The following is a 40,616-nucleotide window of genomic DNA, read 5'->3' as shown; positions in this document are numbered from 1 at the left end:
GCTTCGTTCTTCAGCTTGTCGACCAGGGCGGCCACGTCGGCGACCTTGACGCCGGCCTTGCGCTTGGCCGGCTCGGCGACCTTGAGCGTGGTCAGGCGCGGCGCCACGTCGACGCCCAGCGCGTCGGGCGCCAGCGTCTCGATGGGCTTCTTCTTGGCCTTCATGATGTTGGGCAGCGAGGCGTAGCGCGGCTCGTTCAGGCGCAGGTCGGCGGTGACCACCGCCGGCAGCGTCAGCTGCACCGTCTCCAGGCCGCCGTCGATCTCGCGGGTCACGGTGACCGAGCCCTCGCCCGGCACGATGAGCACCTTGGCGACGGCCAGCGGCTGCGTCTCGGCGTCGGTCTGCACCAGGATGCCGCGGTCGGCGCCCATGGCGAGCGCGGTGCGCAGCGTCTCCTGCGCCGCCGTCGGGCCGACGGTGACCACGATGACCTCGGTCGCCTTGCCGRCTTCCTTGAGGCGGACGGCCTCCTCGACGGCGATCTCGTCGAAGGGGTTCATGCTCATCTTCACGTTGGCGGTCTCAACGCCGGAACCGTCCGCCTTGACGCGGATCTTGACGTTGTAATCGACCACCCGCTTGACCGGGACGAGGACCTTCATGGGGATCAATCCTTGGACTGGCGGAACCGCGCTCAGGCGCGCAGGATCTTGCCGGGATTCATGATGTTGTGCGGATCGAAGGCGCGCTTCAGCGTCGCCATCATGTCCAGCTCGACCGGCGACTTGTAGCGCGGCATCTCGTCGATGCGCAGCCGCCCGATGCCGTGCTCGGCGGAAATGGAGCCGCCCAGCTCGACGACGATGTCGTGGACGATGGCGTTGACCGTCGCCAGCTTCGCCTTCCATTCGGCCGGGTCGCCGCCCTCCGCCTGGATCGGGTTGAAGTGGATGTTGCCGTCGCCGAGATGGCCAAAGGCGAAGGGGCGGATGCCCGGACACTCCCGCTCCAGCGCTGCGTTGGCGCGGTCGAGGAAGCGCGCCACGCGGGAGATCGGCACCGACACGTCGTGCTTGAAGGACACGCCCTCGCGCTTCTGCCCCTCCGGGATGCCCTCGCGGATGCGCCACAGCGAATCGGCCTGCGCCTTGGAGGCGGCGACGACGCCGTCCAGCACCTCGCCGGCCTCCATTCCGGCTTCCAGAATGCCTTCCAGCATCTCCATCAGGCGGTTGCCGCCGTCCTGGTCGGCCAGCTCGACCAGCACATACCAGGGGTAGCGGTCGCGCAGGGGATCGGGCACGTCCGGCACATGGCGGCGGGCCACGTCGATGCAGTCGCGCTGGATCAGCTCGAAGGTGATGATGCGGTCGCCGGCGACGCCCTTGGCGCGGGTCAGCAGATCGACGGCGTCGCTGGGGGCCGACACCGCGACCAGCGCCGTGGCAGTGGCGCGCGGCAGCGGCGACAGCTTCAGCACCGCGGCGGTGACGATGCCCAGCGTGCCCTCCGACCCGATGAAGATTTGCTTCATGTCGTAGCCGGCGTTGTCCTTGCGCAACCCGCGCAGACCGTCCCAGATCCGCCCGTCGGGCAGCACCACCTCCAGCCCGGCGACGAGGTTGCGCATGTTGCCGTAGCGCACGACCTGCACGCCGCCGGCGTTGGTGGCGATGTTGCCGCCGATCTGGCAGGAGCCTTCGGCGGCGAGGCTCATCGGGAACAGCCGGCCGATGTCGCGCGCCGCGTTCTGGATGTTGGCGAGGATGCAGCCGGCCTCCACCGTCATCGTGTCGTTGTCGATGTCGATCTCGCGGATGCGGTTCAGCCGGTTGGTCGAGAGGACGATCTCCGTCCCGTCGGCGTGCGGCTGGCTGGCCCCGGTTAGGCCGGTGTTGCCGCCCTGCGGCACGATGGGGGTGCGCGTTTCCGCACAGATCCGCACGACGGCGGCCAACGCCTCGGTGCTGTCGGGCAGCACCACGGCGGGGGAGCGGCCGACCCAGCCGTCGCGCCAGGATTCCATGAAGGGCTGCATGGTGCCGGGATCGGTGATCAGCCCGCGGTCGCCGACGATGGCGTGGATGGGGGCGAGCACGGCCGTCGCGAAGTCCGGCCGCCCGGCGGTCAGGGTGTGGTTGGGCAAGGTGGCTCTCCCTGGGCTTCGGTTCGGCGTCACAGCGCGCGATAGGCCGTCTTGATGATGGTGTAGAACTCGATGGCGGAGCGCCCCTGCTCGCGCGGGCCGTAGCTCGACATCTTCCGGCCGCCGAAGGGGACGTGGTAGTCGACGCCGGCCGTCGGCAGGTTCAGCATGGTCATGCCGGCCTGGATGTTGGCCTGGAAGTGGCGGGCGTGCTTCATCGAGTTGGTGATGATGCCCGACGACAGGCCGTAGTCGGTGTCGTTGGCCACATGCAGGGCCTCCTCGTAATCCTTGACGCGGATGACGCTGGCGACCGGGCCGAAGACCTCCTCCCGGTTGATGGTCATGGCGTTGCCGGTCTCGGTGAACAGGGTCGGGGCCAGGAACCAGCCGCGCGTCGGCCGGTCCAGCCGCCCGCCGCCGGACGCCAGCCGGGCGCCCTCCTTCAGGCCGGTGTCGATGTATTGCAGGTTCTTGGTCAGCTGGAACTCGTCGATGACCGGGCCGATCTGCGTCTCCGGCAGCAGGGCGTGGCCGACGCGCAGCGCCGCCATCCGTTCCGTCATCGCGGCGACGAAGGCGTCGTGGATCGAATCCTCGACGATGAAGCGGCCAGTGGCGGTGCAGCGCTGGCCGGCGTGGAAATAGGCGCTGTTGACGCCGATCTCGGCGGCGCGCTCCGGGTCGGCGTCGCCCAGCACGACCAGCGGGTTCTGGCCGCCCAGCTCCAGCTGGACGCGGATCATCCGCTCCGCGCAGCGCACGGCGATGCGCCGCCCGGTGTTGACCGAGCCGGTGAAGGACACGGCGTCCACCGCGTCGACCACGGCGGCGCCGACGTTCGGGCCAGCGCCGATCACCAAGTTGAACAGCGCCGTGGGCATGCCGTGGGCCTCCAGCGCCTCCGCGATGAGGCGGGTGACGGCGATGGAGATGCCGGGGGTCTTCTCCGACGGCTTCCAGATCACCGCGTTGCCGAAGGCCAGCGCCGGGGCGATCTTCCACATCGGCGTGGCGACCGGGAAGTTCCAAGGCGTGACGAGGCCGATGACGCCGACCGGCTCGCGCGTCACGTCGACCTCGACGCCGGGCCGCACCGAGCCCAGCGTCTCGCCCGGCGCGCGCAGCGCCTCGGCGGCGAAGAAGCGGGCGAGGTGGGCGGCGCGGGTGATCTCGCCCAGCGCGTCGGGGATGGTCTTGCCGCCCTCGGTCGCGGCGATGAGGGCCAGCTCGTCCTTGCGGTCGAACAGCGCGCGGGAAATGGCGTCGAGCACCAGCGAGCGCTGCTCCACCGTGGCGGCGCGCCATTGCGGCTGGGCGGCGCGCGCCGCGGCCACGGCCTCCGCCACGTCGTCGGCGCCGGCCAGGGAGTAGGAGCCGGCCAGCGTGTCGAGATTCGACGGGTTGAAGATGTCGAGCCGGTCGCGGCCCGGACGCCAGGAGCCGGCGATGAAGTTGGTGATGCGATCGGAAGCGGGGGACATGTTGGTTTTTCTCCGGGGACGTTCTTCGGTGGCGCTGGTGCTGCCCCCACCCCGACCCTCCCCCGCTGCGCAGGGGAGGGGGATTTTCGCGAAGCGGCGGCAGTCCCCTCCCCTGCGTGAGCGGGGGAGGGCTAGGGTGGGGGCAAGCGCGCTCAGTCGGCGCGCGCCACCCGCTCCTTCAGGGCGGTCAGCGCCCACAATGTTTCGATGGTCGGCACCGGCACGCCGCGGCGGCGGGCCAGCTCCAGGACGGTGGTCACGATGGGGTCGATCTCCATGCTGCGCCCCGCCTCGAAATCCTGGAGCATCGACGGCTTGTGGCCGGGCACGCCGCTGCCCCGGCTCAGCCGCTCGTCGATGTCGTCGGGCAGGGCGACGCCCCAGGCGTGGGCGACGTTCAGGCATTCGCGCATCAGCCGGCCCTGGACGGCGGCCATGCCGGGGGCCTGCTCCATGGCGCCCATGGTGGCGCCGGTCAGCACGCTGGTCGGGCCGACCGCCATGTTGAGCATCAGCTTGCTCCACAGCGGCACGCGGATGTCGGCGGGGAGGCGGGCGGTGGCGCCCGCGGCGTTGAAGGAGTCGGCCAGGGCCGCCAGCTTTTCCGCGTGGTCGCCGGGCCGGGGGGCGCCGAAGGCCAGCACCGGCAGGGCGGTGTGGGCGACGACGCCCGGTTCGACGATGCGGGCGGGCAGCACCTCCATCACGCAGGCGGCGACCCGCTCCGGCCCGATGGCCGACCAGATGGCCCCACCGGGATCGACCACCTCCAGCGGCTCCGGCGTCACACCGTCCCCGGCGCCGTACAGGTACCACCAGGGAATGCCGTTCTGCGCCGCGACCACCAGCGTGTCCGGCCCGCACAGCGCCGGGAAGGACGCGGCCAGGGCCGGCAGCCCGTGCCCCTTCACCGTGACGATCACCACATCCTGCGGGCCGAGGTCGGCGGCGGAGTCGCTGGCCCGCGGCCGGCTGGTCAGCGTTCCCTTCGGCGTCTGCACGGTCAGCCCGCCCTCGCGGATCACCGCGAGATGGGCGCCGCGGGCCAGCAGCGACAGCTCGTGCCGGCCCGTGGCGGCGAGATACCCGGCCAGCGCGCCGCCAACGGCGCCGGCTCCTACGACGGCGATGCGCATGTCGCTCTCCCTCTCTCGGTCTCGATCACTTGAATTCCAGCGGCGGCAGGTCGTCGTTCAGGTCGCCGCCGAGGCCCTTGAACTGCTCTTCGATCTGCTTGTCGTCGAGTTTGGTGGCGGTCGACTTGTAGTGCATGACCATCTGCGGGAAGGCGATCACCAGCGCCACCATGACGAGCTGGATGACGACGAAGGGCACCGCACCCCAGTAGATCTGGCTGGTCAGGACGGGGGCCGTCTCCTTCTTCGTGATGCGGTCGATGTAGGGCAGCTTCGGCGCCACTGAGCGCAGGAAGAACAGCGAGAAGCCGAAGGGCGGGTGCATGAAGCTGGTCTGCATGTTCACCGCCAGGATGATGCCGAACCACACCAGATCGATGCCCAGACGATCCGCCGCCGGGGCGAGCAGCGGGATGACGATGAAGGCCAGCTCGAAGAAGTCGAGGAAGAAGGCCAGCAGGAAGACCATCACGCTGACCGCGATCAGGAAGCCCATCTGGCCGCCGGGCAGGGAGACCATCAGCTCCTCGACCCAGATGTGGCCGTTGACGCCGTAGAAGGTCAGCGAGAACACCCGCGCGCCGATCAGGATGAACAGCACGAAGGACGCCAGCTTGGCCGTCGCGTAGGTCGCCTGCCGCACCATGTCGAGGTTCAGCCGCTTCTTCATGGCCGCCAGCGCCAGCGCGCCGACGGCGCCCATGGCGCCGCCCTCGGTCGGGGTGGCGAGACCGACGAAGATGGTGCCCAGCACCAGGAAGATCAGCGCCAGCGGCGGCACCATGACGAAGGTCGCCTGCTCGGCCATGCGGGAGATCAGGCGCCGGCCGCTCGTCCGCTCCACCACCGCCACCGCCAGGGCGTAGAGGGCGCCCGCCGCGACGGAATCGCCGACCAGCGCCAGGCTGGTCCACCCGTTCACCGTCAGCCACGCCGCCCCCGCCGTCAGCGCCGCCGTGGCGATGGCCTGAAGGACGAGGCGTTGCGCGCCGAAGCCGCGGTTGAAGGCCGCCGCCAGGAAGGCGACCAGCACCGCCACCGACAGCAGCAGCACGACGTAGTCGGCGCCGGACTTCACGTCGGTGCGGCCCATCACCCAAGTGGCGACCCCACCCGCGAACAGGGCCAGCAGGCCGAGCTGCCAGACGCCGCGCGCGCCGTTCGGCTCGCGGTGGGCGATGGCCTCCGGCGGCAGGCCGGGGGCGGCCTTGGGCCAGATCATCGAGACGACGAAGACGTAGAGCGCGTAGAGGCCCGACAGCAGCAGGCCGGGGACGAAGGCGGCCTCGTACATGTCGCCGACCGAGCGGCCGAGCTGGTCGGCCATGACGATCAGCACCAACGACGGCGGAATGATCTGGGCCAGCGTGCCCGACGCCGCGATGACGCCCGACGCCAGACGGCGGTCGTAGCCGTAGCGCAGCATGATCGGCAGCGAGATCAGGCCCATCGAGATGACCGACGCGGCCACCACGCCCGTCGTCGCGGCGAGCAGCGCGCCGACGAAGATCACCGCGTAGGCCAGACCACCGCGGATCGAGCCGAACAGCTGCCCGATGGTGTCGAGCAGGTCCTCGGCCATGCCGGAGCGCTCCAGCACCAGCCCCATGAAGGTGAAGAAGGGCACGGCCAGCAGCACGTCGTTGTTCATTGTGCCGTAGACGCGCTCGGGCAGCGCCTGGAACAGGTCGGGGCGGAACAGCCCGATCTCGATGCCGATCAGGCCGAACAGCAGCCCGTTGGCGGCCAGCGCGAAGGCCACCGGATAGCCCAGCAGCAGCATGCCGACCAGCGTGGCGAACATGATCGGCGCCATGTTGTGGCCGAACCAGCCGCGCCAGCCGTCCTGCTCGGCGAGCGCCGCGGCGCCGGGCACCGGCAGCACGTAGAGGGCCACGGCGACCACCGCCAGCAGCACCAGGGAGATGACGGACAGCCGGACGGCGCGCGGCGAAAGGGAGGGAGAGGTCGTGCTCATCGCGCGGTCACCGGCTGGGAAGTGTATCGGGGTGGGAGGTGCGCTCGCGCTCGGCGGCCAGCAGCCGTTCCGCCTCGGCCTCGGCCGCCGCCTGATGGCCGCCGGCCCGCTGGTTGGGGTCCTCCAGGTGGCCGGACATGATCGCGGCGCGCTTGGCCAGCTCGGACAGGCCCTGGATGAACAGCACGGTGAATCCCAACGGAATCAGCATCTTCGCCGGCCATTGCGGAAGGCCGCCGGCGTTCATCGACTGTTCCTCGATCGCGTAGGAGGCGATGGCGAAGGGCCAGGAGGTGACCAGCATCACGAAGCTGAAGGGAAGCAGGAAGGCCAGATGGCCGAACAGGTCGATGGTGTCGCGGGCGCGCTTGCCGAGCTGCGCGTTCACGATGTCGATGCGGATGTGCTCGTCCTCCTTCAGCGTCCAGGGGGAGCAGAGCAGGAACACCGCGGCGAACAGCACCCATTGCAGCTCCAGCCACGAATTGGAGCTGACATCGAAGGTCTTGCGGACGACGGCGTTGACGGCCGAGACCAGGATGGCCAGCACGATCAGCCAGGAAATCGCCTTGCCCAGCCGCGCGGTGACCGCGTCGACCAGCCGGCAGGTCCCGACCAGGGCCGTCATGAAGGGGGAAGCGTTGGGGGTCGGCATGGTGGGCAGGCCCTCCGGGAAAAGCCGGTCGCGCGGAACGCGACGATGCCACGGCCGGAGAGCGGCGGCCCCGCTCCCCGGTCATGGTTGACAAGGTGCCGGATCAGCGCCGGGCGAGACGGAGGACGGCGCTGTCGTAGGCGTATTCCGACGCCTGGTTCCACAGGTTCGAGTCCGTCTGGAAGCGGCGGTAGCTCTCGTAGAACTTCTTGAAGGTCGGGTTCTTGTCCGACAACTCGTCGTAAAGCTCCAGCGCCGCCTTGTGGCTGGCCTGCAGCACGTCCTGCGGGAAAGCGCGCAGCTTGGCGCCCTTCTCCACCACGCGCTTCAGCGCCGCCGGGTTCAGCACGTCGTAGCGCGCCACGCTGTCGACGTTGGCGAGCGCAGCCGCCGAGGTCAGCGCCGCCTGGTAATGCTTGGGCAGGCTGTTCCAGCGGTTCGTGTTGATGAAGAAATGCTGGAGCGAGGTGCCGTCCCACCAGCCCGGGTAGTAGTAGTTCGGCGCGATCTTGTAGAGGCCGAGCTTCTCGTCGTCGTAGGGGCCGTTGAACTCGGCGGCGTCGATGGTGCCGCGCTCCAGGGCCGGGTAGATGTCGCCGCCGCTGACCTGCTGCGGCACGACGCCCAGCTTGGACAGGATCTGGCCGCCGAGGCCGGAGATGCGGAACTTCAGCCCTTTGAGGTCCTCCGCGCTCTTGATTTCCTTGCGGAACCAGCCGCCCATCTGGGAGCCGGTGTTGCCACCGGCGAGCGCCTTCAGGTTGTGGCCGGCGTAGAACTCCTCCAGCAGCTTGCCGCCCTCGCCATGGTAGAACCAGGCGTTCTGCTGGCGGGTGTTCAGGCCGAAGGGCAGGCAGCAGCCGAAGGCGAAGCTCGGGTCCTTGCCGACATAGTAGTAGGACGCGGTGTGGGCCATCTCCACCGTGTCGTTGCTGGCGGCGTCGAGCGCCTGGAGCGCCGGCACCAGCTCGCCGGCGGCGAAGACCTGGATCTGGAACTTGCCGTCGGTGGCCTCGGCGATGTTCTTCGCCAGCACCTCGGCGCTGCCGTAGAGCACCTCGATGTTCTTCGGGAAGCTGGACACGCAGCGCCAGCGGATCGTCGGCTCCGACTGGGCAATGGCCGGGGCGGCGAGGGTGGAGGCGCCGGCAACGACGGCGGCACCCTTGAAGAATTGACGGCGCTTCATGTGGATCTTCCTCCCGAGATTTTTGTCGCCCGGACGAGGCGATGCCGGTCCGACGCGCTTGGTCCCCGGTGGGTGGCCGGGGAGGGTGTGGTGACCCTGACAGTGGATCAGGCGGCCGCACAGCGGAATGCGTTTCGCCGGCATATCAGCCATAAGCGCGGCAAGCCATCAGCGGAGCGAACGGTTTCATCCGAAACCCGCGGCGAGCCACCGTGAACGGTGCGGGCGCGGACGGTTTGCTATGCCCGCAATGAATATCTGCTACAGGCACGCCACGCGCTCCGCACCGCGCGATGGGTCGATAAGCTGAGGGCAACTGGTCTTCGACCGCCATCAAACCGACGGATGTTCAATCGCATGAACGGTGTGCGCCATGTCTAGGCTGTCCTCTCCGCTCAACGCCGCCGGAGCCGCCTATCTCGAAGCGTTGCAGGAACGCTTCCGCGAGGACCCCGCGTCGGTGGACGTAAGCTGGCGCGCCGTCTTCCAGATCCTGGACGAACTGGGCGCCGTTCCCGCCGGGGCGCCGGCCGGCGATCCGACGGTTCCGCTGCGGCATGAAGAGATCCGCCAGCGCGGTCACGCCGCCGCCGCCCTCGACCCGCTGGGCCGCGCGGCGCCCGCCGCATCCTCCGCGTCCGAGGACGCCCAGACCGCGCGCCTGCGCCGGCTCTACCAGGGCACGCTGACGCTGGAGACGGCGCACATCGACGATCCGGCCCTGCGCTCCTGGCTGCGCGACGCCTACGAGGGGGCGGAGACCGCTCCGCCCGCCGAGGCGCGCCGCCGTGCGCTGGCGCTGCTGACCGCCGCGGAGGAGTTCGAACGGCTGCTCGCCGTCCGCTACCCGACCAAGAAGCGCTTCGGGGCGGAAGGCATGGAGACACTGATCCCGCTGCTCGACCGCATCCTCGCGGCGGCGGCGGCGGCGGGCGTCACCGAGGTGCAGGTCGGGACCATGCACCGCGGCCGGCTCAGCCTGATGGCCAACGCGCTGGGCAAGCCGCTGGTCGAGCTGTTCGCCGGGATCAAGGGCATGCACCCCTTCCTGGCCGACCCGCCGGTTCCCGCCGACGTGCCCTATCACATGGGGGTGGAGAGCAATCTGTCCTTCGGCGAGCGGTCGCTGTCCCTGACTCTGTCGCCCAACCCGTCGCATCTGGAGGCCATCAACCCGGTCACGCTGGGCCGCGCGCGGGCGCGCCAGGACCTGGAGCGGGCGCAGGGCGGCGACGTCCGGCGGGTGCTCTGCGTGCTGCTGCACACCGACGCCAGCGTGATCGGCCAGGGCAGCGTGACGGAGGCGCTGCAACTGTCCGGCGTCCCCGGCTTCACCGTCGCCGGCACCATCCACGTCATCGTCAACAACCAGATCGGCTTCACCACCGAGCGGGAGGAGGCGCGGACCTCGCTCCACTGCACCGGCCTGTGGAAGGCGGTGGACAGCCCCATCCTGCACGTCAACGCCGACGATCCCGACGCCGCGCTGCGCGCCGCCGACCTTGCCGTGGCCTTCCGGCAGGCGCACGGGCGCGACGCGGTGATCGACCTCGTCGGCTACCGCCGCAACGGCCACAACGAGATCGACGAGCCGCGCTTCACCCAGCCGCTCGACTACAAGGCGATCGACGCCCATCCGCCGGCCCGCGCGCTCTACGCGCAGCGGCTGGCCGCCGACGGGCTGGTCGGCCCCGACGAGGCCGAGGCGCTGGCCGCCGGGCACAAGACCCGCTTCCAGGAGGCGCTGGCCGCGGCCTCCGACCATCGGCCGAACCACGACGGCTTCCCCGGCGGGCGCTGGGCGCCCTTCGCCCCGGCCGGCGCGCTTCCCGCCGAACCGGACACCGGCATCGCCGACGACCGGCTGCGTGGGCTGCTGGCGGCGCTGGCCGCCATTCCCGACGGGCTGGCCGTGGACCGCAAGGTGGAGCGTGTCATCCGCCGCCGCGCCGAGGAGCCGCTGGATTGGGCGACCGGCGAGGCGCTGGCCTTCGCCACGCTGCTGGCCGAGGGGACGCCGGTGCGGCTGACCGGCCAGGACGTGGTGCGCGGCGCCTTCTCGCACCGCCATTTCGCGCTGACCGACACCGTCACCGGGCGCCGCCATGTCAGCCTGAACCATCTGGGGGTGGAGCAGGCGCGGTTCGACGTGGTCAACAGCCCGCTGTCGGAATACGCCGTCCTCGGCTTCGAGTACGGCTACAGCCTGGAGCGGCCCGACGCGTTGGTGATCTGGGAAGCGCAGTTCGGCGACTTCGCCAACGGCGCGCAGATCATGATCGACCAATTCATCGTCAGCGCCGAGGACAAGTGGCGCCAGCCCTCCGGCCTCGTCATCCTGCTGCCGCATGGGCTGGAGGGGCAGGGGCCGGAGCACTCCTCCGCCCGGCCGGAGCGCTTCCTCCAGATGGCGGCGCGCGACAACATCCGCGTCGCCCACCCCTCCACCCCGGCCAACTACTTCCACCTGCTGCGCCGGCAGATGCTGCGCCGCGACCGCAAGCCGCTGGTGGTGCTGAGCCCGAAGACGCTGCTGCGCCTGCCCGCCGCCGTGTCGACGCTGGCCGAACTCGCGCCGGGCACCGCCTTCCAGCCGGTCGTTGTCACCGCCGGGGCGCGGGTCGAGCACATCCTGCTGTGCAGCGGCAAGCTGGCCTACGAGCTGGAGCGCGAGCGGGCCGAACGGGGGGCCGACGCGGTGGCGGTGGTCCGGCTGGAAATGCTGTACCCTCTGCCCGACGCCGCTCTGTCGGCGCTGTTCCGCCGCTGGCCGGGCGCGTCCTGCGCCTGGGTGCAGGAGGAGCCGTGCAACCTCGGCGCCTGGACCTATCTGGACCGCCGTCTGGAGGCGTTGCGGGCCGCCGCCGGCTGCGCCGAACCGCGCGTCGCCTGCGTGGCCCGCGACGAGGCGGCCTCGCCCGCCGGCAGCTTCCACGGCGACCACGAGGCCGACCAGCGCCGGCTGGTGGAGCAGGCCTTCGCCGGGATCGCCGCGTCCCTCCCGCCCCGCGAGACGATCGCGGCGGATTGACGCCCCGGCCCTGAAATCCCTCTCCCCTCCGGGGAGAGGGGAGGGTGAGGGGGCAGCGTGGGCTGYAAGCCCGCGCCAGGGGATTGCCAAGGGGCAGYMTGCCCCTTGGTGGTGCGCCGCAGGCGCACCGATCCCCCTCACCCTCCCCTCTCCCCGGAGGGGGGCGAGGGCAATAATGGCTGAATGCGATTGCCCTGCTTCCTCCGGGGGAGGACAGACGGGCTGAACCAAAACAACACGCACCGAGGAAACGCGCCATGTCGTCCACACCAACCTCCAACGGCCCGCTTGCGCTGTCCGACCTGCTGCCCACCACGGCGGGGGCACTCGACGCGGTGGCGCGGCTGGCCGAGGCTGCCGAGCGCGGTGTCGCCGCGCTGGTGGCGCCGGACGGGCGCGTCGATGCAGCGGCGCTCGACCGCCATCAGGTGGCGGCGCACGGCTTCGCCTGGGTAGCGACCTACGCCGAGGCGCTGCGCCAGATGCAGGGCTGGGCGGAGCGGCTGGATCGCGCCGGCCGGCTGGGGGAGCTGGAGGCGTGCATGCTCCAGGCCGCCTTCGGCGAGTATCTGGCCCAGCTCGACGGCGGTCTGGCGATGAGCCAGGGCGAGATCGTCCGCCCCGCCGATTTCGGGCTGGACGACGCGGAGCGCGCCGCCTTCCGCACCGACGCGGTGCGCCGGCTGATCGCCGCCGGCAACGCCTCCGCCCTGCGGCTGCGCATCGCCGAGCTGCTGGCCGACGCGCTGCACGGGGGCGGCTTCGGCGAGGCGGCGCTGGAGGACGAGGCGCTCGACATGGTGCGCGAGCAGTTCCGCCGCTTCGTCGCCGACGTGGTGGAGCCGCACGCCCACGAGTGGCACCTCAAGGACGAGCTGATCCCGATGCCGGTCGTCGAACAGATGGCCGAGATGGGTGTCTTCGGCCTGACCGTTCCGGAGGAGGACGGCGGGCTCGGCATGGGCAAGCTCGCCATGTGCGTGGTGACGGAGGAACTGTCGCGCGGCTACATCGGCGTCGGCTCGCTCGGCACCCGCGCGGAGATCGCCGCCGAGCTGATCCGCCTGGGCGGCACCGCCGAGCAGCGGGCGCGCTGGCTGCCGCGCATCGCCTCGGGGGAAATTCTGCCGACCGCCGTCTTCACCGAGCCCAACACCGGTTCCGACCTGGGCAGCCTGCGCACCCGCGCTGTGCTGGACGGCGACACCTACCGCGTCACCGGGGCGAAGACCTGGATCACCCACGGCAGCCGGTCGGACCTGATGACGCTGCTGGTGCGCACCGACCCGGACGCCCCCGGCTACCGCGGCCTGTCGATGCTGCTGGCCGAGAAGCCGCGCGGCAGCGAGGCGGACCCCTTCCCGGCCGAGGGCATGAGCGGCGGCGAGATCCCGGTTCTCGGCTATCGCGGCATGAAGGAGTACGAGATCGGCTTCGACGGCTTCGCGGTGCCGCGCGAAAACCTGCTGGGCGGGGTCGAGGGCCAGGGCTTCAAGCAGCTGATGGCGACCTTCGAATCCGCCCGCGTGCAGACCGCCGCCCGCGCCGTCGGCGTGGCGCAGAACGCCATGGAACTCGGCCTGCGCTACGCCCAGGAGCGCGTCCAGTTCGGCCGCCCGCTCGCCGCCTTCCCGCGCGTCGCCGGCAAGATCGCCTGGATGGCGGTCGAGACGATGATTGCCCGCCAGCTCACCTACTTCGCCGCGCGCGAGAAGGACAGCGACCGCCGCTGCGACATCGAGGCCGGCATGGCCAAGCTCCTGGCCGCGCGCGTCGCCTGGTCGAACGCCGACAACGCGGTGCAGATTCACGGCGGCAACGGCTACGCGGTGGAATATCCGATCAGCCGTGTGCTGTGCGACGCCCGCATCCTGAATATTTTCGAAGGGGCAGCAGAAATCCAGGCCCAGGTTGTGGCGCGCGGCCTGCTCACCCGGCGCAATTGATCGTGAGACACGGCGGAGGACCGGGCAGGACTGACCTGTCAGGACTCCGCTTGTGTCATACCGGAGTATTCGCTATCCGACGCGGAGGCCGAACGACGAGACCTGCTTCTCATGGAACTTCTGGAATTGCGCTACTTTGTTCAGGTGGCCGACCTTGGCAGCTTTTCCAAGGCGTCGGTCAAGCTTGGCATCACCCAGCCGGCGCTCAGCCGGCAGGTGCAGAAGCTGGAGCACGAGCTGCGCACCAGCCTGTTCTACCGCCATGGGCGCGGCGTCTCGCTGACCCAGCAGGGGCGCAAGCTCTATGACGTGGTCCGCCATCTGCTGGGCGCGCTGTCTGAGATCAAGGAGGAGATCCAGGACCAGTCGGAACGGCTGACCGGGTCGGTCACTCTGGGCCTCCCACCGTCGATCTGCGCCACGCTGGGGGCGCCGCTGGCCCGCCGCTTTCACGAGAACTACCCCGACGCCACGCTGCGCATCCACGAGGTGTTCAGCGGCACGCTTCTGGAATGGGTCGAGGGCGGGCGGCTCGACCTCGCCGTGCTCTACGACGCCCGGCGCGGGCGCAGCATGCTGTCCTCGCCGCTGCTCGTGGAGAATCTGCTGCTGGTCCAGTCCGCCAAGGACGCGGTGGCCGGCGACGACGGGCCGGTCGAGGTGGAGACGCTGGGCGGCCTGCGCTTCGTGCTGCCGGGGCTGGAGAACGGCCTGCGCCGGGTGGTGGACGCGGCGGTGCGGCGGGCCGACATCGACCTCCAGGTCGACATGGAGATCGATTCCGTCACCGCCATCAAGCAGCTGGTGGAGGAGGGCATGGGCTCGACCATCCTGCCCTTCGGCGCCGTCCACCGCGAGGTGCGCCAGGGCCGGCTGATCGCCCGCGAAATCAGCTCCAAGGACATGCACGCCATGCTCGTCACCGCGACGCCGCTGCACCAGCCGGTGTCGAAGGCGACGCGCGCCCTGCTGCGGCTGATCCACGCCGAGGTGGCGAAATGCGTCGCCAACGGCGTGCTGATGGGCAAGGTCGTCGCCCCCGGCAGCGCCGGGGAGAACAGCGCCCCCTGACTCGATGGCCATTCTGACTCGATGGTCATGACCGGCTGTGCGGGCTGATAGCAGCTATGACGGATGGTCCATAGCACGGCCGGTGCGGCGCGGATAGCCTCCCCATCACCACATAATCCCTTGGGGAGGAAACAAGAATGACGAAGCGTCTGGACGGCAAGGTCGCCCTGATCACTGGTGCGGCGCAGGGGCTGGGCCTCGCGATGGCCGAGACCTTCGTGCGCGAGGGTGGCCGCGTCGCGGTCGTGGACATCAACGGCGACGCCGCCAAGGCGGTCGCGGAGCGTCTGGGCGACGCCGCCATCGGCATCGCCGCCAACGTGACCAAGATGGCGGATGTCGAGATGACCATCGCCGCCACCGTCGAAAAGTTCGGGCGGCTGGACATCCTGGTCAACAACGCCGGTTCCACCCACGCCAACGGCCCGTTCGAGAACGTGACGGAGGAGGAGTTCGACCGCGTCTTCGCGCTGAACGTCAAGTCGATCTACCTCTATTCCAAGGCGGTCGTCGCGACCATGCGGGCGCAGAAGTCCGGTGTGATCCTGAATCTCGGCTCCACCGCCGGCCTGCGGCCGCGCCCGGGCCTGGTCTGGTACAACGCGACCAAGGGTGCGGTGCACAACATCACGAAGTCGCTGGCGCTGGAGCTGGCGCCGGACAACATCCGCGTCTGCGCGCTCGCCCCGGTCGCCACCGAGACACCGCTGCTTGCCACCTTCATGGGCGGCGACACCCCGGAGAAGCGCGCGCGCATGATGGGCATCGTGCCGCTCGGCCGCCTGGGCCAGCCGACCGACGTCGCCAACGCCGCCCTCTACCTCGCGTCGGACGAGGCGGCCTTCCTGACCGGCGTGGTGCTGGAGATCGACGGCGGGCGTTGCGTGTAAAGCGCATCAGCCTTTGCCCCCACCCCGGCCCTCCCCCGCTTCGCAGGGGAGGGTTAGGGTGGGGGCACCCGTCCACCACGTTGTTTCCATCTGGATCGAGACTCCCATGTCCTCGCTTCTCTCCGATCTGCGCGTCGTCGAGGTGTCGGCCTTCATCGCCGCGCCGCTGGGCGGCATGACGCTGGCCCAGCTGGGCGCGGAGGTGATCCGCATCGACCCCATCGGCGGCAACATCGACTATCGGCGCTGGCCGGTGGCGCCGAACGGCACCAGCCTCTACTGGACCGCGCTGAACAAGGCGAAACGGTCGGTGACGCTGGCGCTCGACCGGCCGGAGGGGCGGGAGATCGCCCAGGCGATCATCACCGCCTCGGGCGAGAATGCGGGCTTCCTGCTGACCAACCTGCCGGCCAGCGGCTGGATGGGCTACGAGGCGCTGTCGGCCAGGCGCGACGACCTGATCATGCTGCGGCTGACCGGCAACCCGGACGGCTCGGCGGCGGTGGACTACACCGTCAACTGCGCCAGCGGCTTCCCGATGGCGACCGGTCGCGGTGGCGAGCCGGTGAACCATGTGCTGCCGGCCTGGGACGTCGCCGCCGGCCTCTATCTCGCCACCGGCCTGCTGGCGGCGGAGCGGCATCGCCGCCGCACCGGACGCGGGCAGGAAGTGACGGTGGCGCTGGCCGACGTGATGCTGGCGACCGTCGGCAACCTCGGCTACCTCGCCGACGTCCGGGTCAACGGCGCCGTGCGGCCGGCGATGGGCAACGACCTCTGCGGCGCCTATGGGCGCGACTTCGCCACCGCCGACGGGCGGCGGGCGATGGTCGTCGCCATCTCCAACCGCCAGTGGAAGGCGCTGGGCAAGGCGACCGGGCTGACCGAGCGGCTGGCGATGATCGGCCCGCTGATGGACGTGGACATGAACGACGAGGGCGGGCGTTTCCTGGCGCGCGACGCCATCTCTGCCGTGCTCGCCCCCTGGTTCGCCGCCCGCACCTTGGCCGAGGTGGAGAGCGCTTTCGCCGGGGCGGGCGTGCTGTGGGGGCCGTACCGGGATTTCGGCCAGCTGGTGGCGGAGGACGCGCGCTGCTCCACCGCCAACCCGCTGTTCCGCGAGGTCGAGCAGCCGGAGGTCGGGCCGCTGCTGGTTCCCGGCTCGCCCCTCGGCTTCCCCGGCCTGGGCGAACGCAGCGACCACCGCCCGGCGCCCGTCCTGGGACAGGACACCGACGCGGTGCTGGCCGACCTGCTCGCCCTGCCGTCCGCCGAGATCGGCCGCCTGCACGACGCCGGCATCGTTGCCTGACCGCAATCCCGTTCCGCAGGGGAGTGAGACGACCGGCGCGCGGGCGTGTTGGTGAGGCTTACGGCGGGCCGCAGCGGCCCGCCTCATGCCGGAGGATGACGCGATGGGCGACAACCGCAACACCGACTCCCAACCGCAAGCCGAGAACGACCGTGCGACCGGCAAGCCCGACGACCAGCCGGCGGCGACCAAGGACGAAATGACCAAGGCCCAGGAGGACGCCGCGCGGGAGCGTGCGGAAAAGGGCGGCTATCAGTGACGGGCGTTTGACGATCGGCGCCGTCCGGTCCCGCTGAACGGCAACGCTCCGCGAGTTTGCCCCCGGGCAAAGACGGGGTTCGTCTCCCGCGTCATGGTCCCTTCCGGTCATCACTTCCGGAGGCACAGCGGACATGACGGAAACTCCCGTACCGACGGCGGTCGTCATCGCGGACGGGGCTGCGGACGGGGAGGCCGCCGACTGGGGGCCTCTCTCCAGCCTGCCCGGCAACCCCATGATGTGGATTCTCATCCTGGGAGAGCTGGCGGCCTTCGGGGCGATGTTCATCGGCTTCGCGGTGGCGCGCGCGCTGGACCCGGCGACCTTCGACGCCTCGCAGGCGCAGTTGGACCGCTTGCTCGGCGGCGTGAACACGATGGTCCTGGTGACGAGTGGCTGGCTGGTCGCGGTCGCCGTGCGGCGCCGGGCCTCGGGCCGCTCCCATCGCATGGCGATGCTCGGCGCGATGGCCCTCGGCGGCGTGTTCCTCGCCATCAAGGCCGTCGAGTACGGCGACAAGATCGGCCGGGACCTCACGCTGGAGACCAACAGCTTCTTCCAGCTCTACTACCTGATGACCGGCTTTCACGCGATGCACGTCGCCGCGGGCATTGTGATCCTGGGCATCGTCACGTGGTGGGACAGCCTGGAGAATCTGGAGACCGGGGCCGCCTTCTGGCACATGGTGGACCTGATCTGGGTGCTGCTCTACCCCATCGTCTATCTGTTGAGGTGAAGCGATGGCGATCCTGACGCGCACCTGGATGGTTCTGATGCTGCTCACCGCCGTCTCGATGTGGGCTGGGCATGGCGGCGGTGGTCTCGGGCCGCTCGGGGTCGGACTCGTCCTCGCCGCGGCCAATCTCAAGGCCGACCGGATTCTCACCCATTACCTGGACCTTCACCGCGCGGACGGCGGCTGGCGGACGTTGTTCCGGATACTGCTCACGCTGCTGGGAATGGCGATCTTTGGGATTTACGTGCTTGTCCCGATGATCGGTCCAGCTCTTCGCTGAGGGGCGGTTCGGACCCGTCGCCGGGCCGGGCCGTCACAGGTCAATGGCCGCGTCCGGCTCCGCCGCGGCTCCCTGGCTCGACGCCGCCAGCAGATTGGCGCGGACCAGCGTCAGGTGCTGGAGCAGTTCGGCGCGGGCCTTCGCCCCGTCGCGGTCGAGCAGGGCCGAGACGATGCGGCGGTGCTGCTCCTGATAGATCGCGCGGCGCTGCGGGGTCACGCTGCGCGCCTTCAGCCGGCCCCACTCGGGCTGGTTGCGGATGTCGTTGATGGCGTCATAGATGTCCATCAGCAGGCCGTTCTTCGTCGCGGCGATGATGGCGACGTGGAGCATCCCGTCCCAATGCTCGAAGTCGGGCACATCGCGCGCCTGATCGGCGCGCAGCAGGCACTCCTCCAGCCGTTGCAGGTCGGCCGCGTTCGCCCGGCTGGCGGCCAGCTCCGCCGCCAGCGGCTCGACCATCAGCCGCACCTCCATCACCTCGGTCGGGCTGGCGCCGTGGATGCGCCGGACGAGGTTCTCGCCCTCCCGTGGCGCGAGCAGGCGGAGCGCCGCCCCGAGCGCCGGCTCCAGGCTGCCCGCGACGAAGGAGCCGCGACCGACCTGGCGCACGATCTTCCCCTGGTCCTCCAGCTGGCGCAGGCTCTTGCGCAGCGTGTTGCGGGACACGCCGAAGCGCTTCTCCAGATCGCGCTCCGTCGGCAGCTTGGTGCCGGGCCCCCAGCTGCCATCGGCGATGTTGCGCTCGATGAACTGCACGACGGCGTTGGCGCCGTTGGCCGCCCGGTCCCTGAGATTCAGCGTGTCCATTCCCGTCCTCGTTCCGAGGAGATGATCCAAACGTGATCCAATTCTATCCCGCTCCTGGGCGTTCCGCAACGCAAACCTTCAACTTTCTTCACAGCCAAACGTCATACTTCCATTTTTTCAGTTGACCAAACAATCACCAAGCCGGCCTAATTGGCTCACAAGCCGATCCGCGGTTCTGGTTTGGTGAGAAATTGGCTCAACAATGGGCGAGAAGGAAACGCCATGAAGTTTGCGACCATCCAGCTTGACGGACGCCGCGCCGTCGCGGTCATCGATCCGGACAAGAAGCGGGTCTGGCCGTTGGAATCGCTGCTCGGCGAGCCGGTGGACGATCTCCTCGACGTCATCCGCCGCTATGACGAGATCAAGGGGCGCATCAATGTCGAGGGGGAGGGCATCGGCCTCTCCCGCGTCCGGCTGGAGGCCCCCATCCCACGCCCGGCGCGCAACATCTTCTGCGTCGGCAAGAACTACCACGACCACGCCCGCGAATTCGCCGGCAGCGGCTACGACAGCAGCGCCACCGGCGCCGCGGACGCCGTGCCGGCCCTGCCGATCTTCTTCACCAAGGTCCCGGAAAGCGTCATCGGGCCGGACGAGCCGATCCTCTACCCCCGCGGCATCAGCGAGCAGATCGATTACGAGGTCGAACTGGCGCTGGTGATCGGCAAGGGCGGCAAGAACATCGCGCCGGAGGACGCCTACCAGCATGTCTGGGGCTACACCGTCATCAACGACGTGACCGCCCGCGACGTCCAGAAGCGGCACAAGCAGTGGCTGCTGGGCAAATCCTTCGACACCTTCTGCCCGATGGGGCCGTGGGTCGTCACCGCCGACGAGCTGGACCCGACCAACCTCCAGGTGAAGACCTGGGTCAACGGCGAGCTGCGCCAGAACGCCAGCACCCGCGACCTGATCTTCGACATCCCGACCCTGGTCGCGACGGCGTCCGCTGGCATCACGCTGTACCCCGGCGACATCATCGCCACCGGCACCCCGGCCGGCGTCGGGCTTGGCTTCTCGCCGCCGAAATTCCTGTTCCCCGGCGACCGCGTCACGGTCGAGGTCAGCGGCATCGGCGCGCTGAGCAACACGCTGGCCTGATTGGCAAACAACCACCATCAACCGAAGAGAGGGGCATATGGCACCGCAATTGGCCGTCGAGGTGCACGGCAACGGCGATCCGGTCCTGCTGGTCCACGGGCTTGGCGGAACCTCCAACGTCTTCGGGCCGCAGGTCGGCGTTCTGTCGCGTTTCTTCCAGTGCATCCGGCCCGACCTTCCCGGCTCCGGGCGCAGCCCCGCCGACGGGCCGCTGTCCATCGCCGGCCTTGCCGACGCGATCGAGGGTGTGATGGACGAGCGCGGGCTCGACCGCGTCCATCTGGTCGGCCACTCGCTCGGCACCATCGTCTGCCAGCACGTCGCGGCGCGCCGTCCGAACCGTGTCCGCAGCCTCGCGCTGATCGGCCCGCTCCACGCGCCGCCCGACGCCGCCCGTCCGGTCATCCGCGACCGCGCGGCCAAGGCGCGGGCGGAGGGCATGGTCGGCATCGCCGACGCCATCGTCCAGGCCGGCACCTCGGCGGACACCAAGGCCAACCGGCCGGAGGTCGCCGCCTTGGTCCGCGAGATCCTGATGCGCCAGGACCCGGAGGGCTACGCCCGCACCTGCGAGGCGCTGGCCGCGGCGGAGCCGGCGGACGTCGCGCGGATCGCCTGTCCGACGCTGCTGGTCACCGGCGACGAGGACGGCACGGCGCCACCGACCGCCGTGCGGGCGCTGCACCGGAAGATCGCCGGATCGTCCCTGCGCATCCTCGACCGCTGCGGCCACTGGACGACCTTCGAACGCCCCGCCGAGGTGAACGAGGCGCTGATGAACTTCCTGTTCTCGGTGGACTGATGGACACGCCGCCGGCCCCCGTACGGCACATCCTGTCGGTGTGCCGAACCTGCCACCGCTACGCGGCGCGCAGCCCCGGCGAGTCCACGCCGGGCGAGCGGTTGGCCCACCGGCTGGAGGCGCTGATCGCCGGAACCGCGCTGGCCGAGCGGCTGACCCTGCGGCGCGTCGAATGCCTCAGCGGGTGCCGGCATCCCTGCAACGTGTCGCTGTCGGCCTTCGGCAAGACCCGGCTGCGCTTCAACAACGTCGGGCCGGAGCAGGCGGAGCCGCTGGTCGTCCTGGCGCGCCGCTATCTGGACAGCGCCGGCGGCGAGGTGCGGGGGGAGGCGGGGCCGCTCGGGCTGGAGGCCCGCATCGCCTCCGCCGTCCCGCCGCCCTCCCAATCGAACTGAAGCCCAAATCGAACTGAAGCTCACAACAGACCAAGGCGACGATCCACGAACGATCACCCGAACCCATCATCACCCGCGGCGAGGCGCCAAGACAAAGAAGCTGCCCCCGCAACCGGAGGAAACGATGCCCACGACCCTGTTCACCAACGTCCAGATTCTCGACAGCACCGGTGAGAAGCCCTTCGCCGGAGAAGTGCTCGTCCAGGGCAACCGGATCGCCGAGGTCTCCCGGCAGGCCGGCGCCATCTCCCGCGAGGAGCACCGGGTGGTCGACGGCGGCGGCGCCACGCTGATGTCCGGCCTGTGCGACGCCCACACCCATTTCAGCTGGATCAACCAGGCCGGTCTCGACCCCATCGGCCTGATGCCGGTCGAGGAGCATGTCCTGGAGGCGGCGGACAACGCGCGCACCTATCTCGACTGCGGCTACACGATGTGCGTCGGCGCCGCGGCGGCCAAGCCGCGCCTGGACGTCGTCGTCCGCGACTACATCAACAAGGGCCGCATCGCCGGGCCGCGCTACCTCGCCAACGGGCCGGAGATCGCCACCATCGGCGGGTTGGGCGACCTGAATCCCAGCCATGTCGGCGCCTACACCTTCGTGGAGGTCGTCAACGGCCCCTACGAGATGCGCGCCTGCGTCCGCCGCCTGCTGAAGGAGGGCGTCGACCTCATCAAGCTGAACCTCTCCGGCGAAGAGATCACCAAGTGCCGGGCCGAAGACACCCCGATGGCCGAGGACGAGGTCGCCGAGGCGGTGCGCGAGGCCCATCGCAAGCGGGGGGTGCGCATCTGCGCCCACGCGCGCAGCGCCGAATCCGTGAAACTCTGCGTCAAGCACGGCATCGAGATCGTCTACCACGCCAGCTTCGCCGACGAGGAGGCGTTGGATCTGCTGGAGGCCAACAAGGACAAGCATTTCGTCGCGCCCGGCCTCGCCTGGGTCTACCAGACCTGCTACGCCGCCGCCGACTGGGGCATCACCGAGGAGGTCGCCCGCAACATGGGCTATTTCCGTGAGCTTGAGGCCGCGGTCGAGACGATGAAGGCGATGCGCAAGCGCGGCATCCGCGTGCTGCCCGGCGGTGACTACGGCTTCGCCTGGACCCCGCACGGCACCTACGCCAAGGACCTGGAGTATTTCGTCGAGCTGCTGGGCTTCACCCCGATGGAGGCGATCCAGTCGGCGACCCTGCTGGGCGGCGAGATCATGAACCGTCCGGGCGAGCTGGGGCTGGTGCGCAATGGCTATCTGGCCGACCTGATCCTGCTCGACGGCGACCCGCTGCAGGACATCACCCTGTTCCAGGACCGCAGCCGCATCCTGGCGATCATGAAGGACGGCTCCTTCCACAAGGAGATGACGCCGCCGGCCCGCGCGCAGGTCAGCGTCGCCGCCTGAGGCGTCGCCTCCTGCCCCTGCCGCGACCCTCCTCCACAGCCGTGGGGGAGGGAACGGGCGGGCTTTGCGCCCGCCACCCCCAGCATCGGGGCCGCCGAGCATGAGATTTTACATTCTCCTGTCACTGAACGCGCTGACCGTGGCGTCTCTGTACTTCCTGGTGGCCAGCGGCTTCTCGCTGATCTTCGGGCTGCTGCGGACCGTCAACATGGCGCACGGCGCCTTCTATCTCCTGGGCGCCTATGTCGGGTACGACATCGCGTCCTACACGGGGTCCTGGCTGCTCGGGCTGGTGGGGGCGGCGGTCGCCGTGGCCGTCGTCGGGCTGGCGATGCATCTGACGCTGCTGCGCACGCTGGGCGGCGACGAGCTGCGGCAGGCGCTGGTCACCATTGGCTTCGCCATCGTGGTCGGCGACCTGCTGCTGGCCCATTACGGCGGCATCACCTACCAGTTCACCCCGCCCGAGATCCTCTACGGCACGACGCCGCTGCCGGTGGTCCACGGCTACCCGACGATCCGCCTCGTGGTCATCGCCAGCGCGCTCCTGGTCGGGCTGGGGCTGTGGCTGCTGATCCACCGCACCAAGGTGGGGATGCTGATCCGCGCCGGGGTGGACGACCGCGACATCCTGTCGGCCATGGGCTTCAATGTGCAGCGGGTGCTCCTGCTCGTCTTCGCGCTGGGCGCCGGCCTGGCGGGGCTGGCCGGGGTGATCGGCGGCAGCGCCCTGTCGATCTCGCCGGGGGAGGACGCGCGGTTCCTGCTGTCCTCGCTGGTCGTCGTGATCATCGGCGGCATGGGCAGTCTGGCCGGGGCGGCCTTGGGCGCGCTGCTGATCGGTTTCGCCGAGCAGTTCGGCCTCGCCTTCATCCCGAACTACGCGACGCTGCTGACCTTCCTGCTGATGGTCGCGGTGCTGGCGGTCCGGCCCCAGGGCCTTCTCGGACGGGGATGACGACGATGCCTCAGCAATTCCTTCGCCATCCGGTCCTCTGGCTGGCCCTGGCCGGTCTGGCCTTTCCGCTGGTCGCCGGCGACTTCTGGGTGGGCACCGTCGCCGCCCGCGTGCTGATCATCGGCACCATGGCGCTGAGCCTGACCTTCCTGACCTCCAGCGCCGGGCTGGTGTCCTTCGCCCAGGCCGGGGTGGCGGGGGTGGCCGGCTACACGCTGGCTCTGCTGTCGCCCAACATCACCGGCGTCGGCGTGGCGGTGCCCTGGCCGCTCGCCGTCGGTGCGGCGCTCGGCATGGGGACGCTGGCCGGCCTGCTGGTCGGCTGGGTGTCGGTGCGGTCCAGCGGAATCTATCTGCTGATGATCACGCTGGCGATGTCGGTCAGCCTGTTCTACCTCGTCTCGCAGAACACCGAGGTCTTCAACGGCTTCGACGGCATCAACGGGCTGAAGCCGCCGGAGCTGTTCGGCATCGACCTGCGGGCGCCCATCCCCTTCTACGGCATGGCGCTGGGCGCCGCCGTCCTGTCGGCCGCCGCGGTCCTGCATCTGGACCGCACGCCCTTCGGCCTGCAACTGCACGCTCTGCGCAACGCTCCGCGGCGGGTCGCGGCGCTCGGCTTCAGCACGACGCTGCTGCGCATCGCCGCCTTCGGCATCGCCGGGCTGATCGCCTCGGTGGGCGGCGTGCTGAACACGTGGTTCAGCGGCCAGATGTCGCCGGGGGCGGTGGACGTGCACGCGGCGGTCAACCTGCTGGTCGTCGCGGTGCTGGGCGGCATTCGGCACCCGCTGGGCGCCTTCCTGGGGGCCGCCGCCTTCGTCCTTCTTGAAAACTACGCCGCGTCGGTCATCGACCGCGAGCGCTTCAATCTGGTGATCGGGGCCGTCTTCATCGTGATCGTCCTCTTCGCGAAGGACGGCCTGATCGGACTGATCCAACAACTGCGCGCCCAGATCAAGCCGGCCTGGACCGGCGTGTGCGCGAAAAACGGGAGGAAAACGGTATGAAGACGACCTTGCACACGGTGCTGGGCGCCGCCGGCGTCGCGGCTCTCCTGTCCGGCACGGCCCTGTCCGCGGCCTTGGCGCAAGACATCCGCATCGGCGCGTTGGCGACCCTGGAAGGCCCCTTCGCTCAGTCCGGCCTGGACGGCATGCGCGGCGTCGAACTGGCGGTGGACGCCTTCAAGGGGCAGGTCGCCGGCAAGCGGATCGTGCTGGTGAAGGAATCCTCCAACGCCAAGCCGGACGTGGCGGTCGCCAAGACCCGCAAGCTGATCGAGCAAGACAAGGTGGACATCGTCGTCGGACCGCTGTCCGGCGGCGAGGGCATCGCCGTCAAGGAATACGCCAAGTCGGTCCCGTCCAAGACCTTCGTCAACGGCACCTCCGGCGCGCAGGACACGACGCTGCGCGACCCGGCGCCGAACTTCTACCGCTTCACGCTGGACGGCGCGCAGTGGCAGGCCGGGCTGGGCAGCTACGCCTACGAGACCAAGGGCTACCGCAACATCGCCGTCGTGTCGGAGGATTATTCCTTTCCCTATTCCCAGGTGATGGGCTTCCAGGCGGAATATTGCAGCCGCGGCGGCAAGATCGCCCAGAAGAACTGGGTGCCGGTCGGCACCAAGGACTTCACCTCGGTCATCGCCAAGCTGCCCGACAACGTGGACGCCGTGTATGTCCTGCTGGGCGGGGCGGACGCGGTGAATTTCCTGACGCAATATTACCAGTCCGGCGGCACGGCGCCGCTGATCGGCAGCAGCGTCACCGTGGACCAGACCGTCCTCAGCTCCAAGGGCGCCTTCAAGAACAAGGTGCTGGGCATGATCGCCGCCGGCCCGGTTGCCGATTCCAACGAGGACCCCAAGTGGGTCGAGTTCGTCAAGGCCTACAAGGCGAAGTTCCCGGACGGGCTGGAATCGCCGTCGCTGTTCGCCCACGGCTATTACATCAGCACGCTGGCGGTGCTCCAGGCGCTGGAGCAGGTCGGCGGCACGCTGGACGATGGGCAGAAGACCTTCCAGGCCGCGCTGGCGAAGACCGAGCTGACCGACCGCTCGCCGACCGGCGCGATCCGGCTGGACGAGAACCGGCAGGCCATCGCCGACAATTTCGTGACGGAGGTCGCCCAGCGGCCCGACGGCGCCTTCTACAGCAAGGTGGTGAAGGTGGCGAAGGGCGTCGATCAGGCGCTCGGCATGGACCGGGCCACGTTCCTGGCGCTCGGCCCGGCTTCACGCGACAACCCGTCCTGCAACTGACCGCCGCGCCCGAACGCCGCGTCCTCCGGAGGCCCGCCATGCCCACGCCGCCGATCCTGACCGTCCAGGATGTGTCCATCAGCTTCGGCGCCGTGCGCGCGGTGAACGGGGTGTCCCTGGCGCTGGCGCCGGGGGAGCGCCACGCCCTGCTCGGCACCAACGGGGCGGGGAAGACGACGCTGTTCAACGCCATCTCCGGGGAGGTGCCGCTGACCGCCGGCGGCATCGCCTTCAAGGGCCGCGACATCTCGCGCCTGCGCCCGCACCAGCGGGCAAGGCTGGGCATCGGGCGCACCTTCCAGACCAGCCTGACCTTCGCCGACCGCTCGGTGGAGGACAATCTCCGCGTCGCGGTGATGGGCAGCCGGGGGCCGCGCTTCAGCGTCCGCCCCTGGCGGCACCACCGGGAGCAGGTGGAGGCGGCGCGGGCCTGCGCGGCGCGCTTCCGGCTGGACGAGGTGCTGGCCCAGCCGGTCGCCACCCTGTCCTACGGCCAGCAGCGTGAGCTGGAGATCGCCATGGCCCTGGCCGGGGAGCCGGAACTGCTGCTGATGGACGAGCCCGCCGCCGGCATGTCCCCGCAGGGCCGCGGCCGTTTGGTCGAGATCCTGCGCGGGCTGCCGCGCCGCATCACCATGCTGTTCGTGGAGCACGACATGGACGTGGCGCTGTCGCTGGCCGACCGCATCACCGTGATGCGCGACGGCGCGGTGGTGGCGTCGGGCACCCCGTCCGAGATTCGCGCCAACCCCCTGGTTCGGGAGATCTATCTTGGTGGAAAGCACTAACGCGCTGGTCGTCAGCGGGCTGGAGGTGCGGCGCGGCGCGCTTCCGGTGCTGCACGGCGTCGAACTGCGGCTCGACGGGCCGAGCCTGGCGATCCTCGGCCGCAACGGGGCGGGGAAGACGACTCTGTGCAGCGCGCTGATCGGGCTGCTGCCCGCCGGGCGGGGATCGATCCGCTTCAACGGCGTGGAGCTGGCCGGGCGCAAGCCGCACGACATCGCCGGACAGGGCGTGTCCATCGTCCCGCAGGGGCGGCGGGTGTTTCCCTCGCTCACCGTGGACGAGCATCTGCGCCTGATGGAGGGCCGGCGGCCCGGCCCCTGGACGGTGGAGCGTGTCTATGCGGTCTTCCCGCGGCTGGCCGAGCGCCGCCGCAACTTCGGCAACCAGCTCTCCGGCGGCGAGCAGCAGATGCTGGCCATCGGGCGGGCGCTGCTGACCAATCCGCGCCTGCTGATCCTCGACGAGCCGTCGGAGGGGTTGGCCCCGAAGATCGTCGATCACCTGCTGGAGGTGCTGGGTGGCCTGCGCCGCGACGGCACGTCCGTCCTGATCGTCGAGCAGAACCTGCGCGTCGGCACCAGCGCGGCGGAGTGCGTCGCCATCATGTCCGGCGGCCAGATCGCGCTGGTCACGTCTTCCAAGGAGCTGTGGGAGGACGACGGCCTGCAGCAGCGCTATCTCGGCGTGTCGGCCCATTGACCCCACCGGAAAAGGACAGGGACCGGATGAGGCTTTCAAACACATTCGCCGTCGTCACCGGCGGGTCGGACGGCATCGGCCACGCCATCGCGGAGGCTTTCGCGCGGGAGGGGGCGGATCTCTGCCTCGTCGCGCGCAACCCCGGGAAGCTCGCCGACGCGGCGGCGCGGCTCGCCGCGAACGGGACGCGGGTCGTGACCGTCGCCGCGGATCTGGGGCAGCCGGACGGGCTGGAGCGGGCGGCGGCGGAGATCGGCGGCTTTGGCCGGGCGGTCCATACGCTGGTCAACAACGCCGGCACGGCGACCTTCGTCCCCTATCTGGAGGCCGACCGGGCGCAGTACGAGCACAGCGTCGCCCTGAACGTCACCGCCCCCTTCTTCCTGACCCAGGCGCTGGTGCCGCTTATGCCCGCCGAGGGAGGAGCGGTCATCAACATCTCGTCCTACTTCGCCGGGAAGATGCTGCCGGGGCGGCCGTCGAGCCTCTATTCGCTGACCAAGGGGGCGCTCAATTCCCTGACCAAGGCCATGGCCTACGAGTTGGCGCCGCGCGGCATCCGCGTCAACGCCATCGCGCCGGGCACGGTGGACACCGAGCTGCGCCGCCGCACCATCGCCGCGATGCCCGAGGATGACCAGCGCGCCATGGCGGAGCTGGTCAAGCGGCTCTACCCTCTGGGCCGCATCGGCAAGGCCAGCGATCTCGGCGGCATCGCCGTCTTCCTGGCCTCGCCGGAAGCCGCCTGGACCACCGGAGCGGTCTTCGCGATCGACGGCGGCCTGACGATTACCTGACCGCCGCCGGTCGCGGGACCACGTCACTCGTAGCGGATGCTGACCGCCGAGGCCGCCTTCAGCGCCCGGTCGCGCGCGTCGTCGGTGTCGGTGCCGGCGGCGAGCGCCACGCCCATGCGGCGGTTCTTGCGGGTCGTCGGCTTGCCGAACAGGCGGACGTCCACGTCATGCTCTGCGCTGCCCACGCGCATCGCGTCGGCCAGCCCCTCGATGGCGAAGCGCTCGGCCTCGCGGTCGGCCAGGATGACGGCGGAGGCGGACGGGCCGCGGACATGGATCGCCGGGATCGGCAGGCCCAGGATGGCGCGGGCGTGCAGGTCGAACTCCGACAGGTTCTGCGACAGCAGGGTGACCATGCCGGTGTCGTGCGGGCGCGGCGACAGCTCGGAGAAGACGACCTCGTCCTTGGTGACGAAGAACTCGACGCCGAAGATGCCGTAGCCGCCGAGATTGTCCACGACCTTGGCCGCCATGTCCTTGGCGTCGTCCAGCAGCGCCGCGGGCATCGGCACCGGCTGCCAGGACTCCTGATAATCGCCGCGCTCCTGCCGGTGGCCGATCGGCTCGCAGAACAGGATGCCCTCGCGGGTGCGGACGGTCAGCAGGGTGATCTCGTACTCGAAGGGCACGAACTCCTCGACGATGACCTTCCGGCGGTCGCCGCGCATGTTGGCGACGGCGTAGGTCCAGGCGGCCTCAAGCTCCGCGGCGGTGCGGACGGTGCTCTGCCCCTTGCCGGAGGAGGACATGACCGGCTTGATGACGCAGGGCAGGCCGGTGTGCTCCGCCCCGGCGACCACCTCCTCCAGGCTTTCGGCGTAGCGGTACTTGGAGGTGCGCAGGCCCAGCTCCACCGCGGCGACCTCGCGGATGCGGTCGCGGTTCATCGTCATCGTGGCGGCGCGGGCGGAGGGGACGACGGTCAGGCCGGCGTCCTCGAACTCGTGCAGCACCTCGGTGCGGATGGCCTCGACCTCTGGCACGATGAAGTCGGGCGTGTGCTTGGCGATGGCCGCGCGCAGGGCGTCCGGGTCGAGCATGGAGAACACCTCCGCCGCGTCGGCGACCTGCATCGCCGGGGCGTTGGCGTAGCTGTCGCAGGCGATGACCTCGCAGCCGAGGCGCTTGGCGGCGATGACGAACTCCTTCCCGAGTTCGCCCGAGCCGAGAAGAAGGATTTTGGCCGTGAACATGCGCGGACTCCCGTGACGCAAACCCGTGACGCAACTGCTGCCCGCGGAGCTTTACCCCAACGCGGGCTGTGCGTACATGGCCGACTGCATGCGTTATTGCAAACTGCCCCAGCGCCGGGTGGCGGGTTCGGCCAGCGCCCAGCGCCACTGGCCGTCCTTGGCCCGGCAGATGGTGGTGACGTTGAAGTCCGGCGCGTCGTCCAGCGTGAAGACCACGTCCTTGCAGGGGATCGCCTCGCCGAAGCCGCGGGCCACCTGCACCGTGCCGGTCTTGCCGCTGAGCGGCAGCTTCTCCTCCACCGTCCAGGTCGCCGCCTGCCCGACGGTGAGCGGGCCGGCGGCGCGGGCGACGGCGTTGTGGACGTTGTCGGTGATCCGCCGCTCCGCGTATTTCACGCCCTGGTCGATGCCGTAGCTGGCCCCGGCGCCGGCGATGATGCCCAGCACCGGGTTGCCGGTGGCCGAACCGACCGTCGCCGCCACGCCCGCCGTGGTCACCCCGGTGACCGCCGAACCGAACCCGGCGCAGCCGGACAGCGCGAGCAGGGCGGCGGTGGCGAGGGCGGCGCGGCGGAGCGGGGATGCGGTCATCGGGCGGCACGGGGGTGGTGAGCGGGGCTTGGGGGGCGGACTGCGGCACCCTATCCGTTCGGATGGGGAGGCCGCCCGTGGTCAAAGCGTGACCTTCGCGGGTGGCTTCGCGCGCTTGCCCTATGGACGCTGGCGGGCGCAGACCCCATGCTTTGGATATCAGGACAGTCGATCTAACCCTCTCCCCTCTGGGGAGAGGGTGGCCCAGAGGGCCGGTGAGGGGGGATGTGCGTGGCAGTGCGTTCGGCACAAGCGCAACCCCCTCACCCTGACCCTCTCCCCAGAGGGGAGAGGGGACTTTGAGTGCGGATGCATGGGGGCGGCGGCGAGTGAGCAGTGGCACGATCAGACGACGTTGGATCGCGGGCACCGGGCTGCTGCTCGCGCTGCTGGCCGGGCCGGCTGCGGCGGAGCGGATCGTCACGGACTCCTCCGGACGCCGCGTCACCCTGCCGGACCGGGTGGAGCGCGTGTTCCCCGCCGGGCCGCCGGCCTCCGTCGTCGTCTACATGCTGGCGCCCGAGAAACTTCTGGGCTGGACGCGGGCGATCAGCCCGCCGGAGCGGCCCTTCCTGCCCGACCGCTACGCCGACCTGCCGGAGCTGGGGCGGCTGACCGGGCGCGGCAACACCGTCAACCTGGAAACCGTGGTCGCGGCGAGGCCGGACGCCGTCGTCGATGTCGGCAGCACCGCCCCGACCTTCGTGTCGCTGGCCGACCGGGTGCAGGAGCAGACGCGGGTGCCGACCCTGCTGATCGACGGGCATCTGGCCGACTCCCCGCGGACCTTCCGCACGCTCGGCGCGCTGATGGGCGTGGCGGAGCGGGGGGAGGAGTTGGCCCGCTACGCCGAAACGACCCTGGCCGAGGTGCGCCGGCGCTTCGAGAGCGTACCGGAGGGCCAGCGGCTGAAGGTCTACATGGCGCGCGGGCCGCGCGGCCTGCAGACCGGCATCCGCGGCTCCATCAACGTCGAGGCGCTGGACGTCGCCGGGGTGCGCAACGTCGCGGCGGAAAACCTCGGCAACGGCGGGCTGGTCAACGTCTCGATGGAGCAGGTGCTGGCCTGGCAGCCGGACGCCATCGTCACCATCGACGGCGGCTTTTACGAGAGCGTGTGGACCGACCCGCTGTGGCAGGGGGTGAAGGCGGTGCGCGACCGGCGCGTTTATCTCTCGCCGGGGCTGCCCTTCACCTGGATCGATTCCCCGCCCGCCGCCAACCGCCTGCTCGGCCTGCGCTGGCTGGGCGCCGTCCTCTATCCGGAGCTGTTTCCGGAGGATCTGCGCGAGGAGACGCGACGTTTCCATGCCCTCTTCTACCACCGGGAGCCCACCGCGGAGCAGATCGACGCCCTCCTCGCCGGCAGCCGCCCGCCGGGGTGAGGTCCCCTTCGCGCTGACGCTGGGCGGGGTGGCCGCGCTGCTGGTCGCCGCGGTCTGCGTCGCCTTCAGCACCGGTGCCTATCCTGTCACGCCGGGGGAACTGGCCGGGTTGCTCATGGCGAAGCTGGGGCTCGGGAGCGCCGCCGTCGCCCCGGCGGTGGAGACGGTGATCTGGGACATCCGCGGCCCGCGCGTGCTGACCGCCATGCTGGTCGGGGCGGGGCTGGCCGCCTCGGGAGCGGCGTACCAGGGGCTGTTCCGCAACCCGCTGGTCTCGCCGGACATCCTCGGCGTGTCGTCGGGGGCGGCGCTGGGGGCGGTGCTGGGCATCTTCGCCTCGCTGCCGGTCCTGGCCATCCAGGGCATGGCCTTCGCGGGCGGGCTGTTGGCGGTGGGGGTGGTGCTGGCCGTCGCCTCGGCCATCCGCGGGCGGGACCCGGTGCTGGTCCTGGTGCTGGGCGGCGTGGTGATCGGGGCGCTGCTGGGCTCCGGCGTGGCGCTGCTGAAGTATCTGGCCGACCCCTACAACCAGTTGCCGGCGATCACCTTCTGGCTGCTCGGCAGCCTGTCGGCGGTCAACCGCGGCGACCTCGCGGCGCTGGTTCCGCCGGTGGCGGTGGCGCTGCTGCCGCTGGTGCTGCTGCGCTGGCGGCTCGACGTGATGACGCTGGGCGACGAGGAGGCGACGGCGCTCGGCGTGCCGGTGCGGGTGGTGCGGATCGTGGTGATCGCGGCGGCGACGCTGATGACCGCCGCCGCGGTGTCGGTCAGCGGCATCGTCGGCTGGGTCGGGCTGCTGGTGCCGCACCTCGCCCGGCTGATGGTCGGCCCGGCCTTCGTCCGGCTGCTGCCGACGGCGGTGCTGCTGGGGGCGGCCTATCTGCTGGCGGTGGACACGCTGGCCCGCAGCCTGGGGCCGGTGGAACTGCCGCTTGGGGTGCTGACCGCGGTCATCGGCACGCCGGTCTTCCTCTGGCTGCTCGCCTTCGGAAAGCGCGGCTGGTCATGAGCGCGCGGCTGTCGGTGGAGGATCTCGCCTTCGGCTACGGCGAGCGGGTGGTCGGCGCCGGGGTCGGCTTCACCGTGGCGGCGGGGGAGGTGCTGTGCCTGCTCGGCCCCAACGGCGGCGGCAAGACGACGCTGTTCAAGACTCTGCTCGGCCTGCTGCCGCCGCGCGGCGGGCGGGTGCGGGTCGATGGCGCGGACACCGCCGGCTGGTCGCCGCGCCGCCGGGCGCTGGCCTTCGGCTACGTCCCGCAGGCGGGGGCAGGGCAGTTTCCCTTCACCGTGCGCGAGATGGTGCTGATGGGCCGCACCGCCCATCGCGGCGCCTTCAGCGCCCCCGCCGCGTCCGACCACGCCGCCGCCGAGGCCGCGCTGGACCGGCTGGGCATCGGGCATCTGGCCGAGCGCGACTGGCTGCGGATCAGCGGCGGCGAGCGGCAGATGGCCCTGATCGCCCGCGCCCTGGCCCAGGCGCCGCGCGTGCTTGTGCTCGACGAGCCGACCGCCAGCCTGGACTTCGGCAATCAGGTCCGCGTGCTGGAGCAGGTGCGGCGGCTGGCGGACGGCGAGGGTGGGGAGGGGCTGACGGTGGTCTTCTCCACCCACCACCCGGAGCAGGCCTTCGCCATCGCCGACCGGGTGGCTCTGCTGCACGGCGGGCGGCTGGCCCGCTTCGGCGCGCCGGAGGCGGTCATCACCGCCGCCATGATGCGCGAGGTCTACGGGACGGAGGTCGAGGTGGTGGCCGTGGGTGCGGACGGGATGCGGGTGTGTTTGCCAGTCGGGCTTAGGAGGCCGGGCTCAGGTCCGGTAGGACGGGGAGAGGCGCCCCGCCGCCGGTGACTTCGCGTAACGCAGCGCGACCAACCCCAGGAAGATCGCGGCGTAGACGAAGGGTGGGTACTGCCAGCCCTTGACCAGCATGATGTAATGGACGCAGCCCGCCGCCCCAGCGACGAACACCGCCTTGTGCAGCGCCTTCCAGCGCCGCCCGCCGAGCCGCCGCACCATGCCGTTGGTCGAGGTCGCGGCCAGCGCCGTCAGGATCACCAAGGCGCCCATGCCGACGGTGATGTAGGGCCGCTTCACGATGTCCTTCCACACCGCCGCCCAGTCGAAGAACTGGTCCACCCCCACATAGACGGAGACGTGCAGCAGCGCGTAGAAGAAGGCGAACAGCCCGATCATCCGGCGGAAGCGCGCCAGCCCCGCCTGCCCCGTCAGGATGCGCAGCGGCGTGACGGCCAGCGCGACCAGCAACAGGCGCAGCGCCCACAGCCCGCTCTGCCGCACCGCCTCGGCCACCGGCTCCGCCCCCAGCCCGCCGCTCACCCCCAGCCAGACCATCCAGCCGAGCGGGACCAGCCCAAGGGCGAACACCGCCGGCTTCGCCCAGCGCGAGGACAGCGCCAGGGCGACCGGTCCTTTCGACACGGCGGCCATCTCAGTAGTTCTTCCGCAGATCCATGCCGGCGTAGAGCGATGCCACCTCTTCCCCATAGCCGTTGAAGGGCAGCGTCTTGCGGCGGGAGAACTCGCCGACGCGGCGCTCCGTCGCCTGGCTCCAGCGCGGGTGGTCGACTTCGGGGTTCACGTTCGAATAGAAGCCGTACTCGCGCGGCTGCGAGCGGTTCCAGGAGGTCGGCGGCTGATCCTGCGTCAGGGTGATGCGGACGATCGACTTGATCGACTTGAAGCCGTACTTCCACGGCACGACCAGCCGCACCGGCGCGCCGTTCTGGTTGGGCAGCGTCTCGCCGTACATGCCCACCGCCAGGATGGTCAGCGGGTGCATGGCCTCGTCCATGCGCAGCCCCTCGACATAGGGCCATTGCAGCACCGGATACTTCAGGCCGGGCATCTGGGAGCGGTCGGCCAGCGTCTGGAAGGCGACGTACTTGGCGTTGCCGGTCGGGTCCACGCGCTTCAGCAGCTCGGCCAGCGGAAAGCCGACCCAGGGGATGACCATCGACCAGCCCTCGACGCAGCGCAGGCGGTAGACGCGCTCCTCCAACGGGAAGGACAGCAGGTCCTCGATGCCGAAGGTGGTCGGCTTTCCGACATCGCCGTCCACCGCGATCTCCCACGGGCGGGTGCGCAGCGTGCCGGCGTTCTCCGACGGGTCGGTCTTGTCCGTCCCGAACTCGTAGAAATTGTTGTAGTTGGTCGCCGACTTCATCGGAGTCTGGGCGTCCATCTTGGGGTCCTTAGGGCTGATCGTCAGCGGGGCCTGGAAGGGCGCGGCCAGCGCCGGACCCGGCACGGCACCCGTGCCGCCGAACGCCAAGGCTGCGGCGCCTCCGGCGATGATGGAGCGCCGGGACAGGAACAGGCCGCGGGGCGTCACCTCGTTCTCGCTGGCTTGCGACGCGCTCCGGACTTTGATGAGCATGAACACTCTCCACAGGAAAGCCGCCGGGAGGCGACAGCGCCCCCCGTCCCTCATCTAGCCTTGGTCGCCGGTCCCGGCAAATCAAGCGCGGGACACGAGTTCGTGAGCGTGACGTGAGGTCAGTCCTCCGGAACCGTCGTGACGGCGCCGCTTTCGGCGGATCGCAGGATCGCCTCGATCAGCCGGTGGACCTTCAGCGCCTCCCGCCCGGAGACGCGCGGCTGGCCACCGCGGTCGAGCGCGTCGAGGAAGTCGGCCAGGACGGCGCGGTGATGGGCGTTGGAGAAGGCCATGGGGTCGGCCCCGCCGCCCAGCGTGCCCGCCGTCTCCCCGGCCTGGACCGTCCCGCCTGAGCGCAACTGCACCTCCAGCCGGTCGCCGGTCAGCAGGGCGGAGCCGGCGGTTCCGGCGATCTCGATGCGCTCCGGATAGCCGGGATAGGCGGCGGTGGTGGCGTCCACCGTGGCGAGCAGCCCGCCGTCGTAGCGCAGGGCGGCGCACACCACGTCCTCGGTGTCGATGGGGCGCAGGCCGCTGGTGTTGGCGAAGGCGGCGACGTCGCGGGGCAGGCCGAGCAGGCTGACATAGAGATCCAGCGTGTGGATGGCCTGGGTCAGCAGCACCCCGCCGCCGTCCCGCGCCTTCATGCCGCGCCCCGGCTGGGCGTAGTAGGCGTCGTCGCGCCACCAGCGCACCACGACGGAGGCCGACAGCGGCCGGCCCAGCGTGCCGTTGCGCAGCAGCTCCGCCAGCCGTTCCGCGGCGGCGCGGAAGCGGTGCTGGAGCATGACGCCGAGCGTCAGCCCGGCGCGCTCCATGCTCTCCACCACGGCGCGGCAGCCGGCGGGCGTGGCGTCCAGCGGCTTCTCCAGAAGGACGTGCTTGCCGGCGGCGGCGCAGCGGGCGACGAGGTCGGCGTGGGTGTCCGGCGGGGTCAGCAGCAGGACGGCGGAGACGGTGGGATCGTCGAGGATCGCCTCCGCCCGGTCCACCGCCGGCAGGCCGAAGCGCGCCGCGAAGGCGGTGCGGCGCTCGGCCGACGGGCTGAAGCAGCCCGCCACCTCCACCCGGTCCGCCAGATCCAGCAGGCTCTGGGCGTGCGGCGTCGCCGCCATGCCCAGCCCGATCACGCCGACGCGGCGCCGCATCCGGTTCAGCCCTGGGCCAGGGCGGAGGCCTCGCGGGCCAGCCGCTCGATCTCGGACCAGCGGCGCTCCTTCACGGCGTCGGCTGGGGTCAGCCAGGTGCCGCCGAGCGCGAAGACGTTGGGGAGCGACAGGATCTCCTTCACATGCTCCGCCTTGAGGCCGCCGGTCGGGCAGAAGCGGATCTCCGGCATCAGCGGCGCCATGCCGCGCAGCGCCGGGGCGCCGCCGTTCAGCATCGCCGGGAAGAACTTCAGTTCGCGGAAGCCGTGCTCCATGGCGATCAACGCCTCGGTCACCGTGGCGATGCCCGGCAGATAGGGCAGGCCGGCAGTCTTGGCGGCTTCCGCCAGACGGTCGGTCAGGCCGGGGCTGACGACGAAGCGGGCGCCGGCGTCGCGGGCCTGGGCGAACTGCTCGGGCCGGATCAGCGTGCCGAGGCCGACCAGGGCGCCCGGAACGCGGGCGGCGATGGCCTCCGCGCAGGCGAGAGCGGCCGGGGTGCGCAGCGTCACCTCCAGCGTGGTCAGGCCGCCGGCGACCAGTGCCTCGGCCAGGGCGACCGCGGTGTCCGGCTCGTCGAGGACGAGGACCGGGACGATGCGCGGGCCGGACAGGGAGGGTTCAAGACGCGGGTGGGTCATGTCAGGGCCTCGGCAGGAGAGAAATAGAGTGGGGTGGCGTGCCGCATGTCGTCGATGGTCAGCAACAGGCCGTCGATGTGGTCGCCGAGTGCCTTCACCGCGCGGTCGGGGTCATGGGCCGCGATGGCGGCGACGATGGCCTCGTGCTCGGCGATGACGGTCGCCAGGCGGCCGGGATAGGGAAGGGTCATGTGGCGGCAGCGGTCGATCTGCACCTTCACCTGCTGGGTGATCGGCCAGAAACCGGGATAGCCGGCAATGTCCGCGATCAGCGCGTGGAACGCCTCGTCCGCCTGATGGAAGCCGTCGGCGCAGCCCGAGGCGTCCACCTCGCGCTGGCGCTCCAGGTTGGCCTGGAGGGCGGCGATCTGGCTGCGGGTGGCGCGTTCCGCGGCGAAGCGGACGGTTGCCTGCTCCAGCGTCTTGCGGATCAGGTTGGCTTCCGGCAGATCGCCGATGGGGATGCGGGCCACGAAGGTGCCCGACTGCGGAAAGACCTCCACCAGCCCCTCGTCGGCCAGCCGCAGGACCGCCTCGCGCACCGGGGTGCGGCTGACGCCGAAGGCTTCGGCCACCAGCTTCTCCACGATCGGGTCGCCCGGCTTGCGGGCCAGCGACACGATGTCGGCCCGCAGGTCGCGGTAGATCGCCGCTGCCGCCGTGGTCCCGCGCTGCGATGCACGGGGCGGCTTGACGGCGACAGGAACGGTCGTGGCTAGACCCGTGGAAGGTTGGCCCATAGAAGCTTGGTCTGGGGGCATGGAGGGTCCCTCCGTCAGGGGATCAGCCGTCCAGCACGGACGCCATGGCGTCGCGCGGGATGACGGCACCGCGGTGCTGGATGACCACGGCGGCGATGCGGTGGGCGGAGCGCGCCGCCTCCACCGGGCCGAGGCCCTTCAGGCGGGCGCTGAGATAGCCGGCGCTGAAGCTGTCGCCCGCCGCGGTGGTGTCCACGACCTTGGCGACCTTTTCCGACGGCACGGTCTCCTCGACACCGGGAGCGGAGACGATGCAGCCCGGCTTTTCCAGCTTCAGCACGATCTCCGTCACCCCGGCACCGCGCACGCGGGCCATGGCGCTGTCGGCATCGGCGTCGCCGTAGAGGCCGCGCAGATCCTCGACGCCCGGCAGGGCAATGTCGGTGCGTTGGAGCATCGCGTCGTAGGCGCGCTGCGCCGTCTCGCGGTCGGGCCACAGGCGGGGACGCCAGTTGGTGTCGAAGGCGACGCGGCCACCACGCTCGCGCAGGCGGTCGAGCATGGGGAACAGCACCTCCCGCCCGCGCTCGCCCCAGATGGCCAGGCTGATGCCCGACATGTAGAGCAGGTCGTAGCTTTCCAGATCGGCGACCAGCGCCGGGCTGTCGGGCAGCACGAACAGGTCGCGGGCCGGCGCGGAATCGCGCCAGTAGAGGAAGCGCCGCTCGCCGCTGTCGTCCGTCTCGATCATGTAGAGGCCGGGAACCCGGTTGGGAACGCGCAGCACATGGCCGGTGCCGACCCCCTCGGCCTCCCAGGTGGCGATCATGGCGTCGCTGTTGGTGTCGTCGCCCAGCGCCGTCACGTAATCCGTCGCCACGCCCAGCCGCGCCATGTAGACGGCGGTGTTCAGGGTGTCGCCGCCGAAGCCCATGGTGAAGGTCCCGTCAGGACGGCGCACCAGTTCGATCATGCATTCGCCAAGGGCCGCAACCCGGCGCGCGGACTCACCCATCGCCATCCCCCGTCCGGCGGTCGAGCCCACCGGTTCCTGCTAAAGAGTTCGAACAACACGGGTTTTTAGTCCCGTGCCTCCCGAGGGCAAGTATACTAATATATCAATGCCGGAGGCAAGGTTTTTCGGCGATTGTCATGGCGCGGACGCTGCGGCGTTTTGCTGCTTCTTCTTGCGCAGCCGCTCGCGGTGGGCGGTGTAGAGGCCGCTGGCGATGATGATCCCGGCGCCCAGGAAGGTCCAATGGTCGGGCAGCGCCCCGAAGATCAGGAAGCCCAGAAGCGTGGACCAGACGATCTGCACGTAGGAGCAGGGGGCGAGCACCGACGCCTCGCCGAAGCGGTAGGCCTGGACCATCAGCCATTGCCCCATGGTCGAGACCAGCCCGATGAGGGCGCCCAGCGCCACCTCCGTTGCGGTCGGCATGGCGAAGTTGAAGGGCAGCAGAATGGTCAGCACGGCAAGGCCCGTCAGGGCGGTCCAGATCAGGGTGGTGGTGGGATGCTCCTGCCCGGTCATCTTGCGGGTGATGACCACGCCGGTCGCCCAGCTCATCGCCGACAGGATGGGGAAGATGGCCGCCGGTTGGAAAGCCGCCCCGCCGGGCCGGATGACGATCAGCACGCCGAGGAGTCCGACCAGCACCGCCGCCCAACGGCGCGGTCCGATCTTCTCGCCCAGCACCAGGATCGAAAGCACCGTGACGAAGACGGGCGAGACGTAGCTGGTCGCCGCCGCCTCGGCCAGGGGCAGATAACGCATGCCCATGATGAAGAACAGCGCCGACCCGAGCATCCCCAGAGCGCGCAGCACCTGGAGACCGGGGCTGGCGGTCTTCATCACCGGCGGACCGCCGCGGATCATCAGCGGCAGCAGCAGCGTCGTGAAACCGACATAGCGCATCCAGCCGATCTCGATGGAGGGCAGGGTCTGGGACAGATACTTCGCCGTCGCGTCGGAGCAGGAGAAGAAGAAGACCGCGGCGACGACCATCAGAATCCCGCGCACGGGATCGTCACGGCGCTCGCTGCCGTAGGACGGCGCAGGTTGGGCGGCGGACACCCCTTCCGGGGGGCGGGAGCAGTCGGGCATGGCCGGGCGGCGTTTCCAGGCAGGAGGGCAGCAAGCGGAAGGATGACACGGGATTATGCCCGGTTAACCATCAGGTTACTGATATATCATGCCTGGGAACAATGGTGCGGAGCGTCATGGCAGCCATACGGCCGGCCCCGCGGATGTCATGGCGCGGGCCTGCGGGTCAGCCGTCGTCGCGGTCCGTGGCGACAGGGCCGCGCAGGGCCGAGGTGACGGCGGGCGCCGGGCGCAGCAGGGGCGTCGGCGGGTTGATCGGCAAGTCCATCAAGCCGCGGCGGGCGGCGTTGCGCTCCAGCTCGTAATCGGGGTCGGGGAAGCGTTGCAGAAGCGTCTCATAGGTGTCGCGCGCCGCTGCGGGGCAGCCCAGGATGCGGAAGGCTTCCCCTTGCCGCAGCAGGGCGCCGGCCTCCGTCCCGCGATGGTAGGAGGCGAGGCTGGCCGCCACGGCAAACCAGCGGTCGTAGGCGGTCCACAGCGCTTCCACCGTCGGCCCCTCGCACCGCCCGGCCTCCACCGCCGCCTCCAGCGCCTGCCGGTAGGCGGTGTCTGGGGGCGGGGAGGTCATCGCGCAGCCGCCCGCCAGCAGGAGGACGCCCGCAAGGGCAGTTCCGGCAATCGCTTGTCTGTTGCGCGGCATCGGTTCCTCTCCCCCGTTCGCATCCTCTCGCCACCAGTGAAATACAGTCGGATTAAAGCCCGGTTCAAGCCGGAGCGAGGAGGGCTGGGGAGGTGCGGCGTTGCAGGCAACTCGAGAGGAAAATGCTTCGAATTTCGAGGCAAAGAGCAGCCAAGAATCTACGCCTTAACGGATATTAAAAGTCATATAAAAGCGGGCCGTAACATTATCCCTTGAGGTAAGTCGAATGGTTGACTCGCGGTACAGGAAGGCTATTACCTGAGGGTGTGAGAAAATAAAGCACTCGGAATTAAGGAAAATTTTAAGTGCCTTGTCCTCCCGCCCTCTAGTTGAAACCTCTGTTGCGGAGAATCCCATGCGCGCTGTCCTGGTTGAACCGAACCCCCTGATCGCCGACGCGCTCGGCCGTCAGCTCGGCATGGGGAAGATCCGCTACGACCGCCAGGACTGGGCCGGGCTGGAGGAGCTTCTGCAGGAGCAGGGCGCGGACGGGCTGGGCTACGACGCCATCGTCCTGGGCAGCGTCGACGACCCGGCGCGCTGCGTGGCGGCGCTGCGGGCGCATCAGGTCGGGGCGGCGATCCTCTGCCTGCTCGACCGGCGCTGCGTGACGACGACGGTGGAGCTGCTGCACGCCGGAGCCGACGACGTGCTGGTCAAGCCGGTGGTCAGCGCCGAGGTGCGGGCGCGCATCGAGGTGGCGCGGCGGCGCTCGCGCGGCCTGCTGAGCAACGC

Annotated in this window: 39 protein-coding genes and 1 pseudogene; 22 read left to right on the top strand and 18 right to left on the bottom strand. The window is 70.2% G+C overall.

Annotated elements, in window-relative coordinates:
* The 7 genes from AC1DVI_RS26380 to AC1DVI_RS26350 all read right to left on the bottom strand — a co-directional run.
* Positions 1-605, bottom strand: a 605-nt coding sequence (locus AC1DVI_RS26380) for an electron transfer flavoprotein subunit beta/FixA family protein (protein WP_476960503.1), incomplete at its 3' end; no start/stop codon positions are given.
* Between the two features lie 32 nt (positions 606-637).
* Positions 638-2,089, bottom strand: a complete 1,452-nt coding sequence (locus AC1DVI_RS26375) for an FAD-binding oxidoreductase (RefSeq protein WP_476960502.1) — start codon at positions 2,087-2,089, stop codon at positions 638-640.
* Between the two features lie 29 nt (positions 2,090-2,118).
* A complete protein-coding gene (locus tag AC1DVI_RS26370) occupies positions 2,119-3,573 on the bottom strand; it encodes an aldehyde dehydrogenase family protein (protein ID WP_476960501.1) in 1,455 nt (484 codons plus the stop codon).
* Positions 3,574-3,725: 152 nt separating this feature from the next.
* The gene (locus AC1DVI_RS26365; protein WP_476960500.1) at positions 3,726-4,709 is read right to left on the bottom strand and encodes a ketopantoate reductase family protein; all 984 of its coding nucleotides are present in this window, start codon (positions 4,707-4,709) and stop codon (positions 3,726-3,728) included.
* 25 nt (positions 4,710-4,734) lie between these two features.
* A complete protein-coding gene (locus AC1DVI_RS26360; protein WP_476960499.1) occupies positions 4,735-6,687 on the bottom strand; it encodes a TRAP transporter large permease in 1,953 nt (650 codons plus the stop codon).
* Between the two features lie 7 nt (positions 6,688-6,694).
* A complete protein-coding gene (locus AC1DVI_RS26355) occupies positions 6,695-7,342 on the bottom strand; it encodes a TRAP transporter small permease subunit (protein WP_476960498.1) in 648 nt (215 codons plus the stop codon).
* 103 nt (positions 7,343-7,445) lie between these two features.
* Entirely contained in the window at positions 7,446-8,531 is a 1,086-nt protein-coding gene (locus AC1DVI_RS26350) for a TRAP transporter substrate-binding protein (protein WP_476960497.1), read from the bottom strand.
* A gap of 373 nt (positions 8,532-8,904) precedes the next feature.
* Between AC1DVI_RS26350 and AC1DVI_RS26345 the strand changes: the two genes are divergently transcribed.
* The 8 genes from AC1DVI_RS26345 (at position 8,905) to AC1DVI_RS26310 (ending at position 18,056) form a co-directional block, all read left to right on the top strand.
* The gene (locus AC1DVI_RS26345; protein WP_476960496.1) at positions 8,905-11,562 is read left to right on the top strand and encodes a 2-oxoglutarate dehydrogenase E1 component; all 2,658 of its coding nucleotides are present in this window, start codon (positions 8,905-8,907) and stop codon (positions 11,560-11,562) included.
* A gap of 257 nt (positions 11,563-11,819) precedes the next feature.
* Positions 11,820-13,508 (top strand): acyl-CoA dehydrogenase family protein, encoded by a 1,689-nt coding sequence (locus tag AC1DVI_RS26340; RefSeq protein WP_476960495.1) that lies wholly within the window; start codon positions 11,820-11,822, stop codon positions 13,506-13,508.
* A 111-nt stretch (positions 13,509-13,619) separates the two neighbouring features.
* Positions 13,620-14,579, top strand: a complete 960-nt coding sequence (locus tag AC1DVI_RS26335) for a LysR family transcriptional regulator (protein ID WP_476960494.1) — start codon at positions 13,620-13,622, stop codon at positions 14,577-14,579.
* A gap of 137 nt (positions 14,580-14,716) precedes the next feature.
* Positions 14,717-15,469 carry a glucose 1-dehydrogenase gene (locus AC1DVI_RS26330; RefSeq protein WP_476960493.1) on the top strand — a complete coding sequence of 251 codons (753 nt, stop codon included), beginning with the start codon at positions 14,717-14,719 and terminating at the stop codon, positions 15,467-15,469.
* Between the two features lie 106 nt (positions 15,470-15,575).
* Positions 15,576-16,781, top strand: a complete 1,206-nt coding sequence (locus AC1DVI_RS26325) for a CoA transferase (RefSeq protein WP_476960492.1) — start codon at positions 15,576-15,578, stop codon at positions 16,779-16,781.
* A 103-nt stretch (positions 16,782-16,884) separates the two neighbouring features.
* A complete protein-coding gene (locus AC1DVI_RS26320) occupies positions 16,885-17,040 on the top strand; it encodes a hypothetical protein (RefSeq protein ID WP_353861736.1) in 156 nt (51 codons plus the stop codon).
* A 133-nt stretch (positions 17,041-17,173) separates the two neighbouring features.
* A complete protein-coding gene (locus tag AC1DVI_RS26315) occupies positions 17,174-17,776 on the top strand; it encodes a cytochrome c oxidase subunit 3 family protein (RefSeq protein ID WP_476960491.1) in 603 nt (200 codons plus the stop codon).
* Positions 17,777-17,780: 4 nt separating this feature from the next.
* Positions 17,781-18,056, top strand: a complete 276-nt coding sequence (locus tag AC1DVI_RS26310) for a cytochrome C oxidase subunit IV family protein (RefSeq protein WP_476960490.1) — start codon at positions 17,781-17,783, stop codon at positions 18,054-18,056.
* Between the two features lie 33 nt (positions 18,057-18,089).
* On the opposite strand, the gene AC1DVI_RS26305 is transcribed toward AC1DVI_RS26310, so the two are convergent.
* The gene (locus AC1DVI_RS26305) at positions 18,090-18,866 is read right to left on the bottom strand and encodes a FadR/GntR family transcriptional regulator (protein WP_476960489.1); all 777 of its coding nucleotides are present in this window, start codon (positions 18,864-18,866) and stop codon (positions 18,090-18,092) included.
* Between the two features lie 222 nt (positions 18,867-19,088).
* On the opposite strand from AC1DVI_RS26305, the gene AC1DVI_RS26300 reads away from it, so the two are divergent.
* The 10 genes from AC1DVI_RS26300 (at position 19,089) to AC1DVI_RS26255 (ending at position 28,078) form a co-directional block, all read left to right on the top strand.
* Positions 19,089-19,970 carry a fumarylacetoacetate hydrolase family protein gene (locus tag AC1DVI_RS26300; RefSeq protein ID WP_476960488.1) on the top strand — a complete coding sequence of 294 codons (882 nt, stop codon included), beginning with the start codon at positions 19,089-19,091 and terminating at the stop codon, positions 19,968-19,970.
* Between the two features lie 37 nt (positions 19,971-20,007).
* Positions 20,008-20,772 (top strand): alpha/beta fold hydrolase, encoded by a 765-nt coding sequence (locus tag AC1DVI_RS26295; RefSeq protein WP_476960487.1) that lies wholly within the window; start codon positions 20,008-20,010, stop codon positions 20,770-20,772.
* On the top strand, positions 20,772-21,167 hold the full coding sequence (locus AC1DVI_RS26290; RefSeq protein ID WP_476960486.1) for a DUF1636 family protein: 396 nt from the start codon (positions 20,772-20,774) through the stop codon (positions 21,165-21,167). The genes AC1DVI_RS26295 and AC1DVI_RS26290 overlap by 1 nt, the downstream gene beginning before the upstream one ends.
* A 124-nt stretch (positions 21,168-21,291) precedes the next feature.
* Entirely contained in the window at positions 21,292-22,569 is a 1,278-nt protein-coding gene (locus tag AC1DVI_RS26285; RefSeq protein ID WP_476960485.1) for a metal-dependent hydrolase family protein, read from the top strand.
* A gap of 100 nt (positions 22,570-22,669) precedes the next feature.
* A complete protein-coding gene (locus AC1DVI_RS26280) occupies positions 22,670-23,527 on the top strand; it encodes a branched-chain amino acid ABC transporter permease (protein WP_476960484.1) in 858 nt (285 codons plus the stop codon).
* A gap of 5 nt (positions 23,528-23,532) precedes the next feature.
* A complete protein-coding gene (locus AC1DVI_RS26275; RefSeq protein ID WP_476960483.1) occupies positions 23,533-24,537 on the top strand; it encodes a branched-chain amino acid ABC transporter permease in 1,005 nt (334 codons plus the stop codon).
* Positions 24,534-25,793 (top strand): ABC transporter substrate-binding protein, encoded by a 1,260-nt coding sequence (locus tag AC1DVI_RS26270; protein ID WP_476960482.1) that lies wholly within the window; start codon positions 24,534-24,536, stop codon positions 25,791-25,793. Before AC1DVI_RS26275 ends, AC1DVI_RS26270 begins: the two co-directional genes overlap by 4 nt.
* A 38-nt stretch (positions 25,794-25,831) precedes the next feature.
* Positions 25,832-26,581, top strand: coding sequence for an ABC transporter ATP-binding protein (locus AC1DVI_RS26265; RefSeq protein WP_476960481.1), 750 nt, complete (start codon positions 25,832-25,834; stop codon positions 26,579-26,581).
* Positions 26,568-27,281: an ABC transporter ATP-binding protein gene (locus AC1DVI_RS26260; RefSeq protein ID WP_476960504.1), complete on the top strand. Its 714-nt coding sequence runs from the start codon at positions 26,568-26,570 to the stop codon at positions 27,279-27,281. Before AC1DVI_RS26265 ends, AC1DVI_RS26260 begins: the two co-directional genes overlap by 14 nt.
* Before the next feature lie 26 nt (positions 27,282-27,307).
* Positions 27,308-28,078, top strand: coding sequence for an SDR family NAD(P)-dependent oxidoreductase (locus AC1DVI_RS26255; RefSeq protein ID WP_476960480.1), 771 nt, complete (start codon positions 27,308-27,310; stop codon positions 28,076-28,078).
* A gap of 23 nt (positions 28,079-28,101) precedes the next feature.
* Here the strand turns inward: AC1DVI_RS26255 and purT are convergent, their stop codons facing one another.
* Positions 28,102-29,271: a formate-dependent phosphoribosylglycinamide formyltransferase gene (gene purT / locus AC1DVI_RS26250; RefSeq protein ID WP_476960479.1), complete on the bottom strand. Its 1,170-nt coding sequence runs from the start codon at positions 29,269-29,271 to the stop codon at positions 28,102-28,104.
* Between the two features lie 93 nt (positions 29,272-29,364).
* Entirely contained in the window at positions 29,365-29,862 is a 498-nt protein-coding gene (locus AC1DVI_RS26245) for a hypothetical protein (RefSeq protein WP_476960478.1), read from the bottom strand.
* A 329-nt stretch (positions 29,863-30,191) separates the two neighbouring features.
* Between AC1DVI_RS26245 and AC1DVI_RS26240 the strand changes: the two genes are divergently transcribed.
* Genes AC1DVI_RS26240 through AC1DVI_RS26230 form a run of 3 tightly spaced genes read left to right on the top strand, consistent with a single transcriptional unit; the run spans position 30,192 to position 33,095 of the window.
* Positions 30,192-31,247 carry an iron ABC transporter substrate-binding protein gene (locus tag AC1DVI_RS26240; RefSeq protein ID WP_476960477.1) on the top strand — a complete coding sequence of 352 codons (1,056 nt, stop codon included), beginning with the start codon at positions 30,192-30,194 and terminating at the stop codon, positions 31,245-31,247.
* Positions 31,171-32,256, top strand: a complete 1,086-nt coding sequence (locus AC1DVI_RS26235) for a FecCD family ABC transporter permease (protein ID WP_476960476.1) — start codon at positions 31,171-31,173, stop codon at positions 32,254-32,256. The genes AC1DVI_RS26240 and AC1DVI_RS26235 overlap by 77 nt, the downstream gene beginning before the upstream one ends.
* A complete protein-coding gene (locus tag AC1DVI_RS26230) occupies positions 32,253-33,095 on the top strand; it encodes an ABC transporter ATP-binding protein (protein WP_476960475.1) in 843 nt (280 codons plus the stop codon). Before AC1DVI_RS26235 ends, AC1DVI_RS26230 begins: the two co-directional genes overlap by 4 nt.
* Here AC1DVI_RS26230 and AC1DVI_RS26225 read toward each other — a convergent pair.
* The 8 genes from AC1DVI_RS26225 to AC1DVI_RS26190 form a co-directional block, all read right to left on the bottom strand.
* Entirely contained in the window at positions 33,054-33,695 is a 642-nt protein-coding gene (locus AC1DVI_RS26225; protein ID WP_476960474.1) for a protein-methionine-sulfoxide reductase heme-binding subunit MsrQ, read from the bottom strand. The genes AC1DVI_RS26230 and AC1DVI_RS26225 overlap by 42 nt on opposite strands.
* Position 33,696: 1 nt before the next feature.
* Positions 33,697-34,644, bottom strand: a complete 948-nt coding sequence (gene msrP, locus AC1DVI_RS26220) for a protein-methionine-sulfoxide reductase catalytic subunit MsrP (protein ID WP_476960473.1) — start codon at positions 34,642-34,644, stop codon at positions 33,697-33,699.
* Between the two features lie 119 nt (positions 34,645-34,763).
* Positions 34,764-35,792 carry a Gfo/Idh/MocA family protein gene (locus tag AC1DVI_RS26215; protein WP_476960472.1) on the bottom strand — a complete coding sequence of 343 codons (1,029 nt, stop codon included), beginning with the start codon at positions 35,790-35,792 and terminating at the stop codon, positions 34,764-34,766.
* A 5-nt stretch (positions 35,793-35,797) separates the two neighbouring features.
* Entirely contained in the window at positions 35,798-36,433 is a 636-nt protein-coding gene (gene eda, locus AC1DVI_RS26210; protein WP_149167328.1) for a bifunctional 4-hydroxy-2-oxoglutarate aldolase/2-dehydro-3-deoxy-phosphogluconate aldolase, read from the bottom strand.
* Positions 36,430-37,173, bottom strand: a complete 744-nt coding sequence (locus AC1DVI_RS26205) for a GntR family transcriptional regulator (protein WP_476960471.1) — start codon at positions 37,171-37,173, stop codon at positions 36,430-36,432. The genes eda and AC1DVI_RS26205 overlap by 4 nt, the downstream gene beginning before the upstream one ends.
* Before the next feature lie 43 nt (positions 37,174-37,216).
* Positions 37,217-38,149: a sugar kinase gene (locus AC1DVI_RS26200; RefSeq protein ID WP_476960470.1), complete on the bottom strand. Its 933-nt coding sequence runs from the start codon at positions 38,147-38,149 to the stop codon at positions 37,217-37,219.
* 135 nt (positions 38,150-38,284) lie between these two features.
* Positions 38,285-39,241: a DMT family transporter gene (locus AC1DVI_RS26195; RefSeq protein WP_476960469.1), complete on the bottom strand. Its 957-nt coding sequence runs from the start codon at positions 39,239-39,241 to the stop codon at positions 38,285-38,287.
* A 166-nt stretch (positions 39,242-39,407) separates the two neighbouring features.
* Positions 39,408-39,881 carry a hypothetical protein gene (locus tag AC1DVI_RS26190; protein ID WP_476960468.1) on the bottom strand — a complete coding sequence of 158 codons (474 nt, stop codon included), beginning with the start codon at positions 39,879-39,881 and terminating at the stop codon, positions 39,408-39,410.
* A 355-nt stretch (positions 39,882-40,236) separates the two neighbouring features.
* On the opposite strand from AC1DVI_RS26190, the pseudogene AC1DVI_RS26185 reads away from it, so the two are divergent.
* Positions 40,237-40,616: pseudogene (locus tag AC1DVI_RS26185) on the top strand (DNA-binding response regulator); the annotation flags it as partial.

The sequence above is a fragment of the Azospirillum sp. P4_B5 genome, assembly GCF_056402275.1.
Note: the sequence above shows the minus strand (reverse complement) of the source record. Positions and strands in the feature narration are given on the sequence as shown.

Bases quoted from the DNA above. Each gene is read 5' to 3' on its own strand.
- AC1DVI_RS26320 (WP_353861736.1), top strand. From the start codon at position 16,885: ATGGGCGACAACCGCAACACCGACTCCCAACCGCAAGCCGAGAACGAC.
- AC1DVI_RS26225 (WP_476960474.1), bottom strand. From the start codon at position 33,695: ATGGCCGCCGTGTCGAAAGGACCGGTCGCCCTGGCGCTGTCCTCGCGC.
- AC1DVI_RS26195 (WP_476960469.1), bottom strand. From the start codon at position 39,241: ATGCCCGACTGCTCCCGCCCCCCGGAAGGGGTGTCCGCCGCCCAACCT.
- AC1DVI_RS26370 (WP_476960501.1), bottom strand. From the start codon at position 3,573: ATGTCCCCCGCTTCCGATCGCATCACCAACTTCATCGCCGGCTCCTGG.
- AC1DVI_RS26245 (WP_476960478.1), bottom strand. From the start codon at position 29,862: ATGACCGCATCCCCGCTCCGCCGCGCCGCCCTCGCCACCGCCGCCCTG.
- AC1DVI_RS26365 (WP_476960500.1), bottom strand. From the start codon at position 4,709: ATGCGCATCGCCGTCGTAGGAGCCGGCGCCGTTGGCGGCGCGCTGGCC.
- msrP (WP_476960473.1), bottom strand. From the start codon at position 34,644: ATGCTCATCAAAGTCCGGAGCGCGTCGCAAGCCAGCGAGAACGAGGTG.
- AC1DVI_RS26280 (WP_476960484.1), top strand. From the start codon at position 22,670: ATGAGATTTTACATTCTCCTGTCACTGAACGCGCTGACCGTGGCGTCT.
- AC1DVI_RS26295 (WP_476960487.1), top strand. From the start codon at position 20,008: ATGGCACCGCAATTGGCCGTCGAGGTGCACGGCAACGGCGATCCGGTC.
- AC1DVI_RS26290 (WP_476960486.1), top strand. From the start codon at position 20,772: ATGGACACGCCGCCGGCCCCCGTACGGCACATCCTGTCGGTGTGCCGA.
- AC1DVI_RS26285 (WP_476960485.1), top strand. From the start codon at position 21,292: ATGCCCACGACCCTGTTCACCAACGTCCAGATTCTCGACAGCACCGGT.
- purT (WP_476960479.1), bottom strand. From the start codon at position 29,271: ATGTTCACGGCCAAAATCCTTCTTCTCGGCTCGGGCGAACTCGGGAAG.
- AC1DVI_RS26255 (WP_476960480.1), top strand. From the start codon at position 27,308: ATGAGGCTTTCAAACACATTCGCCGTCGTCACCGGCGGGTCGGACGGC.
- AC1DVI_RS26275 (WP_476960483.1), top strand. From the start codon at position 23,533: ATGCCTCAGCAATTCCTTCGCCATCCGGTCCTCTGGCTGGCCCTGGCC.
- AC1DVI_RS26355 (WP_476960498.1), bottom strand. From the start codon at position 7,342: ATGCCGACCCCCAACGCTTCCCCCTTCATGACGGCCCTGGTCGGGACC.
- AC1DVI_RS26230 (WP_476960475.1), top strand. From the start codon at position 32,253: ATGAGCGCGCGGCTGTCGGTGGAGGATCTCGCCTTCGGCTACGGCGAG.
- AC1DVI_RS26325 (WP_476960492.1), top strand. From the start codon at position 15,576: ATGTCCTCGCTTCTCTCCGATCTGCGCGTCGTCGAGGTGTCGGCCTTC.
- AC1DVI_RS26215 (WP_476960472.1), bottom strand. From the start codon at position 35,792: ATGCGGCGCCGCGTCGGCGTGATCGGGCTGGGCATGGCGGCGACGCCG.
- AC1DVI_RS26205 (WP_476960471.1), bottom strand. From the start codon at position 37,173: ATGGGCCAACCTTCCACGGGTCTAGCCACGACCGTTCCTGTCGCCGTC.
- AC1DVI_RS26200 (WP_476960470.1), bottom strand. From the start codon at position 38,149: ATGGGTGAGTCCGCGCGCCGGGTTGCGGCCCTTGGCGAATGCATGATC.
- AC1DVI_RS26235 (WP_476960476.1), top strand. From the start codon at position 31,171: ATGCCCTCTTCTACCACCGGGAGCCCACCGCGGAGCAGATCGACGCCC.
- AC1DVI_RS26340 (WP_476960495.1), top strand. From the start codon at position 11,820: ATGTCGTCCACACCAACCTCCAACGGCCCGCTTGCGCTGTCCGACCTG.
- AC1DVI_RS26265 (WP_476960481.1), top strand. From the start codon at position 25,832: ATGCCCACGCCGCCGATCCTGACCGTCCAGGATGTGTCCATCAGCTTC.
- AC1DVI_RS26310 (WP_476960490.1), top strand. From the start codon at position 17,781: ATGGCGATCCTGACGCGCACCTGGATGGTTCTGATGCTGCTCACCGCC.
- AC1DVI_RS26330 (WP_476960493.1), top strand. From the start codon at position 14,717: ATGACGAAGCGTCTGGACGGCAAGGTCGCCCTGATCACTGGTGCGGCG.
- AC1DVI_RS26190 (WP_476960468.1), bottom strand. From the start codon at position 39,881: ATGCCGCGCAACAGACAAGCGATTGCCGGAACTGCCCTTGCGGGCGTC.
- AC1DVI_RS26360 (WP_476960499.1), bottom strand. From the start codon at position 6,687: ATGAGCACGACCTCTCCCTCCCTTTCGCCGCGCGCCGTCCGGCTGTCC.
- AC1DVI_RS26350 (WP_476960497.1), bottom strand. From the start codon at position 8,531: ATGAAGCGCCGTCAATTCTTCAAGGGTGCCGCCGTCGTTGCCGGCGCC.
- AC1DVI_RS26270 (WP_476960482.1), top strand. From the start codon at position 24,534: ATGAAGACGACCTTGCACACGGTGCTGGGCGCCGCCGGCGTCGCGGCT.
- AC1DVI_RS26300 (WP_476960488.1), top strand. From the start codon at position 19,089: ATGAAGTTTGCGACCATCCAGCTTGACGGACGCCGCGCCGTCGCGGTC.
- eda (WP_149167328.1), bottom strand. From the start codon at position 36,433: ATGACCCACCCGCGTCTTGAACCCTCCCTGTCCGGCCCGCGCATCGTC.
- AC1DVI_RS26315 (WP_476960491.1), top strand. From the start codon at position 17,174: ATGACGGAAACTCCCGTACCGACGGCGGTCGTCATCGCGGACGGGGCT.
- AC1DVI_RS26335 (WP_476960494.1), top strand. From the start codon at position 13,620: ATGGAACTTCTGGAATTGCGCTACTTTGTTCAGGTGGCCGACCTTGGC.
- AC1DVI_RS26305 (WP_476960489.1), bottom strand. From the start codon at position 18,866: ATGGACACGCTGAATCTCAGGGACCGGGCGGCCAACGGCGCCAACGCC.
- AC1DVI_RS26345 (WP_476960496.1), top strand. From the start codon at position 8,905: ATGTCTAGGCTGTCCTCTCCGCTCAACGCCGCCGGAGCCGCCTATCTC.